Source organism: Methanomicrobia archaeon, from assembly GCA_016930255.1.
Taxonomy (GTDB): domain Archaea; phylum Halobacteriota; class Syntropharchaeia; order Alkanophagales; family Methanospirareceae; genus JACGMN01.
The window spans coordinates 1-41,148 of record JAFGHB010000052.1 but is presented as its reverse complement, the minus strand read 5'-3'; the positions used below and the strand labels follow the sequence as shown (position 1 = coordinate 41,148).

The following is a 41,148-nucleotide window of genomic DNA, read 5'->3' as shown; positions in this document are numbered from 1 at the left end:
TAATCCTCCTTTACAGAAAAAGAAAGAAAAGAGGACTCATAAAAACGAATACATCGATGTGTAACCTTTTTTGGTTTACTTAACAGTAGGGTAAGCTTTAAATAGGAGCTTAGCTAAATTTGAATGCACGATGGATTATGTCAGAAGAAGAAGAAAAATACCGGGGATTGGGCTGTGCTGTCACTAGTTCCGGGAATCGTAATAGAAGTCAGCGTACAAGAACTCAGTTGCACGCAGATCCCGAAACCGAGGGGCATGATGAGAATTTTATTCGAAGCCGTAAACTCATGCTCAATCTCTGGGACAGATACGGAAGAGAATATTAGCTGAAAGTACGCCACTATACGCGTGGATTCGAACCGCCACTTTCGCGTTTGTGATAAGTCACTTTTTGATATTCTATTTTTGTTGCGTTTTCTTCGCTACCGTGCGTGTATCGTGCATTTTTCTCTGTCTTCTTAGTGCGGACCATCAGAAACTCGTCACTCACGAGCCCAGTATCTGAAGGATTATCCGCCGTGATCGTCGCTTATTGTCCAGCTCGACAAATACGACCTGCTGCCACGTGCCCAGCATCATCGTCTGATCTTTGAACGGCACGGTCAACGAGGGCCCGAGAAACGATGCGCGAATGTGCGAATGCCCGTTTCCGTCGTGCCATCGGTATTCGTGCTCGTATTCGATCCCCTTCGGGAACAACCGCTCCAGCGCAGTTGGCAAATCGCTCAACAGTCCCGGCTCGTACTCGATCGTCGTTACCGCACCGGTCGCACCGGGCACAAAGATCGTTACAATGCCGTCCGTGATCGCTGAGTCCCGTAACGCGCCGTTCACTTTCTCCGTGATATCTACAATTTCCACTTCGCCGCGAGTGCTAAACTGCAGCTCTTTCGTTACCACACTCATTTTCCTTTACCTCGTCTCCCATCTTCCCGTTTATCCACGGTACAGCAAGAAAAAGGGGCTATTTATTACGTTTCGTTTCATACTACATACATCTTTGTGCACTTATAGAGCTATGACGACGCAAACGACATATCAACTTGTCCTTCTCGACATGGACGGGACGTTCCTCGATTCGCGAGGAAAAGGAAAGATACCAAACGAATGGGCCTATAACGCATTCAAGAAAACGTTGAGGCAGTACAGCATAACACTCACTATCGATGAAATCAACAGGTTGTTCCTTGCTCCGTTGCGTCGCGAGGGTGCAGAAGGGGTGCGGCAATTTTGTAACCGTTTCGGATTGGACAGCGAAGAGTTCTGGGCACGACGTGAGAAGGACGTTATCGAATCAAAGATCGAAGCGATGCGAAGTGGAGTAATAAAACCCTGTGCTGGCTCAGAGGAGAGAATCCAATACCTGAGCGAGAAATGCTATCTTGCAGTCATGAGTGATTCGCAGCAAGCATGTGTGGATTATGCGCTAGATTACTTCAATTTGAAACGGTACTTCACGATCTGGTACGGGCGAAAGAGCGACTTGGAAAGTCTGGTCAAGCGGAAGCCCAATCCGTTTTACATCAATCGAATACTGGGTGAATTGAACGTCCCGCGAAAGAAAGCAATACTGGCTGATGACAGCCCGGTCGGCGTACTAGCGGCCAAAAACGCTGGTATAGATTCCGTGCTCATCTGTCAGAACGAGAGGATAAAGGCACAATGCGAATCCGAACCGACGTTTATCGTCGAGAGTATCAACGAGTTGCGGAAGGTGTTATATAAAAGAAAAAGAAAAGCGGTGAGTGCTAATAGATAGGTAGTTATTTGATAACTTTCTTTAACTTTCTTTATATGAAGGGGTAAAAGAGATGGGAACTTGGTTGGAAATCAAAACACCGGTAATCGTACTGAACGAGAAGGCGTACGTGGAATCCGCGGGCACTAAAGGCTTCGAACTCGCGCAGATCTGTGAGGAGGTTGCCACCGAGCAGGAGGTAAGTATCGTCATCTGTCCGCAGCAGGTTGACCTTGCGAAGATCGCGTCGTCGGTGAGCATACCGTGTTTCGCACAGCACGCTGAGGCGGTGGAGCCCGGCAGTCATACCGGCTTCGTAACGCTGGAATCCGTAAAGGAAGCGGGCGCAATGGGGACACTGGTGAATCATTCGGAGCACCGGCTGAAGATCGCTGATATCGATTTTATCATAAACAAAGCCGCGAGCTTAAATCTGCTCACGATTGTCTGCACGAACAATATCGCCGTGAGCACGGCAGTTGCGGAATTGAAGCCGTATGCAGTCGCCGTGGAACCGCCCGAACTGATTGGGACCGGGCGGTCGGTCTCGAAGGTTGATCCCGCGATCGTGGAGGACACGGTAAAGGCGGTGAAACGCATTGATGAGAAGTGCGTGGTGCTCTGTGGTGCTGGTGTGACCAACGGCGAGGACGTACGAGCTGCGCTCGATTTGGGTGCTGATGGTGTGCTGCTGGCTTCCGGCGTCGTCAAGGCGAAAGATCCAAAAACGGTATTGATCGATTTGGCAGCAGGATTGCAGTAAGCCGTAGAGCTGACGCAAAGCGCTCGTTTTGCGTTGCGTTACGTCCGTCCAAAGTTATCCAACGCAATCTGCTCTTACCAGTTTCAGCGGTGCCTCGCCCTTTATTTGCGTCACCAGTGTCATCAACTCGTCCAGCTTCGCAACGTTCCCTTCAACGCAGATAACGACCGAACCTTCGCCCCCGTCAATGCCGCCCGCACCTATGGGAAACGCATCGTCGGCGCCCAGGATCTTCAACGCCTCCAATTCCGTGATTACCGTGCCGTGCACAGGCATCAATCCCACCGGCCAGCCAAGCGTTTTGTAGCTTCGCTCGATTCCCACTCGCTTGGCAGCTTCGGTGATGGAATAAGGCACGGCTTTCTCAATGCCGACGGGAACGATGAAGTGCACGCCGCGCGCCATAACGGTCCCGAGCGCCGAGCCGATCGTACCGCCCACGCGATTCGCCATGAGTATCCCCGCGGTTCCCGCAGCATCCAGCGCATTTGCACCCTTTATGAACACGTCATCCGCCGATAAAGTCTCTATCGCTTCTCCCAGGCTCTCATCGCTCAGCTTTCCGTCCCTTACAATCACCTCAGTGATCCGATCTTCTTTTGGAACGATGCACAAGCCACGAGCGGTTATGACGCCTGCTGCGTATCGCTGCTTCTCTATTTTATCCGCTACTCCGGGCACGTCACGCAAAATCTCCTCGGCTACGTACGCGTTTGTCGTCCCCAGCGATATTATAATGGTTCCCTGCTTCAAAGCGCGCTGCACTTCTTCCAGATTCTTTACGCCCTTCGCAATCAGCCGCTTCGATTCCGAAGGCATGAGTGAGACTACAATTTTTTCCTTCTCTTCTCCCATCGTTCTATCAGCACCTTTTATCTGTACCTACCGTACGCACGCTCACGATTTACATGCAATAAATACCGTGAGCACTTTGCATCATGATGGAAGTTTGGCATCAGTCATCCACGGCTTTTACGCTACGTTACGCTACGAGTAGATGCTTATTATATCCGCGAGTATCGCGCTTGCTGCCTCGATCGGCCCCGCGCCCTTTCCAATGACCGTTATATCGCCCGCCAGATCCGTTTTTATCGTTGCTACGTTCAGTGTGCCGCTGACGTTCAGCGGATCGTGTTTTGGCACCAACCGTGGCCTCACCTTCAAACCGCCCTCCATGTTCACCTCACCGATTAATTTTATCACGTACCCAGCCTCTTCCGCCAATTGCAACGCGTCCGAGGTTATATTGGTAATCCCTGCCATTTCCACGTCCTTGTACGTTGCGTTCATCCCGAAGACGGCATTGGCAAGTATAACGAGCTTTACTGCGGTATCTACCCCTTCAACGTCTTTCGACGGGTCTGCCTCTGCCAAGCCGAGCTCCTGCGCCTCTTTCAGCACGTGCTCGTAGGGCAGTCCTTCCTCTGCCATTCGCGTGAGGATATAATTGCACGTGCCATTCAAAATGCCCTGTATCGAGAGCACGCCGTTACCCGCGAGATTACTGCGCACCAATGAGATTATCGGCATAGCTCCGCCGACCGACGCCTCGAATTTCAGTTCCGTGTTCTGCTTCGCTGCGAGGTTCACCAAGTGTGAATACTCTAATGCAAGCGGGCCTTTATTCGACGTGACCACGTGCCTGCCGGACTCTAAAGCGGTAACTATATGCGTCAAACCCGGCTCGCCGGTAATGACGTTCGTCGGCGTTGTCTCGACCATAACATCGTGCTCGACATCTCGTATGAGATCGAGCGTTGTCATATTATCCTGCCTTTCCCACTTCTTCTCGCCTGTCTTGAGCTTCAAGAGTTCCGCTTCGTCCAGACCGCTCTCATCAATAAAAATACCGCCCAAGTCCGCTATACCTACGATCTTTATTTCCATGCCGTATTTGTGCGCTATATCCTCCCGCTTCCTTCGTATCACTTCCGCTACGCCGGCTCCGACATAGCCAAACCCGATGATCGAAATCTTTACCGTCTTTATGTTTCGTTTCATTTTCATATCACCCTCGCATTCATACCTGCCACATCAGATCGGCGGGATAATTGTGATGTTCTTTTTGCTTGCCGTACGCTTCAGGATCTTCAACGCTTCGTCCAGTTCCTTTGTGCCTAGTGCACTGAGCGTAACCAAAGCCGAGGATTCCTTATCCACGCCAGGCATGGAAAGAGAGAGTCCCACGATCTCTGCAAATCCCGTGCGGTCTATGCTATCGATCGTCTCTCCTAAATCGGAATGCACGATATGTCCAATGAGTAGCACGACCATCGACTCCCTGAGGGACACCTCGCCGGTCCTCACCACGCTCACGCCTCGTTCCTCTAATTGTTCTACCAATCGTTCCAATCTCTTTTCCTCTATCTCAATCACCAGTTCGACCGGAATTCTCCCTGCGGGCGTCTTCTTATCCCTCTGGTGCAAAACGCTGAGAATGTTCCCCCCAAGCCCCGACACGGGCTCCAACGCGAGCACTAACTGACCCGGAATGTCCTTCAGCTCGATGTCCATGGATATTTTCATGACGATGCCACCCCTGTTTATGGTAATGATAAGGACGGGGGAATAATAAAAGGGTAACGATATGATTGAATCGACCAGTACTTACTTTACTGATCGAAGCAGAGGAACGGCCATTTCTCAAACGCATGCATCGGACTCAAGGCCGATAGCCTCACCGGTCACAATTCCACCTTCTCGAACAATCGAGTCGGCTTTTTAAACGCCTTGCCACTCTCTAGTGGCACCAGTAACTCGTCAAGCTGCACCGAATGCACGTCACTTTCCATGCCAAGCTGCTGCCACACCTCTTCCATCTTCACCGGCATCACCGCTTCCAGTAAGATGCAGATCGCTTTTATGAGCTGCAGGACGTTCTTTATTATCGCTCCGCATCGTGCTCTACCTTCTTCGCCCTGCTTTATCAAGTGCCACGGCTCCTCGCGCTGGAAATAGCTGTTCCCAAAGTCCGCAAGCTTCATTACGGCGTCAACGAGCTTCTTGAATTCGTACTCCTCTATCGCGCTGAGCACCTCATCCTTTGCCTTCCCAATCTCCGCACGGATCTCATCCTCTATATCGCCTTCGGGCACGACACCGAAATTCTTATGGGCAAATGCGAGTACACGATAGACGAGGTTTCCTAAAATCGCCACCAATTCCTTGTTCACCCGCAGTGCGAAAGACTCCCAGGAGAAATCCAGCTCCTTCGTGTGGCTCGATTGCGCGATTAAATAGTACCGTAACGTATCGGGATGGTATCGCTCCAGGAACTCCTTTACCCAGACTACGTTCCCTCGCGTCTTCGAGAACGTCTTCCCGTCAATTTTCACCATGCCAGAGGCGACGACGGCAGAAGGCAGCGAATATCCCGCACCCTCAAGCATCGCAGGCCAGAATATGCAGTGATGATAAATAATGTCCGTGCCGATGAAGTGTACAATGGCCGCCGAATCATCCTTCCAGTACCGCTCCCATGCATGTTCATCCTCGCCCCGGGCTTCGAGCAGCTCTTCGGTGAATGCAATATAGCCAATCGGCGCGTCAACCCAGACGTAAACGACGAGATCGTCTCGTCCCGGGAATTTCACGCCCCATTCCAGGTTCCTCGTGATGCACCAATCCAGCAGCTCCTTCTTCACCCATTCCCGCGCGTAGTTCCGGGCATTCAACGTCCCGCCCAGCGTATCTAAATAATCGAGCAGGAAACCGGTAAAATTGGACAGCTTAAAGAAGAAATGCTCCTGATCCTTGAAATCCGCATCGCAGCCGCAGATTTTGCAGTGCGGGTCCATGATCTCCCCGGGCTCGAGATGCTTACCGCAGCCTTGGTCACACTCATCACCGCGCGCGCTTTCGCCGCAGTACGGACACGTCCCTTCCACGTATCGATCGGGTAAGAATCGCCCGCAAGTCGTGCAAAACGCCTGCTTCATACTCTGCTTGTAAACATAGCCGTTCTCTATTAGCTTCGTTACGATGTCATTCGTCCTCTTATGATTGGTTGGGGTATCGGTCTGCCCATAATAGTCGAAATCCACATGAATCTCTTTGAAAACCTGCTTGAAATGTGCATGGTACTTCTCAATGACCTCTTCAGGCGTGATGCCCTGCGCTTCTGCACTCAGCACAATCGGCGTTCCATGCGTATCCGAACCGCTCACAAACGAGACCTCGTAGCCCATCTTCCGAAGCATTCGCACGTAGATATCCGCGGGAACATACGTCCTGAGATGCCCGATATGACACTCACCATTAACGTAGGGCAATGCCGACGTTACCAAGACCTGCTTCTCTATAGGGATCTTCATTTTTCTGCTCTGTTGTTATGGTTGCCAGCCAGCCTCAATAGCTGCGTGCAATATCAAGAAGGATAATGAGAGTTATAATACTTTCTTCGAGATTTTTTTGAACCTCGCGAATACGACCAGAAAAAGCAGCATCGATCAAGCTGTTCGTGCTCCAGTGGTGGCATGGACTATTCAATCCTGAGTTCGAGAAGCTGACTGGCTGGCTACGGATGACATCAGCCAGAAAGCTGAAAAAGGCGCGTCAAAAGCGGCAACATGAGTTGAATGTCTTAGGGATTCTTAAAATTGGGGTTTTATCAATACGCTCTAAAATAAATGTAAGAGCTGCAATAGTTATTACTTACTACGTGAATAGGGTAACCAGAAGATCCCAAATGTACGAACCAGAGCGAGCAGTACTGGAAATAGCGAAGCGAAACAGCATAGACGTTATCTCGACGCTGCCCTGTGAGAAGATAAGTGCATTGCTACAGCTTGTCGCGTGCGATCGCGCATTTTGCCATGTCGGCTTGAACCGTGAGGAGAACGGCGTTGGAATCTCTGCAGGCGCACATCTCGCAGGTGGGAAGCCGTTAATGATTATTCAGAGCACCGGGTTAGGTACCATGATAAATGCCCTTATGTCGCTTACCGTCACGTATAAACTGCCGTTACCGATACTAGCGAGCTGGCGTGGTGTTTACGCGGAGAATATCGAGGCACAGGTCCCGTTTGGTAAGGCGGTGCCCAAACTTTTGGATGCGCTGGGACTGGACTATACGATAATCGAGTCCTCCTCACAGATAGCGTTAGTAGAAGAAGTCATTCAAGACGCCTTCACTAACGAACGCCCGCATATCGCGCTTATCTTGCCGGAAACATGTGAACGCAATGGGCGAGTGGGAGATAATCCGGTACCACACGAAGGAAAGACGCGCGTAGTTGAGTATACCTGCAGACCTAAAAAGCCTGAACTGAGCAGATACGATGCGATACGCACAATAACCGACTATTTGAGCGATGAAGCCGTCATCGCGAACATAGGCGTGCCGAGCAAGGAGCTTTATGCCGCTAAAGATCGGGATTTGAACTTTTACATGCTCGGCAGTTTGGGTCAAGCCTCACCCATAGGCTTTGGCGTCTCTTTGAAATCCAAGCGGGAGACAATGGTGCTCGATGGCGATGGCAGTCTGCAGATGAGTAACATTCTACCGATTGTGGCCGAGCAGAAACTTGGGAATCTTACTATTATTTGCCTCGATAACGGCACCTGGGGTAGTACCGGCGACCAGCCGACACCCGCCGTGGATCTGGAACTGATGGCACTAAGTGCAGGCATCGAGAACACGCTGAAGGTCGGTACAGAAGCCGAGCTGCGATTAGCCTTTGAACGATTATACGAAAGAACGGGTCCACGATTTCTCCATGTCATCGTCAAACCAGGCAATGCTGAGGTGGGAAACATACCATTACGCGCAGCGCAGCTAAAGCGAAGATTCACGCAGGCACTGCGTCATGTCGTTTAGTACAAGGCTCACCCAATCGTATATAAATCGTTGCATGCCGTATTCCACAAAGAGGTAATTTAGTACCCAAAATAGTTAATGATTTAAATACCGAATCATCAGATAACAACCAATGATAAAAATGCAAGGAGCCATAGATAAAAACATAGGTAGGGGATTTACGTGGAAAGAAGAACCGTTATAAGTCTAATAGCTATAGGAGCGATTGCAGTGACTGTATTGCTTGCGGGGTGCGTAGAAAAGAAGAATACACTCAATCTGGGCTATCAGCCAAGCACACATCAACTCGCAGCGATGGTAGCAGCCGAGAAAGGATGGTGGGAAGAGGATCTTGCGAAATTCGGTATAGACGAGGTAGAACTCTTTTTGTTCCCGTCAGGACCGCCTGAGATGACCGCAATGCTTGCCGGTGATCTCGACGTCGCGTACGTAGGGACCGCACCGCCCATTTCCGCTCTGTACGAAGGTCTGGATGCGAAGATCATCGCCGGTGTCCAGACCCAAGGGTCCGCAATAGTTATCCGTCCGGAACTCGTCGAGGACTATGAACGTGACGGCGTGCTTTCTTTAAAAGGCAAGACCATAGCCACCTACCCTCCGGGTTCAATTCAGCATACGATCCTTTCAAAATGGCTTTCAGACAACGGCATAGACCCTGAAACCGATGTGGATATAAAAGCAATGACACCGAGCGACGCAGCTTCGGCTATTGGAGCGAAGTCCGTTGATGTGGTCTTTGTACCCAGCCCGCATCCCGCAATAATTGAGGATGAGGGCACCGGAACGATTGTTAAATGGTCAGGAGAAATATGGCCAAACCATGCCTGTTGTTGCCTGGTTGCCAGTGGAACACTGATACGGGAGCATCCGGAGATCGTCACACAGATCATCCAAACGCACATCAATGCTACCGAATATATCAACGAACACCCGGATGAAGCGGCGGAGATCTTTGCGAAGTGGCAGGGCGCTGATGCGTCCACGATCAAGCATTCCATGGAGATAACGGATGCGCAGTGGATCCACGATCCGCATCTGGAAGTAGAGAGTTCGCTCGGCTATGCAGAAGTGATCTACGGGATAAATCGAGAGCGATACGAAGCAAAGGGGATAGAACCGCTTCGTGAAGCGGACATCTTTGATAGCAGCTTCTACGATGAACTGGTAGGATAGCGATGGACGATGAGGCCACCGGCAGCGATACGAGAGAAAGTACTGTGGTTAGCGCCCTTGATCACAGCGATCGTCCTCTGGGAGTTTCTGGCTGGATATGTGGTAAAGAATCCCGCACTCTTGCCGCGATTTTCAGAGGTCGTCTTTTCTTTTTATTTGCTCCGGAAGAATATACCCTCTGATATACTGACCAGCTTCCTTCATTTTAGCATCGGGCTGGCATTGGCCTTTTCTATTGCACTTCCTCTTGGTATTGGTATGGGCTGGTTCAGAAACGTATTTAAAGCGGTAGACCCGATTATCGAGATTTTAAGACCTATCCCTCCGCTCGCTTGGATACCGCTTGCAATTGTGTGGTTTCATCTCACGCACTATGCCGCAGGATTTATTATATTCCTGGGTGCCTTCTTTCCTATCCTGATTGGTAGCTATACCGGATTCCGAGATGTCCCACGCGTATTGGTGGAGACGGGCAAAGTGTTAGGCTGTATTGGGGATAAAAAGTTAATACGATACGTTGCCTTACCCTATGCACTGCCTTCGGTTGCAACCGGCACCCGTGTTGGAATGGGTGTTGGCTGGATGTCTCTGGTTGCCGCGGAGATGTTTGGCGTGAGCAAGAGTGGACTTGGGTTCAGGCTGTTCAACGAATTTTACTATTGGAAGCAGATGGATTATGTTATCGCGTACATGCTCATCTTGGGCCTGTTAGCCTTGATTTTAGATCGCCTGTTCAGGCATTTTGTGGAGGATAAACTATTTAGATGGAAGAAGGGCATAGTGAAATAGAATGAATCACAAACTCAAGCTACACAACGTAACGAAGACGTTCAAGTCGGAAGAAGGAGAGATAAAGGCGTTAGACAACGTTAATCTAGAAGTCAAAGCAAACGAGTTTCTCTGCATTGTCGGGCCTTCAGGCTGCGGCAAGACCAGCTTGTTGCGGATGATCGCGGGCTTGGACTATCCTAGTAGTGGTGATATCATCCTGGATGGCGAAAAGGTGAGTGGGCCGTCCCCCGATAGAGGAATGGTATTCCAAGAATACTCGCTTTTCCCGTGGAAAACGGTGCTCAAGAATGTGGAATTTGGCTTAGAGATTCGTGGCGCCGAAGACGGCGATAGTAGGAAAACCGCAGAGCACTACATAGAGCTTGTGGGTCTAAAGGGCTTTGAAAACAGTTATCCCTACGAGCTTTCCGGCGGGATGAAGCAACGCGTGGCGATTGCACGTGCTCTTGCGACCAACCCTGCGATACTCTTAATGGACGAACCGTTTGGCTCGGTGGATGCGCAGACGAGGAATATACTTCAGAAGGAGTTGTTGGATATTTGGAAACGGACGAAGAAGACCGTTCTGTTCGTAACCCATAGCGTGGACGAATCAGTATTCCTTGCTGATCGCGTCGCCGTCATGTCCGCACGGCCGGGCCGCATCATCGCATGCATGAATATTGAAATAGCGAGACCGCGGAAAAGAACGAGCGTGGAGTCGAATGAGGTTCGAGAGCAGCTCCTTAGACTACTCGGCTCAAATAATCAAAAAACGACGTAAAGTGAAAATTAAACGACCTTCGCGCGGTCAGCTTGCTCAATCCAGAGGTATAGCGGTTCTCTTCTTCGTGTTCTCTCTCTTTTGTAGCTGCACACTGAGTACGCCATTCTTGTAGGTTGCCTTTGCCGTTTCAGGCTTGACCGGCGTCTCGAATGAGACTACCTTAAAGAACTTAATCCTGTCTTCCGTTTTAATCTCCAGCGAGCCCTCAGTAGCATGCAACCGTAAATTCTCCTTCTCGACGCCGGGCAATTCCACAACGATTTCGTACGTATCCTCCCGTTCGATAACGTCTGCTAGAGGTTCACGTTCACCGCCAGGGGAAGGCTCTAATTTCCTGTTAGCGGGTTTTACATTCCCAAATTCCTTTATCTCCGGCTCCTTGCCCGGCTCTTTCGTGTAGGAGAACCCATAGATGAACGGCCCGTATCTGCTGGACTCCTCGGGCATTTCCTCTTCTAATTTTTTCAGCATCTCTTCAAACGGGTCTTTCAACCACTCGTCGAAGTCGTGCGGCCCTCGTTTCATCATTCTCGCGAGTTCCTCCTCTGATGGCGCTGGCAGTTTCCCCATCTCATCAAGAGCTCGCTCCATATACCACTCGACCAAATCGAAAATAGAGGGACGCTTTCTTTTTTCCATGCTTTACTATTTCAGTTAGAGTTATAAAAAATTTGGACCTGTCGAGTACGGATAGTGGTTCGCGTGCCGGTTCCAACCCGTTCTCAGTCCACGCATTAACTCGACTCGCCGTTTGCCCGCGGATTCCCTTTTCCTGCTGACTCTACTACTACCCGATACCCTCTTTTGTGATCGTGCTCGAACGCAGCGCAGAGGTCCTTTGATTGGTGCGAAGAAAATCGTGCGGCTCTATCTCACCGGTTTTTTCAGAAGTTTGGGTGAGTGAAAAGCGTGCTATTTTATATAATGGTGAAAACAACGTCATGAGCGGTAGTACAATGGACTCTAACATCATGGGCAATCGATCGACGGCTCATCGCTTTAGGCGGTTTGTGTACTGTACTGGTCGATATCGATGCGACGATGGCGCTACTGACAAAACCCCCAATACCTAGTGGTGGAAAAGCTACCGGCGGAGGAGGTAAAAATGGTAAAGAAAGAATTGGATGTGTTGATGAAGGAAGAACGGGTTTTCGAACCCCCTGCGGAGTTGGTCCAGCAGAGCAACGTAAAGAGATGGATGGAGGAGCATAAAATCGCGAGCTACGATGAATTGCTCGCTAAAGCCCAGAACATAGACTGGTACTGGAGCGAAATTGCGAAGGAACTCGATTGGTTCAAGCCGTGGAGCAAAGTGCTCGACGATAGTGATGCGCCATTCTTCAAGTGGTTCACCGACGGTAAGCTCAACATAGCCCACAACGCCCTTGACCGGCACATGAATACGGGGCATAAGAACAAAGTGGCGTTTATCTGGGAAGGAGAAGACGGCGAAGTCCGGAAGATAACGTACCGGGACCTCTACATGGAGGTGAACCAATTCGCAAACGGATTAAAGAGCCTCGGCGTTGGAAAGGGTGATCGGGTGGCAATCTACCTGCCAATGATACCGGAGTTACCGATGGCGATGCTTGCCTGCGCGAAGGTTGGGGCCGTTCACTCGGTGGTCTTCTCGGGATTCAGCGCAAAGGCGCTGCGGGACCGAATAAACGATTGTAAAGCAAAGGTGCTGATAACCGTCGACGGGTTCTACAGGAAAGGGAGCACCATCGATGCAAAAGCGAGCGCAGATGAAGCATTGCTGGATGCGTCATCAATAAAGCACGTGGTGGTGGTCAGGCGAATGCATAACGGCAATATGCCAATGACCGAAGATCGCGATCTCTTCTGGGACGAACTGATAAAGGGTGAATCTACCAGTGCAGAAACGGAAGAGATGGATGCAGAAGATATACTGTATATTCTCTACACCTCGGGTACTACCGGGAAGCCGAAGGGAATCGTGCACGTGCATGGCGGTTATGCCGTTGGCATTTATGGAACCCTCAAGTATGTCTTTGATCTGAAGGACGAGGACATCTGGTGGTGTGCGGCTGACGTTGGTTGGGTTACCGGGCATTCCTATATCGTCTATGCGCCCTTGATGATGGGTGTGACATCGTTCATGTACGAAGGTGCACCGGCATTTCCCCGCGGTGACCGATGGTGGGAGATGATCGAGCGACATGGCATAACGGTACTCTATACTGCGCCGACCGCAATCAGGGCTCATATGCGCCTTGGTGATGAATGGCCGAAGAAGAACAACCTCAGCAGTCTCAGATTACTCGGGACCGTTGGTGAACCGATAAACCCTGAGGCATGGATGTGGTACTACAAGCTTATTGGCAATGAACGGTGTCAGATCATGGACACCTGGTGGCAGACCGAGACGGGGACTTTTATGATATCTCCGCTTCCGATCACGCCACTGAAGCCGGGATCAGCCACGCGGCCGTTACCAGGGATTGATGCCGCCATCTTCAACGAGGATGGTGAATCGATCACGAACAAAGGTGGGTACCTGGTAATCAAGAAACCGTGGCCTGGTATGCTCAGAACCCTCTACGGTGATCCTGAGCGGTACAAAGACGTGTACTGGAGCAGGTTCCCCGGCGTGTATCTTGCGGGGGACGTTGCACGGATGGATACCGACGGCTACTTCTGGATTCAGGGCAGGTCAGATGATGTCGTTAATGTCTCTGGGCACCGGATAGGGACAGCGGAGATCGAATCGTCTCTGGTGAGTCATGCAGCAGTTGCCGAGGCTGCGGCTGTTGGCATACCGCATGAATTGAAGGGCGAGTCGGTCATTGTATACGTCATCCTCAAGAAGGGGCAGACACCCTCAGCGGAGTTGAAGGATGAATTACGGAAGTGGGTACGGAAGGAGATCGGTCCGATTGCGGTTCCGGACGAGATGAGCTTCGTGGAGGATCTGCCGAAGACGAGAAGCGGTAAGATCATGCGCAGGGTTATCAAGGCAAAGGCGCGTGGCGAGCCAGTGGGTGACATCTCAACGCTCGCAAACCCCGAGGCAGTCGAGGCACTAGACAGGGCTCAATAACTAAGCCCTTCTTCCCTTTTCTTTTTCTTTTTTTTCTTTTAGTTTTGCTTTCATTCCTCAGTTGATAATCCCGAGTAAGTAGCCTGTACGTGGATCCGCAAAGTTTTTTATCCGTAAAACCTTACTTAGATTACGTGAGTGAGTGCGCGAGTGCGTCGAATAGGAATAATGAGGAGCGCGGTGGTGAGGTGAATGAGCCCCGGTAAAAAGAAGCGTGGCGGCACACTGGATGAGATGAAGATCAGGTATCCCGCAAAGTTCGTGACGGAAGAGCAGATCTTCAGTCATGTGCATCGGGGTGCGCACATTTTTATCGGCACCGGCTGCGGCGAGCCGCAGTATCTCGTCCGTGCGCTTATACAGTATGCGGAATCGCATCCGAAGGCGATCTTCGATGCTGAAGTATTCCACGTCTGGACGCTTGGTGTCGCACCCTATACGGACGAGAAATTCAGGGATAATTTCCGGCATAACTCGTTCTTCGTCGGCGACAGTACCAGAGAATCGGTGAACAAAGGCTTTGCCGATTACACGCCCATATTCCTGTCTGAGATCCCTGATTTGTTCTATCGCCGGGTTATCCCGATCGACGTCGCGCTCGTGCAGACCTCGCCGCCCGATGAACACGGGTATATGAGCCTGGGCGTGAGTGTGGATATCGTGAAGGCTGCGGTCGAGAAAGCCGCGGTGGTTATCGCGCAGGTCAACTCGTATATGCCGCGGGTGCATGGCGACAGCTTTGTTCACATTGACGATGTGGATTTTATCGTTCCTTATGATGAACCGTTGTTAGAATACAGTGCGGCGGTCGAAGGGGGAATCACCGCGCAGATCGGGAAGTACGTTTCGCGTCTCATCCAGGACGGAGATACCATTCAGGTGGGCTACGGCAGCATACCGAATGCGATTCTGTCGAATCTCCACAAGAAGAAGCATCTGGGCGTGCATACGGAACTGCTGAGTGACGGCCTCGTCGCGTTGCTGAGACAGGGTGTTATTGACAATAGCGAGAAGAGCATCAACCGGGGAAAGACCGTGGCAACGTTCTGTATGGGCAAAAAGGCGACCTACGAGTATCTCCACGATCATCCTGCTATCGAGTTCAGAACGGTGGACTATACGAACAATCCGCTGATCATCGCGCAGCATAACAACATGACGGCGATCAACAGTGCGCTTGAGATCGACCTGACGGGGCAGGCGACGGCGGAATCCATCGGAAAGGTATTTTACAGTGGGATCGGCGGTCAGGCGAATTTTATGCGCGGCGCGGTTTTAGCGCGAAACGGGAAGACGATACTAACGCTCCGGTCAACCGCAGCGGACGGCACCGTCTCACGGATCGTGCCCTTCCTCAAAGAAGGTGCCAGTGTCACGCTGAACAGGGGCGACATCCAGTATGTCGTGACCGAGTACGGGATCGCGTATCTGCACGGTAAGAACATCAGAGAACGCGCCATGGGCTTGATCGCGATCGCGCACCCGAAATTCAGACCGTGGCTGATAGAAGAGGCGAAGAAACTGAACATTATCTTCAGCGATCAGGCGTTTATATCAGGTGCACGCGGCGAGTACCCGGAAGACCTGGAGACCTACCGAACCACCAAGACCGGCCTTGAGCTCAAGCTGAGACCGGTGAAGATAAGTGACGAGCCGCTCTTGAAGGATTTCTTCTATTCTCTCTCGGACGATACGCTCTATCACCGGTTCATCTCATCGCGGAAAGATATGCCGCACGATCGGCTACAGGAATTTGTGATCATTGATTATTCGAAGCAGATGGTGATCCTGGCGGTGCTGGAGGAGGAGGAGGATAAGGAAGAGCTCGTGGGCATCGGACAGTATGCGATCAACGAGACGGCGTACACTGCGGATGTTGCCTTCGCCGTACGTGACGATTATCATAGCCAGGGGATCGGCACGGAGCTGTTGTCGTATCTCACGTATCTGGCGAAGAAGCAGGGCCTTCTCGGGTTCACTGCGGACGTGCTGATGGATAACAAGGCGATGCTCCGGGTCTTCGAGAAGGCGGGCTTTTATACGGAGAAGCGAGGCGTGGAAGGCGTGTACGAACTGAAGATGCTGTTCTGGAAGGGGTTATGGCCAATGCTGCTCCGGGGGTTCCTGGACGGAACACCGCTGTGACGTCTGACGTCGCTTGCGATTACGAAACGGAAGGTTCCAAAGGATTTAGAGGGAGAGATTGCGCTACACCAGCACCCCAAAACTTATGCGCAAAACCAGAGGGGGCACCTCATAAAGGGTTTGAATGTGTGGGGATTTAAGTTGTAACCAAAGCGTGGTAATTTGACTATTCAAAGATATAAGCAGTGAGAAAAAGATTGATAGACCGAAAATTTTTTAAGCTCAAATTAATAATTGCTCAATAAATACCCTTTCGTCAGATAGGGGAGAAGGATAAAAGATTGGATAAAATGGAAAAAAGAGAAGAAGAAATATTCCGGGCTATCCACCATGACAATGTACCCGATTTTTTTGAATCACTAGGGTTATCTGAAAAATTAGCGCAAGGAGAAATTCACTGTATTATTTGTGACGAGACAATAACGCTCGAAAACTTTAGGGCAGTCGCCCGCAAATCAGACAATTTATTGTTTTGTTGCAACAGAGAATCGTGTATTCTAGAACTCGCAGCGTATTTAAGGAGCGCTGAACATGATATCTGAATTAATAACATTTATTGATTTGATACTCGATTACGGTCTATGGGGCCTTTTTGTAGTTTTTATTCTTGTTATTGGCTGGTTAATGTGGATACTAATCGATGTAGATCGTAGTTCGACATGGCGTTCAAAATATTATTGGGTAAAATATAAGTTATTCGGAGATAGCGATGCCGAGAAAAAATTTATTGAAAATCACGTTAACAGTCGTATCAATCTTGCTCGCCGTGCCATGCCTTTTGGGAATGAATACTTACCTAAAGCTATAAAGATAAACTGGTTTGAAGGGGGGGCTGGACAAGCAACAAGTATCGAAAATAATGAGATTATTGTGCGACTCGATCCGGCCGAATTACAAGAAAGGAACGTGGTACTACTTACTACTGCTTTAGTTGAAAAAACCGCTCTTGTTGGGATTAGACACATCCTAGACGAACCGCTAGAACGTTCAATTGACATGAATCTTATTAAAAGCTTAATCGAGGAAATTGGAGATAAAAGGATACTGGATTGGTATTTACGTAACGAATATCAGCCTAACATTACCAAATCGACCGACATTAAAAAATGGAACGAAAAAATTGTTGAAATTAATGACAGAGGTCTTTTTACGAGAATGCTACTTGTAGAACTTGACGAATATTCGAGAAAAACCGCAGGAAAACCTTATTCTCGTGAAATGTCCGCTGAGATATCTGGATTGATTAATTTTTTATATAAAATAACAACTGCTTCTAGCCAAAAACCCCCCTTGGATTACATAACCCGGAATATTAAAATAGGGGTTATACTTGTTGGAAAGACAAGTAAGATTCTTTCTGATATAAACCGATATCTAATAGCCTTCGCATATAAAATGGATAGGCAATTGACTTCGGTATATGTACTCGTGTGGGATAAGGAAGTTTTAGGTAAAGTTGATCCACAAGCTTACGAAGAGTTTGTTGAGCGGACAGAAAGCTTAGATGAAAGAATTCAGACGACTTTTAAAGTTAAAAAGGATTTTGAAATCAAAAAATACGAATTCATTGATTCCCAAGGGAATAAGCGAACTGGAAAAATTACACATTACTCTCCGAGATATGAAGGTAACAAAATAGTTGAAGTACATCCCCACGGCTATTAATATCCTTCGGCTAATGCAGTCTGATCACTACCCATACTTAACTAATTTTTGTCAAGTTGGCTTGTGATTAATCGAAATTCTCTTCGCCTATCCAAACCTGCCAAACTAAGAACCCGAAACGGCTGGAAGAAGCATCTCAACCAAAAAACCGGACAGGTAACTCGTCTTGTCCAAACTACCACTTTTGAGCGCCATACATGCGGAATCATTCTGCATGAAGTGCAGCGCACTTTGTCCGACAGACAGATTTTATAATAGTGCCGAACCATGTATGTATACACACGTACGATGATTAGTAGAATTCCACCGGAATTGAGGGCGGCGCTAGCGCCGGGTGCGGGCTATTCGCTGCTGTTGAAGGGCATGCCTGGCACGGGGAAGACGATGCTCGCTTTCGAGATCCTCAACGAGTTCGGCGGCGAGAACGCCGTTTATCTCTCGACGCGGGTCTCATTGCCCGCGCTGTACACGCAATTGCCCTGGCTGGAAGCACGTGCAGACATGATCAGCGTGATCGACGCAACGAAGCTGTATCCGTCACAGAAAGGCTTTTCTGGCTTACGGTCCTTCTCGGACGTGCTGTACGAGAAATTGGGCGAGGCGGAAAAAACCGCGACGCTCGTCATTGATAGCTGGGAAGCGATAACCTCGGAAGAGAAGGAGGAGAAGATCGAGGAACTGGAAGCGGCGATCACCAGCATGGTACGGCAATACGCCATGCAATACAAAATGAATTTGATACTCATATCCGAACGAACCGGCACGACCCGGCTCGATTACCTCGTTGACGGCATCATCGAGATGAGCCGCATAGCCGTAGATAACCGGCGAGGCCGGGAAATGCTGTTAGAGAAGCTACGGGGCGTCCGCGTAGACCAGCACCACTACGGCTTTACGTTAGATGACGGCCGATTCCGCTATTTCCCGCCATTCGAGCGGCGGCGAGTGGAGAAGCCGAGACGCGTGGAGACGATACCGAATACCGCCACGCATCTCTCGACCGGGTGTGTGGAATTAGATGCGATTCTGGACGGCGGCTTGAGTAAGGGAAGCACGGCCATTATCGAGTACGGCGACGATTTATCGCTCCTGGGGTACCAATCGATCATCGCGCACATGATTATCAACTGCATCCAGCAAGGGACTCATTGCGTGGTGATCCCGAGCAGTGGCTGGGATGAGCGGCGATTACGGCGCGGTATCGTGCCGTTTGTGAATGAGGAGGACTATCTGAAATATCTTACCGTCTTCGAGATACGAAAGGCAAAGGCCGAGGGCTGTATGTGGTGCGGCGGTGAGGTTGCGAGCACCACGGACGCTGAGGCAGCAGAACGCGAAGAGACGAGAGCGAACGTGAAGGTTCTGGGCGGGCTGTCGATGGATGAAGATTTTCCACTCTTCGCCGATTTCATTACGCATTTAAAACCTCCCGTCATGGTCATTATCGGAACGGACTTGTTAGAGTTCCAGTATCGTTTGAAAACGCTGGGTAACCTCGAGGAAGCGTTGGAGTTATTCTCGTACTGGGTAATGGAATTGCGGGAGGCGGGAAACGTAGGAGTATTTGGCATGCCGAGCGAGAGCGCGCTGAGCTCGGGGCTGGGTCAAATGGTGACCACGCGCTTTAAGCTGGCCGTACTCGATCGGAGTGTGGTCCTCTATTGCAATCGCCCGGACACCAAACTGCATTGCCTTGAGAACGTCATTACCGAAGACACGCTCAGGTTAGCGCTCACGCCATTTGTATGACCACTAAGGTGACCGTCCTCCCGCGCAATATTGATGCTTTATATATCTTTTCAGGTTTTGATAATATTGCAGAAGAGAAGACTATCCAGCATTAGCGTTGGGATGGACTGAAGTTCTGCGTAATGATCGCATAGCATAGATAGGGGGTATAGGAATATGGGGCTATTTTATTTGGTCAAGCTGAACGTGGCAAATGTGGAAGAGATGAAGGAGAAGGGGGATGTTAAGGGCTTAATCAACGCGTTGGAATCCGCGAAGGATCCACGAGTTCGGATGTGCGCAGCACGAGCTCTTGGCGCTTTAAGGGATAAAAGTGCGGGAACGTCCCTCGTTCAGGCTCTAAAGGATGAAGAGAGCGAAGTCCGATATGAAGCAGCAGAGGCTCTTGGAAAGATAAAAAGTGCAAATGCCGCAGAACACCTCGTCCAGGCTCTGAAGGACGAAGAGCGCGACGTTCGAACGAGCGTAGTGGAAGCTCTTACAAGTATAGGAAAACCAGCGGAAGAACACCTCGTCCAGGCTCTGGAAGCTAACGATAGCGATATTCGAATGGGCGCGGCAGCGGCGCTCGACAAACTTGGCTGGCAGCCCGGGAATGATACCGAACGAGTCCAGTACTTACTTGCAAAGAGAGACTGGAACGAATTAACGACCGTGGGCGAAACAGCAGTAGAACCCCTCATTCGGGCTTTGGAGGATGACGACTGGGAAGTTCGAACGAGCGCAGCAGATGCTCTTGGTACGATTGGAGATGCGAGAGCGGTTGAACCGCTCATTCTGGCTTTGCATGACGAATATTGGAATGTTAATAGAGCAGCAGAAAAAACACTTTGCACGATCGGCGAACCGGCGATTGAACCGCTCATTCTGGCTTTGGAGGATGACGACAAGAAGGTTCGAGCGAGCGCAGCAGAAGCTCTTGGGCGGATACCAAATAAACGAGCGTTCGCGTCTCTCGTCCAGGTTCTGAGTGACGAAGACGTCGTGGTCCGAACGAGCGCAGCAGAAGCACTCGAGAAACTAAACTGGCAGCCCGCAGATGATACCGAACGAGTTCAGTACTTACTCGCAAAGAGAGACTGGAAAAGGTTGGCGAGATTAGGCGAGCCAGCAGTAGAGCCCCTTATTCATGCTCTGCGGGATAACGAGAGCGAGGTTCGGAAGCGCGCAGCAGAAGCTCTTGGTGCTATAGGCGATAAAAGAGCAGTAGAGCTGCTCGTTCAGGCTCTGAAGGATGAGTACCGGGATGTTAATAGAAGCGCAGCAGATGCTCTTGGTAAGATCAGAGATGCAAACGCGGTAGAATTGCTCATTCAGGCATTGATTGATGGAAGCGAGGATGTCCGTTGGGGAGCCGCAAGAGCTCTTGGTGCTATAGGCGATAAAAGAGCAGTAGAGCCGCTCATTCAGGCTCTGAAGGATGAGGAGAGCGACGTTCGATACGAAGCAGCAGTGGCTCTTGGTACTCTGGGCGAAGCAGCAGTGGAGTCGCTCATCCAGGCTTTGAAGGACAAAGATAGCTTTGTTCGAAAGAAAGCAGCGGAAGCTCTTGGTACGATCGGAGATGCAAGAGCGATCGAACCGCTTATTCAGGCTTTGCGGGATAAGGATAGTGATGTTCGAAAGGGAGCAGCAGTGACGCTTAACAAACTCGGCTGGAAACCCAGCGACGATACCGAACGGATTCTTTACTTAATTGCGCGGAGAGACTGGAAAGAATTGGCGAGATTAGGAGAACCGGCAGTAACAATCCTCATTCCGCATCTGGAGGACGGCGCTAGTAAAGTTCGTGCGGGAGCAGCAGAAGCCCTTGGAAAGATTGGGGATGGAAGAGCGGTAGGGCCACTCGTTCGCGCCTTAAAGGATGAAAAAGCGCGTCCTTCCCGCCGGCTCACGGTTCAAGAAGCGATGGAAGACGCTTTAGAAACGATCAAGAAGAAAGGGTAGTTTTGGCTTGGCGCCTCTTTCATTCATCATCCGTGAATCTCCTACCCTTAATCTCACCGCCGAATCGTTTTGCGGATAGCGCACACTCTCCTACTGCGCACTCGCACGCACGCAGTAGTTGTACTCGCCTAAGCTAGTTAATACCAAATTCCCGATCGATTTATTTGCATTTAGCTCCGCAGTCTGCGTGTTGCATTGAGCGCTCTGTGCTGTGGCTTATAGCTTTGTCCAGAGCATGAACGCAATCAAAAGCCCGTAGATCGCAATTGCTTCCGCTAGAGCGACGAAGATCAGTACCCGCCCAGATATTTCGGGTTTTTCCGCCGTCGCTCCGGCAGCCGCTACACCGGTAGCCGCTACCGCATATCCCGCACCTAACGCCGAGGCACCCATTGCGATACCCGACGCCAGTGCTATCCAAGACTTATCTGTAATCCCCCCCGCCGCTGCTTCTTCTTGGGCCGTTGCAAGTCCGACACTTACACCCGTGAGTAGCAAAAATACGCAAAGCATAAATGCAAACCGGTAGTTTATCTTTGAAGCCATACCTTTCTCCTCTCTTCGTAGTATGTCAAAAAATATAAATGCTGGAGATATATAAAATAAGTGGTTATTAAGCGAAAATGAAAGTCCGCGAGATAATGACCCGCCCGATCGTCACCGAAGATGAAGACGCACCCGTCATTAAAATAGCGAGGGATATGAAAGAGTTAAACATAGGGAGCGTCGTTATAACGAGGGAGGGCAGTCCCACAGGTATCATTACCGAACGTAACATCGCATTACATGTTCTCTTAAAGGATAGGAAGGCGAGTGAGGTAACGGCCAAAGAGATCATGTCGTTCCCATTGACCACTATAGAGTCGGATGCATCGGTAGAGGAAGCGTGTGATCTCGTAGCAAAGAGCAATATTAAACGGCTGCCGGTGGTTGAAAATGGCGTGCTCATTGGTATTGTAACTCTGAGAAACATCTTAACACGAAAGCCCGAGTATATAAAACGGTTCTATCCGGGGACGCGCACGTTAGCAAGTGGGTGGACGCTCGACAGGCTTGAACGATCTTTTAGCGAGTGCGAAGGGATCTTTGCGGGGAACAACATCAAGCACTGCAAGCAGAAGATGAAAGAAGTATCTGAAGAACTGAGCGATCTTGCGAGTTACTACGTGGACGACAAGGAGTTGAGGGACCTCTATATACGGATGAAAGAGCTCTATCAGGATGTTGATGAAAGCGAAGATGAGGCGGGAATTTCGATGGGAGACCTGAAGAAGCGGTTAGAGGAGATTTTGAGAAAATTCCGCCATACCATGTTCATGCGAAAGCGCCAATCATTCTCCAGCTTCTCCGGGAGTTCCTGGTTACGAGATCTCCGCCGTCAAAAAGAGAAAAAGCGTCGTTTACCCTATAAAAGAACTCGACCGCTGTGAGGGATAGATACGCTGACCTCCGTACGTAAATCTGTACATACATCTCTGAAGAAAGAACGGATCGTGTGTGATTAAAATAGGCGTCGGTCATCCCGAATCTTTTTGTGTGGGCTGCATGTTTATCTAATTACATCATGCTGCTCAGCGAACTTACAGCGGTCTATGAAGCGGTTCGGGGCACGCCGAAGAATCTGGAGAAGATCGCGCTTGTTGCAGGGTTATTGGAAAAGACTCCTTCAGAGCTGTTACCCCACGTCTGTTACATGCTCCGGGGCCGGCTATTCCCGGATTATTCGGCGCAGGAACTCAGGCTCGGGTGGTCGAGCATCTGGGATGCGATTCGATCGGTGACCCACGTATCCGAGGAGGATTTAAAAGCCGCTTACAACCTGTTCGGCGATCTCGGCTCCGCAGTTGAATTGATCTTCAAGGAGAACCCGAAGATTTCAGTAGCGTTAGTTACGGAGCCGCTCACGGTTGAGGACTGCTACAACGCGCTGGCTAAGATCGCCATGCTCAGCGGTAAGGATTCCTCGCGTCGTAAGCGAGCAATTTTGAGGGGGTTACTGAATCAGAGCTCGCCTGAGGAGGCGAAGTTCATCGTGAAGACCATCACCGGTGAGATGCGTTACGGCTTCAAGCAGGGCTTATTGGAGGAAGCGATCGCACAGACATTTTCAGTAGATGTGGAAACGCTCCGAAAGGCGTACATGGTTCGATCGGATATCGGCGAGGTAGCACAGCTCGCAAAAGAGCAGCCGGAGACCTTAAAGGAACTTTCAATTGTACTCGGCCGACCCTTACGACCGATGCTCGCGGAAACTGCGGACAATCTGGAAGAATGCTTCAAGCGCTTCGATAAAGCGCTCTTCGAATACAAATACGATGGCGCACGGCTCAGCATTCACAAGAACCACGAGGTGGTGAATATCTTCACGAGGGAGGCCGACGAGGTGAGTGCCTCGCTTCCTGAGATTGTAGCGGAGATCAGGAAGATTCCGCATTCGTTCATCGTGGACTGCGAGATTATTCCGTTCGAGCACTCGCCGAAAGCGTTCCAGGAACTGATAAAGCGGCTCAGGCGGAAATATCGCGTTGACGAGTTTGCACGGAAGATCCCGGTGAAGCTGTACGTCTTTGACCTGCTGTATCTCGACGGTGAAGCGCTGATTGATACGCCGTTACTAGAGCGGCGCACGCTTTTGAAGACAGTTATTCCGCCGACCGAACGCATAGAAATTGCGACCTGCATGCTGACAAAGAGCAGCGCAGAAGCGCGGATCATGTTCCAGGAAGCGCTTGATAAAGGCTTTGAGGGACTGATGATAAAGAATCCCGACTCACGATATACGCCGGGGAAACGAGGTAACGAATGGTTGAAGCTGAAACCAGAGGCGGAGACGCTGGATCTGGTCGTTGTTGCGGTCGAATACGGTCACGGTAAGCGCGCACATCAGCTCTCGGATTACACCTTTGCCACACGGGACCGCGATGGGACTCTCACGCCGATCGCGAAGGCTTTTGGAGGCTTAAAAGATGCGGAGATCGAAGATATGACAGCGTACTTCAAGGGGATTGCACGCGAGCAGCAGGGCCGGACGTTTACAGTCGAGCCGAAGGTTGTGGTCGAGTTGAAATTCGACGAGATACAGAAGAGCTCGTTATATGAGATAGGCTACGCGCTCCGATTCCCGCGCATCAAGCGGATACGCTGGGACCTCTCGGTCGATGAGATCGATACGATAGAGACGGTAGAAAAGATTTTCGGGCGGCAAAAACGAAGCGCTTAGCTACGATTTTGGGTTGGACGTTTCACTTAAAGTTAGGGGAAATATGTCAGAGGATAGCAACGGAAGCGTATGAGCTGGCGCTCCAGAGTCGCGGCCACCTTTCGCGATCGAGAATCAGAACGGTTTACACATTTTTTGAAATCGCAAGTTTTAAAAGCTCACGAGCCTTCGCCATATTGGTTGTATTGCTATGATCATTGGAATACCGAAGGAGACCAAAATAGGAGAGAATCGGGTGGCAGCCACTCCGTCAGGTGTGGATATGCTGGTTGAGGCAGGGCACAGGGTCCTGGTTGAGAACGGCGCTGGGAACGGCAGTGGCTTCCGTGACGGGGAGTATCAAGCTGCCGGGGCGGAGCTGGTACCGAATGCGGCCGATGCATGGAGTGCCGAGCTGGTGATCAAGATAAAGGAGCCCATCGAGCCCGAGTTTAACTTTTTGCATGCTGATTTGTTGCTTTTTACCTACCTTCATCTCGCCAGCCCAGGGTTAGAGAAGCTCACACGCGCGCTCATGGACAAAGGAGTAACTGCTCTTGCGTACGAGACGGTTCAGTTGCCGGATGGGGCGCTTCCACTGCTCGAGCCGATGAGCGAGGTTTCGGGCAGGATGGCAATGCAGATCGCCGCGCACTATCTCGAGAAGAAGCACGGCGGGCGAGGGATTTTGATCAGCGGCGTCCCGGGCGTTAGTCCGGGCAATGTGGTGATCATCGGCGCTGGCACGGTTGGCTGGAATGCTACGCTGGTCGCACTCGGCATGGGCGCCAATGTGACCGTTATCAACCGCGGTATCACGAGGCTGCGCCATCTCGTCGAGACGCTGGGAACCGCACATGCAGGAAGCCTCACTACGGTTACGTTAAGCTCGCATAGTCTTGAAGAAGCTCTACAGGACGCAGACGTCGTGGTTGGTGCGGTGCTTAGCCCAGGTGAACGGGCTCCAATCCTGGTGAGTCGAGAGATGATCAGGACTATGAAGCCAGGCAGCGTGATCGTGGATATCGACATCGATCAAGGCGGCATCTTCGAGACCGCTCGCCCAACCACCCATGAGGACCCAGTCTACGTCGAAGAGGGAGTCATCCACTATTGTGTTACCAATATACCGGGAGCAGTACCACGCACTTCAACAATAGCCTTAACGAACGCGACCTTGCCTTACGCATTAGACCTGGCCAATCTCGGCTTTATCGAGGTGGTGAAGAGCGATCCTGCGCTGGCTAAGGGTGTGAACGTTTATAACGGTCAGATAACGAACAAGAGAGTAGCTGAGGCACATGGGCTCGCCTATAGGCCGCTGAATAAGCTAATTTAGGTAGAAGAGCGAGATTTCAGCGGCGCTTTCAGGTTATTTACGAGCTTAACGAAGCGATCTTTTTAGCTCAGCATAATCGAGTTCTCTATCTGCCGCCGCTACGCTCGGCTTGGATTTCACACGGATTTTGAGTAGAGGTGCTGTGCGGAGAAAAAGCGGTATTTATATAATAGTAGGTAACCAACATTTTCTGAGGTGTTCACTATGAGATCAGACGATAAGAATGGTAACAGATGGATAATATTGGTTGGAGCGCTCATGCTTCAATTGTGTCTCGGTGCTGTCTACGCCTGGAGTGTGTTCGCCGCCGAGCTGAAGAAGGAAGTAGCGCTTGGCGGGTTTGGGTGGAGCGTAACCGAAACGCAGATTGTTTTCTCAGCAGCACTCGCGACCTTTGCACTCGTCATGGTCGTGGCCGGTAAATGGCAGGATAGGCTCGGGCCTCGAAAGGTAGCACTCGCCGGCGCGCTCGTCCTCGGACTCGGGTACATACTCGCGAGCTTCAATCCGGGCAATTTCCCCTGGGTAGTACTATCGCTGGGGATCATTGCAGGAGCTGGAATCGGTATAGGGTATGTCTGCCCGATTGCGGCTATTGGCAAGTGGTTCCCGGACAAGCTCGGACTGGCAACGGGCATAGCGGTCGCGGGTTTTGGCGCGGGTGCGTTCTTCATATCAGTTTTATCGGGAAAGGGTATAGACATGCCTGGATTAACGGTGGATCTCATCCAATTACTTGAGAACTATGGACTTGGTGGCACACTCCTGATCTGGGGTGTTGTCTTCCTCGCGGTCGGCGGTGTGGGTGCTTTGCTTTTGAGAAACCCGCCGCTTGGCTGGAAGCCAGCTGGTTGGGCGCCACCCTCGAAATCGAGTAGTGCTACCGTGCGGGAGGACTGGCAGCGATCCGATATGATGAAAACGCGACAGTTCTGGATGCTGCTTGCCATGTTCATCTTCGCGGCAGCGGCAGGGCTTATGACCATTGGCATCTTGAAATTGTACGGTATTGATTCTGGTCTCACGGCTGCTGCGGCAGGCACTGCAGTTGGTATCCTCGCGTTATTCAACGGTGCAGGTCGAATCTTCTGGGGCTGGGCTTCGGACAAGATCGGACGAACGATAGCGATGTGCGTCATGTTCTTCCTGCAGGCAGGCATGATGTTCGCGCTCATTTTTCTGGGGCTCGGGTCAACGGTGGAAGGGCTGACCTTAGCCGCGGCCTGGATCGGGTTAATGTTCGGTGGTAATTTCGCCTTATTCCCTGCGGCAACACGGGAGTTCTTTGGTATACAGAACTATGGCGGCAACTATGCCATGGTCTTTTTAGGCTATGGTGTCGCAGGTATTCTAGGCCCGATCGTGGCAGGTCAAGCGAAGGATATCCTGGGCAGCTATGACGTCGCATTCATCATCTGCGGGGTATTGTGTATCCTGGCCGCGGCATTGGCGTTCATAACGAGGGCGCCACACCACTCGATCTAGCTAGCCAGCTTGCGCATAGCAGAGCGTAACTTCATGAACGCCCTCGCATGTCTTCCTACGAAGCGGCGAGCCGCTTGCTGTGAATCACCACTACATTCATGAGGCACAGAGAAAGTGAAACTCTGGACCGTTGGGACGAGTACGAGGAGTATGAAGGAGTTTTTGCACGTGCTCAGAGCGTACCAGATCGAGGTTATCGTGGACGTCAGACGGTTCCCGACGTCCCGCTACCGGCACTTCACACGCGATCGCCTCAAAGAATGCCTGGAGCAGCACGGTATTGAATACTATCATGTAGGACGGCTCGGCGGCTACCGGAAAGGCGGCTATCGCAAGTACATGGAATCGCCGGAATTCGAGCGAGGGTTGGCGTGCGTGGAAGAGCTTGCCGCGTCAAAGCGGGTGGCATTGATGTGCGCGGAGCTGCTCTTCTTCCGGTGCCACCGGCGGTTTATCGCCGATGCGCTTACACAGCGCGGGCACACTGTAATTCACATCGTCGACGACAAGAAGAGCTACGAGCACAGAGGGCTGACAGAAACAACTGCGGATAGAAAGCTGGATGAGTTTTTGGGGAAGGAATAGATTTCTCAAAATGTTGTGTTAAAAAGAGAGTATCGCTATGGATTTAAATACATCTACTAGTTTTTGGAACTGCAGGCACGATCGTGACCTTCTCTGTTAGAGTGAAAAATGGTGAGGTGCTGGGGGTTACCCAGAATTTTGCAGAGCAAATCTGATAGCCCACGATAAATAACACATTTATCTAAAATTCGCTATAAACAAAAAATCGTCAAAACATTCCACTACTCTGATTCTTCATTTTTTTACTTTTTCAAAACCAAATGAAACAAATAAAAAGTAATTACAGCTTCAAAACAGAGATACGCTACAACAAATGAACTAAGACCAAAACAGAAAGTAAGAACATTTAGTCAAAGCTTAAGCAGAAATTGTTGTATATTTTTTATTTAATTCAAACAAAATATACGTTTAATTATTTACAATTCATATACCTCTTCTTCTACCTCTTCAGGTATTTCCTTCCATCTTTTCTTAATTTTTCCTTCCCACTTATTCCAAATAGCTTCCTTTTTACATAATATTTTCAAATCGTTTTTACTATCTATTTTATTGATGATTTTCTCTCGTGTATTCTCATTTAATAAATCCAATTTTAAAAGTTTAGATAATAGGTCCACTCCCCCTTCCTCATCAAAATCTTTTAGACTTTCACTCTCAACCCTTCGTTCCAAATATCCTCTGAGAAGAACAGCCGCTTCTTTAGATTTTTTTATTTCATAGCCATACTTTCTTAAAGTCTCCGAGATTTTAGATGGGGGAATTTTTTGGAGCATTATTCTATCTTTTTCTAAAACAATGTCTCTAATAATTGGTTCTTTCAAAGCAGGTGGAGATATTGAAGGCCGCCCGTTCCTCAATAGCATGGTTTTTATGTTTTCTACCGCAATAAAGGGCTCAAAATGCTCTTCTATCAACTCTAACTTCTGCTCTATGTTGAACTGATTAAGTTGATTTTTTGAGACTTTTTTTTGAGATATGAGTTCCTTTATTATATCCATACGCTCTATTTTCCAGAGAAAAGAAATGTATTCTGGCGGATAGAAATCTACTCGTTCAAGAGCAATTTCAATTATTTCTTCCAGATGTCCTTGTGTATAAAATCGGAAATTTTTTATGATAAAATCATATATATTGGAGTATTTATCTTCTTTTTTTACACAATTTTTCGATATAATTACATCAAAATTCCATTTTTCTACGTTTTCGTCGCTATTAGAAATATAAAAAGAGAATGGATGCTTTTCAAGCATTAAAATATTAGCTGCTAAAAGTCCACTTATTCTAGTTTTGATATTTTTATTCTTAAAGACCACATTCATAAGTGTATATCCTATATCGCTATCGCTTTTGGAGATATTTGGTAAGTTAAATACGAGATTTGCGCTTTCAAAAAACTCAATGAACCCGTTTGTTGTATCATTTATTTCCTCCCTTATCTTGGATTCCGCTTTAGTAAGCCAATTTTCAATTTTTTCGTTACCACCAAATAAACCCTTAAATACACCCACTCTATAACTGGGTCTAACACCTCCACCACCCGTTCTTTCTGAACACTTAAGTGGAGTGGCAAAAAGTATTTGTTTTCCATCAAAAATGAGAAAACAACCGTAGGTATCAAATAAGGAACTTAAAAGCTCTTTTGTATTTGGTTCGATTCCTCTTCTACCTCTTTCGATATAACCCTCAGGGTTTAATACATGTGCCCCCTCGGAAAGTACAATTTGCAACTTTTTTACCTTACTTCCATTAGATGCCTCAGTATTCCCAACATCTAGTTCATGATTTCTAGAAAATGATTTCTCGATTTGCATCTCTGAAAAGCACCCCCCGTCCATATTTTACTTTTTGGCTGCATTATATTAAACCCGATATTCACTCATCCCTTCTCCATACATCAACTTCTCGGGTCGACATTCATCTTTACGTTCCTTCCGCAGCACATGGTTAATCGTCGTTTTCATATTTGCTTCAACTATTTTTACTGGTCCTCGCGGGGATAAGGAGAAAGATGCGGCTCTTCCTATCTTATTTTCATCCTTATCAACCTCTTTATAAGCTTCCCATTTCGTTAACACCCTGTAGACCGACTCCGTCAGATGCCGGGCCGCTGCCTCGATCGCCATCTTACCCCCCCCCCCGATAGGGCCTTTACAAAATCGTCCGGATTTTTCCTATCGTCGGAAAATGATCCTTCTTCATCATTCAACTCCTACCATTCACCTCGCGTAGCGACCATTCCCTTTATGCACATCCTTGTGTACATCTAACATCCCTCCGATCCTCATTTAGTGGTAACCGTTTTTCATGTAGTCATTTTAGAAATCATTTCAAAGCCAATTCATGATTTGTTCCACACCAAATATCTCGTTTATATCTGTATAAGTTTCCCGAGTGGGGATGTCACAGCACCATGGCCTTTCTATGTAGTACGACTCTCTCGGATAAAAGCGCTTACATATCTCGCATTTATAGCCTGCTGAGGGGACTCCAACGCAAAAAACCTTTATTCTATTAAATCTAGCGTTGATCAAGGATTTTGTCCCCGGATACTTCTTAAGATACTCTCTTTCAATAAATTCTAGCCTACTTTTGTAATTGTCTTTATTTACTCCAAAAAGATGCCCTTTACTAATGACTACGGCAACTTTCGAAAATTTTATCTCTTCAATAATTTTGGTAAAAATATTAAGACTCTCATACAAGCCTTCTGTTCCTCCTTCTTGCCAATTTCTTAATTCAGACCCATCAACTAATACGATTAACCGATTAGCGTCAAAAATAGATTTTACGAAAGCAATTTTTACTTTTACTTTAATATCAGCCTTAATTTTTCCCAATTCTTTAGCTTGACTTCTGGAAAACGACTTTTTAAGTATAAAGGAATCTACAAAATCATTCAACTCCTCATTTTTTTCTCTCGCAGAAATATTTGATAAAATTAATTTCAAAGAACCTTTTCTCCCCTTTTTCTCAATGTTGTCATAAATTTCTTTAAGTGCTTCCATTTGTATATCTCCAGCACAATCTACATAAAGAATTTCTTCATCATACAGTCGACTCACTACTGGTATCGATGTAAGATTCCAAATTCGTCTAGGCGTTTCTGGAGGCAATAATTTTTCGCTAATAAAATCGTCTAAAATCTTTAGGATGTCCGTTTCATCTGTTATTTCAGGTTGAAATGTAGTGGACCAAGGGAGCGTATCTGCAACCGAATAACACATGCAAGTAAATGTTGTTTTTCCTGCACTTCTCCTTCCCAGAAGCGCTGTTGTCCCCATAATTATAATTTACTCCTTTTACCTTTTAAAACTAAGTAGCCTACAATTGGAAATATCAAAAGAGAGGAAAAACCACAAATAATCCCCTCAATATCAAGAACTCTGCCGTCTATAAGAACTAACAAATACAATATATACTCAACTGATATGACACACATTACCAAACCATTCGATATTTTTACTAAAATATAATTGTGTACGTAAATAGCGTAGAAAGATGTTACAAGACCTAAAAACAAACCTAGTCCTAATTCAAGTAAATAACCAGAAAAAAAAGGATACCACTTCACTAATGCAAACACTGAAATGGCCAATATAAAGACTCCGAACATCCTTAACCTAATTTCATCACTTTCATAATTCCCCACGCTCAAGCCAATTATAAAACCTAAAATAGGAGTCAAATAATTTAATTTATCCACATTTAGATATGGAATATATCCATATTTGCTATGGAATATGGAGAAAAATAAAATAGAGAGACCCCCGAGAAGCCCCAGCACGATCGCTCGTACCAGATCCCTTTTCGTGAACTTCATTATTAGAGTCCTCTTGAACTCCCTTCTACTAGATTACCTAAACTAATTTCTTTGTATAAACCATCTAATTTCTCTCTTTGTGCATCTTCCGGCATATCAGAAAGTTCTATGACCTCAGTATCAGTAAGGCATCTCTCTCTAACAAAAAATTTCCCTCTCTCTAGATTCGCTGAGTGATGCTTGAGTATACCTATATAACCTTCACGGTTCAGCTTATCAACGTACGCATCGTAGTAACGACTCACATTTATAAGCATTTCTAGAGGAAGAAACATAATCGCTGTAACGAACGATGTATCCCAATTCCCTCCCTGTCTTAAAGGTATTTCGGAGATGTTAGTAGCCGGCACGCTGTAAATATCCCGAATACTTTCGTAGTTTAGATCTGGTCGCAAATTTTCGTTACGAGAAAGCGTAATAATCTTCAAAAAGTTGGGACCAACACTGCGCTTTCTTCCATTAATTTCTCCTGTTACTGTCCCCTTGACACACATGAACTTATTCTCTTCCCTCGTTCCAGGCGTTACCAATTCCCTGAATGAATCTGTTAGTGCCCTTTGGATTTCATCAAAATCTCTACTGCCTTCAAATTCATTAAATAGCGTGATGTCTGAGCTTTCTGTTAAGTTTTTTATAATCCCTGAATCTTTAGGCATAAGCTCTAGCACAAACTCGCCTCTTCTCGCCCCTTCTGAAATTTTGATTACATCTTCCATCTTATTATGCGTTTTTTGCCGTAGGGAATAAACTTTCTCCGAAGGTTCAAGTAAGTCCCATATCTCAGTAGAAAGAGATTGCAACTTTTCGTTAGATTCCTTTTGCGTTATCAGGTCGCCCTTTCTCTTTTTTAATAAATCAAGATTTTTTTCAACGTTCATAGCCCCCATTTCTTGTGAAGCAAATATTTCAAATAAGTTCTCCCTTAACTCGATATCATCCGTTTCTGTGTCTTTCCTAAAATATTTTAGTCTTCTCGCAAAGTCCTCTTTACGTACATTTGCCTTTTCTGCGAGTTTTGGTTTTCTCTTCCTTTTTATGACTTTCAAAATTCTTTTCTCTTTATTGTAATAATTTTCAGTAGCCAATAATCTATAATACTCCGATAGACCTTTCATGTCCTCCTCTAATCTAGATGCCCCCCATTCTCTAAGTCTAATTATTGCTTCTTCAGGATTTATCTCCTTTTTCCATCTGTCTTCGTTTTCTCGCGCATCCATATTAAACAGGATTTCTTTTCTTTCTTTACACTTTTCTAAAAAGTCCTTTATAAACTTAATTTTCTCCAAATTTTGTATTTTACCTTCAATCTCATTTAGTTCACTTTCTATTTTCGTAAGATTTACTTTAAGCGTCTTTATGCTATCCTCTAATTTCATTTTATCCGCCCCTATAGGAATCGATTTAACAACTTTAATGAATATATCCCTTATTGGCAAATCTGGAATGGATTCAATTGCCAAAGCTTGTTCTGTGAAGTTATCTATATTCTTAAGCCATTTTTTAGCAATATTTAAAAGGTCTTTATCTTTTATGGGCAACTCTTCTTCGAGTATGCTAAGTACACTAGCTCTCAACCTTGATAGTTCATCTTCCCATAACTTTTCTTCGATAATGAATTGCTTCATCTTATTTACAATACCATAGTTTGTTGAACGCAGTAATTCAGGAAAGTCACCTTCATAAAAGCAATCTTTAAATTCTTTAAGTCTTTCACTGCTTAGTTCTCCTTTCTCTTCAGTTCTTGAAGTCTGCAATTCAAACCTCTTAATTACCTTATCAATTTTTCCTCTAAGTTTCTCCTCAGTATCACAATATTCCTTTAAAGTTTTTAAAGTTTCTGACACCTTGAAGTCTTTATCTCTCAACTTGTCTGCAGCATATCTTACGCTATATGCGGAAGAAACGACGAATTTTTTAAAAGGTATTTTTGAGAACTCTATGTGACCTTGACCCAAGGATTCATCATCTGTAAAGACACGATCGTATATTCCACAAAAATTGTATGGGAAATTTTCTGAGAAACTTTTGAGTCCTGGGTGAATTCTTATGTCTCCACCTTTATATCCAGAGAGGTCTAACGGTAGGAGTATTGCCAAGTCAATATAATCCTCTTTTTCCTGTTCTAACTCACTCAGAGCAGCATAAGCATTTACCGCCTCAGAACCTCTTTCTTCTCCTGTTGGTAATACAGCAAATAATGTTACAGCACAGTTAGGTATAGAGTTCTTCAACCACTTTGCTAAGTCAAGAAATATACCACTTCCAGTTCCACCTCCAAAGGCGGTTACAATCGCAATGTGCCGACCCGTCCCCATTAATTCTAGATGCCTTGCTTCTTTCGTAGCTAGATAATAATATATAAGAGATTTCGCAAGGAATCTCTTCCTCACAACACCATTAGCAAAACTTGCACTATCGAAGTTGGGATCTACCGTTTTAGCAAAGTTTTTGAGCCCATGGTCTTCATCATCAACCCACCAAACTTCTGTTTTGAGTTTTTCATTTTTTAAAACTGCCGCTTCAAATTTTGGATCCAAAAGCTGAGTGGACATTCCTGGTGCCAAATTTACATATGCATTTTCGTTTAGATTGAAAACCTTTACAGCATAATCATCTTTTCTCTCAAGCACTTTTTTACCTACTTCGTTTATGGTTTTTTTAATTTCTTCCAATTCTTTCCTATCACTAGGCATCTGACTGGTATCACTATCAATAAATCTTATCTTTGTTCCTCCAAATCTACCACCTTGCTGTATATTCTCCTCCCATTTGCTTATTACGTCTTCCACAAACCATTCGCTTTTTAAAAGTTCTTTCACCAGAGTTTTCCCTGTGCCGCCCAATCCTATAACTTCATCAGGATACATTTTTTTATAATCCCTCCTCGTCTTCTTCAGTTTTTGTCACTTTTAAAATACAATAAAACATTAATACTCCAATAGCTAATCCAATAATAAACCACAACCACCAAGTTTTATACCACTCTAATGGTTGAAAGTTTGTTGGAACTTCAGTTAAATTTAAAGCATCAGTGAAAAGACCCTCCTCGAGTAGGGATAATGCAATTGCCTTTAATTGTTCATTTTCTATTGACTCAATCTTTGTTTCACCTTCTCTATAAAATTCCGGTTTTTCAAGCTTGAAAACTCTTTTTGGTTTCTCGAAATCTTCTTGTGTTATTCCCTCATCGTCAATTATAAAGACATGGTAATACAAATATTCTTCATTATTTAGTTTTATCAAGTTACGAGTCCCGAAGGGCTCCCTGTAGTAGGAAGGAGGAGTCGTGCCAGAGATTGTAACGCTAAACTCCGTAGCTGGCGGATTTATAAAAAGGGAGTTACCCTCGGCGTTATAACTCTCGCTTTCCAAATTTTCAGGCAGTAGCAATGGATTTCTCAGATCGGTCATAACTTTTACACCGTAAGGCCTTGGTACACCTGTAACATCAATTTGAAACTTTACAACTTCATCCCCTTCGCACATCCCCTCCAAGATTCCCCGCTCAGAAACATAGATCGCCAAAGTTGTTGGAATAAGCGCTGCAATAACGGTAAGGACAATAAATACTAGCATGAGGTTTTTTAGATTTTTCATCGCATAAACGATTACAAAATTCCTAATATATAAGCTTTTCTATTTTTTCAGAAAAGAATTAGCATAATTACATGTATTAGATTGAACTGCTAGCAATGAGGTCAAAATTCTGGAATTACTCCTGCATGCTTTAAAATGCAAACTTTTCTCTCTCCGTCGGATGCTTCAAATTTTGCTTTTTATGTAAAAAATATTACCATATTATGAGTTATTTCTTAATAAAGTATTTTATTCTGGATTTGGCAATCTACACTAAGAAAAAACGAAATGGACCTTCTTATCTTTCGAGTCACTCATCCTCCCGATAAATCGGCTTCTCCGGTACGAGGTAGATCGTCCAGAAGGCCAGCAGCGTTACAATCGCTTTGACCGTGATATTGGTATAGAACATCTCAGTCATGGCCGTTGTGCTGATGATGCCCGAGAAGGCGATCAGAGGGAAGAGTATGCTGTCAACGGGAATGGAGATGGAATTGGAGACGAAGACCCTGCTCCACTGCGGCCGATTCCTGCCGATGCCCGTGGTCCATAGGTGATAGACGTACGTGTCGATGAGCTCGGCGATGACCATGGTGATGATAGAGCCGAGCACGATCCTGAGCTGGAGCGAGAATAAAGCCTGCCACCAGGCACCACCTTCTGCGGTGTCGATGATGCCGAAGAGGAACTGCCAGGCTGCTTGCCCGCCGGCTTCGGCCCAACTGGGCTCTGCGGGCAGTATCACAACGAGCTGGAAATAGAGCGCGGCAATGAGATTGATCGCCGCAGCCACCCATATGGTGGTGATGGCAGCCTTCGTGCCGAGCTGCTTGTGGATCAGGTCTCGCCAGGTGAACGTAAGGGCATAGATGAACCCCGCATCCATCACGAGCGGGCCGAAATAGGTGACCTTCGTGGCCGCGACGTTGCCGGCAAAGGAGAAGAACAGGTAGAACCCGCAGAGTATGATGATCGCCTGCGTCTTGTCTAATTGTAACAGCGGCTCCCGTTCTCGCATTTTTCTGGTTACCGCTTTCCACGTTAACTTCTTTTCAGCCATTTGCTTTTTAACCTGCTAAAGGTGCCGTTACTGATGGACGCCCGGATCTGCTCCATGAGCTGGAGCATGAAATGAAGGTTGTGCACCGACGCCAGCCGGAAATACGCGAGTTCATTGACCGTGTACAAATGCCGCAGATAGGCCCGTGAGTATCGCTGGCAGGTGGGGCATTCACACCCCGGGTCGATCGGCTGCTCGTCCTCTGCGTACTGCGGTGACTTGATGCCTATCTTGAACTTGTTCTCCTGCGTACCGCCCGATTCGGGCGATATGAGCACGTTACCCCGTCGCGCAAGTCTCGTGGGCGCAACGCAGTCGAAGGTGTCGATCCCGCGCTCCACACACTCGAAGACGTCATCGATCTCGCCGATTCCTAATAGGTGTCGGGGCCGCTCGTCCAGATCGGGAACCACCCACTCCAGAACCTGGTGCATGTCGCTCTTGCAGTTGCCCAGTGAGCCGCCGATTGCAATGCCATCGAAAGGGAGCAATGTGATGAACTCGGTGCTTTCGTGCCGTAAATCCTCAAACCAGCCGCCCTGGATGATACCGTAGATGGCCTGCTTCGTGTCGTGGTATTGCAACGAAAGCGTAGCCCAGTCGTGGGTCCGCTCCATCGCCGTCCGCGTATACTCGTAATCAGAAAGGGGCGAGGTGCATTCGTCGAAAGCCATGATGATGTCCGAGCCGAGGTTTGACTGGATCTGCATCGAGGTCTTGGCGTCCAGAAATCGCCAGATGCCCTGGAACGGGGACTTGAAATGGATGCCCTCGTCTGTTATCTTCGTCAGGTTCTCCCTCTTTTCCTTGACCTCTCGACCCTCCGGAAAGATACTGCCGATCTTGGCTATGTTGTGCTCGCGCCCAAATCCCAGCGAGAACGCCTGGAACCCCGCAGAATCTGAGAATATGGGCCGATTGAAGGCCATAAACTCATGCAAGCCGCCCAGCTTCTTGATGACCTCGTCGCCCGGTTTGAGATGGAGGTAATACGCGTTGGCCAAAACGCACTGGACGTTCAGGGCAGCTAAGTCATCGGAGCCCAGAGCGCGCACTGAGGCCAGCGTGGCGACGGGCACGAAGTACGGCGTTTCGATGCAGCCACGCCGTGTCTTCAGCACGCCCACACGGGCCCTGCTCGTTGTATCTTCTTTGAGAACGGTAAAATCGAGCTCCGTCATCCCTCTCACCCACTAGTTAGTATAATGGAAATGCAACGTGTAAACATTTCCAATAGAACTTAACCAGCTTTTTCCACTTCTGTTCTATTAGATAACGAATCTTTAAATTATCCAGGAGATCGCCAGAAGAGATATGCTCCGCCGGGGATTTGAACCCCGGTCGTGGGCTCGAGAGGCCCAAATGCTTGGCCGAACTACACCAGCGGAGCGTACGTAACCTTGCCCTTCTCCTTTACTCTTCTCTCTTTCTTCTTCTTTCTTACTTGCTTAATAAATTCTTTAGAAAGACAGACTAGACTCATTCCAGCTCTTTATACTTTAGATCCATGAATGTGTCACAGACCGTATCGGCATCGCCGCGCATCACCAAGTTTCCCTCGTCTATCAAGATCGCTTCGTGTGCCAGCTCTCTGATGATGTCAAGCTGATGACTCACCACCAGTATGGTCGTGTCGAACTCGCGATTCAACTCCTTCAGCGCATTCGTTACAATACGCAGTGAAATCGGGTCAATGTCGCCAAAAGGCTCATCTAAGAGCAGAATCTCACAGTTAGAAGCTAAAAGAGCGGCAATTGCTAGTCTTATCTCTTCTCCCATGCTCATTTCCGAAACGAACCGCATTAATATGTCCTCAGGCAAGTTCACCGCTTTAAGGTACGGCTTGGCCGCTTTTAACGTCTCTTCCAATGGTAACCGCGGGAACAACGCATCCAATATATCCAGATCAAGCCCTAACTCGTTTAATCTGCCCTTCGCCTCGTCCTCTGGCATGTCCGCGAGTCGTAACAGCACGTCAAGTGTGACGTCACTTATCCCGTATTCCTTCGCCTTCTCCATCGCCTGCTTTACCAGCTCGAACTTCTTCAGCCCTATCTTCTGCGCAAAGAGGTCCTGAACGAGCTGGTACGGTGGTAATGCGAACTCCTGATGAATAATGCCCAATTTGCTCCGCGCCTCTATCGACCGTTCACCGTATTCCGCGATATTAGCAAAGTCCACCGTCCCGATCCTTATCAGAATATGGCCATTATCCGGCTTCTCGAAGCCGCCCAGTAACCGCATCAATACGGTCTTACCCATTGCAGAAGGACCTATTACTCCCAGTATGTCGCCCTTCGGAATCTTGATATTAATATCTTGCATCTCAATCGTTCGCATCAATGTGCTGGAGGTGATGAGATCGTATTTCTTCCAGGCACCGTCGATCCAGACCATCGTGTGCTTCTCATCTTTTATCGGAGCTAGCGGTTTTACCGGCTCAAGCGGCGCTAAGAACTTCTCGATTATACTTTCCGTATCTCCACCCTCTACGATTCGTCCCTTCTCCATCATGAGCACGCGATCGCAAAGAGTTCTGTGCACGTCCGGCATATGCGAGACGAGCAACATGCTCAAATCCGTTCGCTCTTTCACCCGTTTCAAACTCTCAAGCAGATATTTCCGTGTGATTGGGTCGGACATCGTGCCGGGCTCGTCAAGCAGTAATAATGCGGGCTCTTTCGCAAGCTGACGGGCGAGCAAAACCCGCTGCTTGTCTCCACCACTCAAGATCGGGAAGAGATGATTCCATTTGTCTCGCAGTCCCACGAGATCAAGGATTTTAAACGCCTCCTCTTTCAACTCCTCGTATTCGTCCTCAAACTCCGGGAGCTCTTCATAACCTACCTGTTTCGCTCTCAGTCGTCTTATTACATTGTCAATTACGGAACTACTATAAAGCGAGAACGAGCGCTGAAGATGAAACGCGGTCTTCTCGCGAAGCATTCGGAAATCTGCATAGGGTGAGTCTCGCGTTACGCTCACACCATCGAGCTCGATAACACCATCGTCAAATAGCTCGTAGCCACGAAGCATACGAAGCAACGTTGTCTTACCTGCGCCGCTCCGCCCTATTATCCCCAGAGTCTCGCCCTTCTCCATCTCGAACGACACGTTATCGAGCGCTACTAACTCCTTTCCTATGTTTGATAGCTCATATCGCTTACAAAGCCCCTGAATACGTAATAATGCCCCCATCTTTCATCCCTTCTTGTTCTATAGCTGTGATATGGTTTAGTATATCTCTGCTTCATAAAGTTGTATTGATTCTGTTTTCAAATGACATTTGGTATTCAAATAGTTATATATACGTAAACATCTGCTTAAGTCGTTGTATTTCTTGATTTGCAGTTGATGGCGGTGCAAAGGACATTTTACGAACCCCCTGCCCACTGCGAGCACTGACCACTAGCACCGCACGACTTGGATGCACCATTAAAGCAAAGTGTGGCTGACGATTGATTACTCGCGAGCGAGCCGACGAGCACCACGTACCGAATGGCTGGAATGAAGCTAGCAGAGAACGAAAGGGAGAGTGATGGGCTCTTCAAGTCGACGATAACGTATTCGATGCGTTTACCGTTCAAATAAGCAGCGAAAAGCCGAACACCAAAAAATAATGAGGGGATTAAAATCCCCCAAATCCTGGTCCTACGGGTCCTGGATAGCTCGGTCCTGGCATCGTTGGCCCCAGTGCAGCAAAGAGTATTACGACGATGACTGCGGGTATCAGTATTGCAAGGATCACCGCGAGAGCAGCTTTACCGGTAGAGAGCCCGTGAAGTTGTCGTACGCCGATTATCCCTACGATGAGCACCATATCATTGTGATGACGTTTATGATTGGAATCCATCCCAGGAGCAGGCTCGGCGTATCTCCGTAAATTACCGCCTTTATCGTCTGTACGAGGCCGTTTCTGCCACCCACGAGATAGACCCATAGGTGGAGCCAGAGGCCGCCAATGAAGACGCCTACTATGCCACCAACGAGTAAGCCGATAAAAACGCCTACTGCCAGCGTCGGCCCCATTGCCGCGCCAAAAGGCATCGCCGGTACACCGAACATTCCTAACATTCCCGAGAGCAGCGAGATTGCTACTGCAGCTATGATCGCGGAAAGCACTGCATAGATCACCAAAATGATGACAAAATACGTGAGCGCGTCGCCAAGGGTATCTTCCCTCGAGGCGTCGAAGGTTTCCGAAGGAGTGAACAAGAACCCCTTTATCCGTTCCACTATACTCAAGACCATGGTGTGTCACTAGAAGTGACTAGGGACGTATACCTATAAAAACTTTTCCATTAATTAAATAGCTGTGGAGTCCAGATATTATTTCGTCAGTCCGTGCCTTCGAATGGCATGGTAAAGACGAATGATGAGATCAAATGGCTCATAATCCGTGTGAGTTCCGGATTTTTCACCGTGAAGAAAGCGGCACAGGTTTATGGGGTAACAGAGCGCCGT

Annotated in this window: 34 protein-coding genes and 1 tRNA gene; 16 read left to right on the top strand and 19 right to left on the bottom strand. The window is 48.0% G+C overall.

The genetic code is table 11. The features are described 5' to 3' along the window. Positions 1 to 486 precede the first annotated feature (486 nt). On the bottom strand, positions 487 to 906 hold the full coding sequence (locus tag JW878_07825; protein MBN1762964.1) for a YjbQ family protein: 420 nt from the start codon (positions 904 to 906) through the stop codon (positions 487 to 489). Between the two features lie 112 nt (positions 907 to 1,018). Between JW878_07825 and JW878_07820 the strand changes: the two genes are divergently transcribed. Beyond that, positions 1,019 to 1,759 (top strand): HAD-IA family hydrolase, encoded by a 741-nt coding sequence (locus JW878_07820; protein MBN1762963.1) that lies wholly within the window; start codon positions 1,019 to 1,021, stop codon positions 1,757 to 1,759. A gap of 52 nt (positions 1,760 to 1,811) precedes the next feature. Then, positions 1,812 to 2,501 (top strand): triose-phosphate isomerase, encoded by a 690-nt coding sequence (tpiA, locus tag JW878_07815; protein MBN1762962.1) that lies wholly within the window; start codon positions 1,812 to 1,814, stop codon positions 2,499 to 2,501. Positions 2,502 to 2,555: 54 nt separating this feature from the next. On the opposite strand, the gene JW878_07810 is transcribed toward tpiA, so the two are convergent. The 4 genes from JW878_07810 to metG form a co-directional block, all read right to left on the bottom strand. Further along, positions 2,556 to 3,356 (bottom strand): hypothetical protein, encoded by an 801-nt coding sequence (locus tag JW878_07810; GenBank protein ID MBN1762961.1) that lies wholly within the window; start codon positions 3,354 to 3,356, stop codon positions 2,556 to 2,558. 132 nt (positions 3,357 to 3,488) lie between these two features. Continuing rightward, the gene (locus JW878_07805) at positions 3,489 to 4,490 is read right to left on the bottom strand and encodes a homoserine dehydrogenase (protein MBN1762960.1); all 1,002 of its coding nucleotides are present in this window, start codon (positions 4,488 to 4,490) and stop codon (positions 3,489 to 3,491) included. A gap of 45 nt (positions 4,491 to 4,535) precedes the next feature. Beyond that, positions 4,536 to 5,027: an amino acid-binding protein gene (locus JW878_07800; protein ID MBN1762959.1), complete on the bottom strand. Its 492-nt coding sequence runs from the start codon at positions 5,025 to 5,027 to the stop codon at positions 4,536 to 4,538. A gap of 158 nt (positions 5,028 to 5,185) precedes the next feature. Then, positions 5,186 to 6,814, bottom strand: a complete 1,629-nt coding sequence (metG, locus tag JW878_07795) for a methionine--tRNA ligase (protein ID MBN1762958.1) — start codon at positions 6,812 to 6,814, stop codon at positions 5,186 to 5,188. 374 nt (positions 6,815 to 7,188) lie between these two features. Here metG and comD point away from each other — a divergent pair, with 374 nt between their 5' ends. The 4 genes from comD to JW878_07775 all read left to right on the top strand — a co-directional run bounded on the left by comD (position 7,189) and on the right by JW878_07775 (position 11,047). Continuing rightward, complete coding sequence (gene comD, locus JW878_07790) at positions 7,189 to 8,319, top strand: sulfopyruvate decarboxylase subunit alpha (protein MBN1762957.1); 1,131 nt, start codon at positions 7,189 to 7,191, stop codon at positions 8,317 to 8,319. A 162-nt stretch (positions 8,320 to 8,481) separates the two neighbouring features. Then, the gene (locus JW878_07785; GenBank protein MBN1762956.1) at positions 8,482 to 9,492 is read left to right on the top strand and encodes an ABC transporter substrate-binding protein; all 1,011 of its coding nucleotides are present in this window, start codon (positions 8,482 to 8,484) and stop codon (positions 9,490 to 9,492) included. 9 nt (positions 9,493 to 9,501) lie between these two features. Further along, positions 9,502 to 10,281 (top strand): ABC transporter permease, encoded by a 780-nt coding sequence (locus JW878_07780; GenBank protein ID MBN1762955.1) that lies wholly within the window; start codon positions 9,502 to 9,504, stop codon positions 10,279 to 10,281. 1 nt (position 10,282) lies between these two features. Continuing rightward, entirely contained in the window at positions 10,283 to 11,047 is a 765-nt protein-coding gene (locus JW878_07775; protein MBN1762954.1) for an ABC transporter ATP-binding protein, read from the top strand. Between the two features lie 36 nt (positions 11,048 to 11,083). Here JW878_07775 and JW878_07770 read toward each other — a convergent pair whose 3' ends face one another. Further along, on the bottom strand, positions 11,084 to 11,689 hold the full coding sequence (locus JW878_07770) for an Hsp20/alpha crystallin family protein (GenBank protein MBN1762953.1): 606 nt from the start codon (positions 11,687 to 11,689) through the stop codon (positions 11,084 to 11,086). 466 nt (positions 11,690 to 12,155) lie between these two features. On the opposite strand from JW878_07770, the gene acs reads away from it, so the two are divergent. The 5 genes from acs (at position 12,156) to JW878_07745 (ending at position 21,620) form a co-directional block, all read left to right on the top strand. Beyond that, on the top strand, positions 12,156 to 14,114 hold the full coding sequence (gene acs, locus JW878_07765) for an acetate--CoA ligase (protein MBN1762952.1): 1,959 nt from the start codon (positions 12,156 to 12,158) through the stop codon (positions 14,112 to 14,114). Between the two features lie 192 nt (positions 14,115 to 14,306). Further along, entirely contained in the window at positions 14,307 to 16,259 is a 1,953-nt protein-coding gene (locus JW878_07760) for a GNAT family N-acetyltransferase (GenBank protein MBN1762951.1), read from the top strand. Between the two features lie 531 nt (positions 16,260 to 16,790). Next, positions 16,791 to 17,924 carry a hypothetical protein gene (locus JW878_07755; GenBank protein ID MBN1762950.1) on the top strand — a complete coding sequence of 378 codons (1,134 nt, stop codon included), beginning with the start codon at positions 16,791 to 16,793 and terminating at the stop codon, positions 17,922 to 17,924. Positions 17,925 to 18,212: 288 nt separating this feature from the next. Next, complete coding sequence (locus JW878_07750; protein MBN1762949.1) at positions 18,213 to 19,673, top strand: AAA family ATPase; 1,461 nt, start codon at positions 18,213 to 18,215, stop codon at positions 19,671 to 19,673. Positions 19,674 to 19,829: 156 nt separating this feature from the next. Then, entirely contained in the window at positions 19,830 to 21,620 is a 1,791-nt protein-coding gene (locus tag JW878_07745; GenBank protein ID MBN1762948.1) for a HEAT repeat domain-containing protein, read from the top strand. Between the two features lie 216 nt (positions 21,621 to 21,836). Here JW878_07745 and JW878_07740 read toward each other — a convergent pair whose 3' ends face one another. Then, positions 21,837 to 22,133, bottom strand: a complete 297-nt coding sequence (locus JW878_07740) for a F0F1 ATP synthase subunit C (GenBank protein ID MBN1762947.1) — start codon at positions 22,131 to 22,133, stop codon at positions 21,837 to 21,839. Positions 22,134 to 22,243: 110 nt separating this feature from the next. On the opposite strand from JW878_07740, the gene JW878_07735 reads away from it, so the two are divergent. The 5 genes from JW878_07735 to JW878_07715 all read left to right on the top strand — a co-directional run bounded on the left by JW878_07735 (position 22,244) and on the right by JW878_07715 (position 28,228). Beyond that, positions 22,244 to 23,050 (top strand): CBS domain-containing protein, encoded by an 807-nt coding sequence (locus JW878_07735; GenBank protein ID MBN1762946.1) that lies wholly within the window; start codon positions 22,244 to 22,246, stop codon positions 23,048 to 23,050. A gap of 134 nt (positions 23,051 to 23,184) precedes the next feature. Continuing rightward, positions 23,185 to 24,840, top strand: coding sequence for an ATP-dependent DNA ligase (locus JW878_07730; protein ID MBN1762945.1), 1,656 nt, complete (start codon positions 23,185 to 23,187; stop codon positions 24,838 to 24,840). Positions 24,841 to 25,030: 190 nt separating this feature from the next. Beyond that, positions 25,031 to 26,158, top strand: a complete 1,128-nt coding sequence (gene ald / locus JW878_07725) for an alanine dehydrogenase (GenBank protein ID MBN1762944.1) — start codon at positions 25,031 to 25,033, stop codon at positions 26,156 to 26,158. A 204-nt stretch (positions 26,159 to 26,362) separates the two neighbouring features. After that, on the top strand, positions 26,363 to 27,643 hold the full coding sequence (locus JW878_07720) for an OFA family MFS transporter (GenBank protein MBN1762943.1): 1,281 nt from the start codon (positions 26,363 to 26,365) through the stop codon (positions 27,641 to 27,643). Positions 27,644 to 27,793: 150 nt separating this feature from the next. After that, positions 27,794 to 28,228, top strand: a complete 435-nt coding sequence (locus JW878_07715; GenBank protein ID MBN1762942.1) for a DUF488 domain-containing protein — start codon at positions 27,794 to 27,796, stop codon at positions 28,226 to 28,228. Positions 28,229 to 28,644: 416 nt separating this feature from the next. Here the strand turns inward: JW878_07715 and JW878_07710 are convergent, their stop codons facing one another. From JW878_07710 to JW878_07655, 12 genes are all read right to left on the bottom strand, one after another. After that, a complete protein-coding gene (locus JW878_07710; protein ID MBN1762941.1) occupies positions 28,645 to 30,039 on the bottom strand; it encodes a hypothetical protein in 1,395 nt (464 codons plus the stop codon). A gap of 48 nt (positions 30,040 to 30,087) precedes the next feature. Then, a complete protein-coding gene (locus JW878_07705) occupies positions 30,088 to 30,351 on the bottom strand; it encodes a hypothetical protein (protein ID MBN1762940.1) in 264 nt (87 codons plus the stop codon). Positions 30,352 to 30,555: 204 nt separating this feature from the next. Beyond that, positions 30,556 to 31,509, bottom strand: coding sequence for a hypothetical protein (locus JW878_07700; GenBank protein ID MBN1762939.1), 954 nt, complete (start codon positions 31,507 to 31,509; stop codon positions 30,556 to 30,558). Between the two features lie 2 nt (positions 31,510 to 31,511). Next, positions 31,512 to 32,048, bottom strand: a complete 537-nt coding sequence (locus tag JW878_07695; GenBank protein MBN1762938.1) for a hypothetical protein — start codon at positions 32,046 to 32,048, stop codon at positions 31,512 to 31,514. A gap of 2 nt (positions 32,049 to 32,050) precedes the next feature. Further along, positions 32,051 to 34,915 (bottom strand): hypothetical protein, encoded by a 2,865-nt coding sequence (locus tag JW878_07690; protein MBN1762937.1) that lies wholly within the window; start codon positions 34,913 to 34,915, stop codon positions 32,051 to 32,053. 4 nt (positions 34,916 to 34,919) lie between these two features. After that, positions 34,920 to 35,645 (bottom strand): hypothetical protein, encoded by a 726-nt coding sequence (locus JW878_07685; protein ID MBN1762936.1) that lies wholly within the window; start codon positions 35,643 to 35,645, stop codon positions 34,920 to 34,922. Between the two features lie 289 nt (positions 35,646 to 35,934). Continuing rightward, positions 35,935 to 36,684: a VUT family protein gene (locus tag JW878_07680; protein ID MBN1762935.1), complete on the bottom strand. Its 750-nt coding sequence runs from the start codon at positions 36,682 to 36,684 to the stop codon at positions 35,935 to 35,937. Further along, the gene (tgt, locus tag JW878_07675) at positions 36,666 to 37,865 is read right to left on the bottom strand and encodes a tRNA guanosine(34) transglycosylase Tgt (protein ID MBN1762934.1); all 1,200 of its coding nucleotides are present in this window, start codon (positions 37,863 to 37,865) and stop codon (positions 36,666 to 36,668) included. Before tgt ends, JW878_07680 begins: the two co-directional genes overlap by 19 nt. Positions 37,866 to 37,999: 134 nt before the next feature. Continuing rightward, positions 38,000 to 38,074: transfer RNA gene (locus tag JW878_07670), tRNA-Glu, on the bottom strand. An 89-nt stretch (positions 38,075 to 38,163) separates the two neighbouring features. After that, positions 38,164 to 39,882: an ABC transporter ATP-binding protein gene (locus JW878_07665; protein ID MBN1762933.1), complete on the bottom strand. Its 1,719-nt coding sequence runs from the start codon at positions 39,880 to 39,882 to the stop codon at positions 38,164 to 38,166. Positions 39,883 to 40,312: 430 nt separating this feature from the next. Continuing rightward, a complete protein-coding gene (locus JW878_07660; GenBank protein MBN1762932.1) occupies positions 40,313 to 40,504 on the bottom strand; it encodes a hypothetical protein in 192 nt (63 codons plus the stop codon). Further along, positions 40,489 to 40,935 carry a YIP1 family protein gene (locus JW878_07655; protein MBN1762931.1) on the bottom strand — a complete coding sequence of 149 codons (447 nt, stop codon included), beginning with the start codon at positions 40,933 to 40,935 and terminating at the stop codon, positions 40,489 to 40,491. Before JW878_07655 ends, JW878_07660 begins: the two co-directional genes overlap by 16 nt. Between the last annotated feature and the right edge of the window lie 213 nt (positions 40,936 to 41,148).

What these genes read in the sequence shown, in the direction of transcription:
- acs (MBN1762952.1), top strand. Translation starts at nt 12,156, where the DNA reads ATGGTAAAGAAAGAATTGGATGTGTTGATGAAGGAAGAACGGGTTTTC.
- tgt (MBN1762934.1), bottom strand. Translation starts at nt 37,865, where the DNA reads ATGACGGAGCTCGATTTTACCGTTCTCAAAGAAGATACAACGAGCAGG.
- JW878_07750 (MBN1762949.1), top strand. Translation starts at nt 18,213, where the DNA reads ATGATTAGTAGAATTCCACCGGAATTGAGGGCGGCGCTAGCGCCGGGT.
- JW878_07685 (MBN1762936.1), bottom strand. Translation starts at nt 35,645, where the DNA reads ATGAAAAATCTAAAAAACCTCATGCTAGTATTTATTGTCCTTACCGTT.
- JW878_07730 (MBN1762945.1), top strand. Translation starts at nt 23,185, where the DNA reads ATGCTGCTCAGCGAACTTACAGCGGTCTATGAAGCGGTTCGGGGCACG.
- JW878_07680 (MBN1762935.1), bottom strand. Translation starts at nt 36,684, where the DNA reads ATGGCTGAAAAGAAGTTAACGTGGAAAGCGGTAACCAGAAAAATGCGA.
- JW878_07710 (MBN1762941.1), bottom strand. Translation starts at nt 30,039, where the DNA reads ATGCAAATCGAGAAATCATTTTCTAGAAATCATGAACTAGATGTTGGG.
- JW878_07715 (MBN1762942.1), top strand. Translation starts at nt 27,794, where the DNA reads ATGAAGGAGTTTTTGCACGTGCTCAGAGCGTACCAGATCGAGGTTATC.
- JW878_07690 (MBN1762937.1), bottom strand. Translation starts at nt 34,915, where the DNA reads ATGTATCCTGATGAAGTTATAGGATTGGGCGGCACAGGGAAAACTCTG.
- JW878_07695 (MBN1762938.1), bottom strand. Translation starts at nt 32,048, where the DNA reads ATGAAGTTCACGAAAAGGGATCTGGTACGAGCGATCGTGCTGGGGCTT.
- tpiA (MBN1762962.1), top strand. Translation starts at nt 1,812, where the DNA reads ATGGGAACTTGGTTGGAAATCAAAACACCGGTAATCGTACTGAACGAG.
- JW878_07735 (MBN1762946.1), top strand. Translation starts at nt 22,244, where the DNA reads ATGAAAGTCCGCGAGATAATGACCCGCCCGATCGTCACCGAAGATGAA.
- metG (MBN1762958.1), bottom strand. Translation starts at nt 6,814, where the DNA reads ATGAAGATCCCTATAGAGAAGCAGGTCTTGGTAACGTCGGCATTGCCC.
- JW878_07720 (MBN1762943.1), top strand. Translation starts at nt 26,363, where the DNA reads ATGAGATCAGACGATAAGAATGGTAACAGATGGATAATATTGGTTGGA.
- JW878_07810 (MBN1762961.1), bottom strand. Translation starts at nt 3,356, where the DNA reads ATGGGAGAAGAGAAGGAAAAAATTGTAGTCTCACTCATGCCTTCGGAA.
- JW878_07770 (MBN1762953.1), bottom strand. Translation starts at nt 11,689, where the DNA reads ATGGAAAAAAGAAAGCGTCCCTCTATTTTCGATTTGGTCGAGTGGTAT.
- JW878_07745 (MBN1762948.1), top strand. Translation starts at nt 19,830, where the DNA reads ATGGGGCTATTTTATTTGGTCAAGCTGAACGTGGCAAATGTGGAAGAG.
- JW878_07705 (MBN1762940.1), bottom strand. Translation starts at nt 30,351, where the DNA reads ATGGCGATCGAGGCAGCGGCCCGGCATCTGACGGAGTCGGTCTACAGG.
- JW878_07655 (MBN1762931.1), bottom strand. Translation starts at nt 40,935, where the DNA reads ATGGTCTTGAGTATAGTGGAACGGATAAAGGGGTTCTTGTTCACTCCT.
- JW878_07780 (MBN1762955.1), top strand. Translation starts at nt 9,502, where the DNA reads ATGAGGCCACCGGCAGCGATACGAGAGAAAGTACTGTGGTTAGCGCCC.
- JW878_07800 (MBN1762959.1), bottom strand. Translation starts at nt 5,027, where the DNA reads ATGAAAATATCCATGGACATCGAGCTGAAGGACATTCCGGGTCAGTTA.
- JW878_07755 (MBN1762950.1), top strand. Translation starts at nt 16,791, where the DNA reads ATGATATCTGAATTAATAACATTTATTGATTTGATACTCGATTACGGT.
- JW878_07665 (MBN1762933.1), bottom strand. Translation starts at nt 39,882, where the DNA reads ATGGGGGCATTATTACGTATTCAGGGGCTTTGTAAGCGATATGAGCTA.
- JW878_07775 (MBN1762954.1), top strand. Translation starts at nt 10,283, where the DNA reads ATGAATCACAAACTCAAGCTACACAACGTAACGAAGACGTTCAAGTCG.
- JW878_07820 (MBN1762963.1), top strand. Translation starts at nt 1,019, where the DNA reads ATGACGACGCAAACGACATATCAACTTGTCCTTCTCGACATGGACGGG.
- comD (MBN1762957.1), top strand. Translation starts at nt 7,189, where the DNA reads ATGTACGAACCAGAGCGAGCAGTACTGGAAATAGCGAAGCGAAACAGC.
- JW878_07740 (MBN1762947.1), bottom strand. Translation starts at nt 22,133, where the DNA reads ATGCTTTGCGTATTTTTGCTACTCACGGGTGTAAGTGTCGGACTTGCA.
- JW878_07825 (MBN1762964.1), bottom strand. Translation starts at nt 906, where the DNA reads ATGAGTGTGGTAACGAAAGAGCTGCAGTTTAGCACTCGCGGCGAAGTG.
- JW878_07660 (MBN1762932.1), bottom strand. Translation starts at nt 40,504, where the DNA reads ATGGTGCTCATCGTAGGGATAATCGGCGTACGACAACTTCACGGGCTC.
- JW878_07760 (MBN1762951.1), top strand. Translation starts at nt 14,307, where the DNA reads ATGAGCCCCGGTAAAAAGAAGCGTGGCGGCACACTGGATGAGATGAAG.
- ald (MBN1762944.1), top strand. Translation starts at nt 25,031, where the DNA reads ATGATCATTGGAATACCGAAGGAGACCAAAATAGGAGAGAATCGGGTG.
- JW878_07700 (MBN1762939.1), bottom strand. Translation starts at nt 31,509, where the DNA reads ATGGGGACAACAGCGCTTCTGGGAAGGAGAAGTGCAGGAAAAACAACA.